Source organism: Streptomyces sp. CAI-85, from assembly GCF_013363615.1.
Lineage (GTDB): Bacteria > Actinomycetota > Actinomycetes > Streptomycetales > Streptomycetaceae > Streptomyces > Streptomyces antibioticus_B.
This window is the reverse complement of sequence record NZ_JAANNX010000027.1, coordinates 1-55,685: the sequence shown is the minus strand read 5'-3', so window position 1 is coordinate 55,685 and position 55,685 is coordinate 1. Positions and strand designations below refer to the sequence as shown.

The 55,685-nt window shown below is 72.7% G+C and carries 54 protein-coding genes and 1 pseudogene (1 of these 55 running past the window's edge); 24 read left to right on the top strand and 31 right to left on the bottom strand.

Annotated features, from left to right (window positions below; genetic code table 11):
* From G6W55_RS38935 to G6W55_RS24820, 4 genes and pseudogenes are all read left to right on the top strand, one after another.
* On the top strand, positions 1-1,138 hold the 3' portion of the coding sequence (locus G6W55_RS38935) for a hypothetical protein (RefSeq protein ID WP_175523053.1). 428 nt of this gene lie to the left of the window's left edge; 1,138 of the gene's 1,566 nt are visible here — the last part of the coding sequence; the start codon falls outside the window, past its left edge; the stop codon is at positions 1,136-1,138.
* A complete protein-coding gene (locus tag G6W55_RS24830) occupies positions 1,135-2,685 on the top strand; it encodes an oligosaccharide flippase family protein (protein ID WP_175523052.1) in 1,551 nt (516 codons plus the stop codon). The genes G6W55_RS38935 and G6W55_RS24830 overlap by 4 nt, the downstream gene beginning before the upstream one ends.
* Before the next feature lie 114 nt (positions 2,686-2,799).
* A complete protein-coding gene (locus G6W55_RS24825; RefSeq protein WP_309243814.1) occupies positions 2,800-4,422 on the top strand; it encodes a fibronectin type III domain-containing protein in 1,623 nt (540 codons plus the stop codon).
* Positions 4,419-4,835 (top strand): annotated as a pseudogene (locus G6W55_RS24820) (adenylyltransferase/cytidyltransferase family protein); the annotation flags it as partial. The gene G6W55_RS24825 and the pseudogene G6W55_RS24820, both read left to right, overlap by 4 nt.
* Positions 4,836-4,856: 21 nt before the next feature.
* On the opposite strand, the gene G6W55_RS24815 reads toward G6W55_RS24820, so the two are convergent.
* Positions 4,857-5,558 carry a CDP-alcohol phosphatidyltransferase family protein gene (locus G6W55_RS24815; RefSeq protein ID WP_175523051.1) on the bottom strand — a complete coding sequence of 234 codons (702 nt, stop codon included), beginning with the start codon at positions 5,556-5,558 and terminating at the stop codon, positions 4,857-4,859.
* Positions 5,559-5,599: 41 nt separating this feature from the next.
* On the opposite strand from G6W55_RS24815, the gene G6W55_RS24810 reads away from it, so the two are divergent.
* On the top strand, positions 5,600-7,084 hold the full coding sequence (locus G6W55_RS24810; RefSeq protein ID WP_254876432.1) for a glycoside hydrolase family 55 protein: 1,485 nt from the start codon (positions 5,600-5,602) through the stop codon (positions 7,082-7,084).
* Between the two features lie 49 nt (positions 7,085-7,133).
* Positions 7,134-7,823 (top strand): 2-phosphosulfolactate phosphatase, encoded by a 690-nt coding sequence (locus G6W55_RS24805; protein ID WP_175523050.1) that lies wholly within the window; start codon positions 7,134-7,136, stop codon positions 7,821-7,823.
* A 239-nt stretch (positions 7,824-8,062) separates the two neighbouring features.
* Here G6W55_RS24805 and egtD read toward each other — a convergent pair whose 3' ends face one another.
* From egtD to egtA, 4 genes are read right to left on the bottom strand one after another with little or no spacing between them, the layout of a single operon-like run.
* Positions 8,063-9,025: an L-histidine N(alpha)-methyltransferase gene (gene egtD, locus G6W55_RS24800; RefSeq protein WP_175523049.1), complete on the bottom strand. Its 963-nt coding sequence runs from the start codon at positions 9,023-9,025 to the stop codon at positions 8,063-8,065.
* Positions 9,022-9,822: an ergothioneine biosynthesis protein EgtC gene (gene egtC / locus G6W55_RS24795; RefSeq protein WP_175523048.1), complete on the bottom strand. Its 801-nt coding sequence runs from the start codon at positions 9,820-9,822 to the stop codon at positions 9,022-9,024. The genes egtD and egtC overlap by 4 nt, the downstream gene beginning before the upstream one ends.
* The gene (gene egtB, locus G6W55_RS24790) at positions 9,822-11,150 is read right to left on the bottom strand and encodes an ergothioneine biosynthesis protein EgtB (RefSeq protein WP_175523047.1); all 1,329 of its coding nucleotides are present in this window, start codon (positions 11,148-11,150) and stop codon (positions 9,822-9,824) included. The genes egtC and egtB overlap by 1 nt, the downstream gene beginning before the upstream one ends.
* Positions 11,147-12,457: an ergothioneine biosynthesis glutamate--cysteine ligase EgtA gene (gene egtA / locus G6W55_RS24785; protein WP_175523046.1), complete on the bottom strand. Its 1,311-nt coding sequence runs from the start codon at positions 12,455-12,457 to the stop codon at positions 11,147-11,149. The genes egtB and egtA overlap by 4 nt, the downstream gene beginning before the upstream one ends.
* A 327-nt stretch (positions 12,458-12,784) precedes the next feature.
* On the opposite strand from egtA, the gene G6W55_RS24780 reads away from it, so the two are divergent.
* Positions 12,785-13,621, top strand: a complete 837-nt coding sequence (locus tag G6W55_RS24780) for a TIGR02452 family protein (RefSeq protein ID WP_175523045.1) — start codon at positions 12,785-12,787, stop codon at positions 13,619-13,621.
* Positions 13,622-13,678: 57 nt separating this feature from the next.
* Here G6W55_RS24780 and G6W55_RS24775 read toward each other — a convergent pair whose 3' ends face one another.
* The 4 genes from G6W55_RS24775 to G6W55_RS24760 all read right to left on the bottom strand — a co-directional run bounded on the left by G6W55_RS24775 (position 13,679) and on the right by G6W55_RS24760 (position 17,469).
* Positions 13,679-14,125: a type II toxin-antitoxin system PemK/MazF family toxin gene (locus G6W55_RS24775; RefSeq protein WP_078636194.1), complete on the bottom strand. Its 447-nt coding sequence runs from the start codon at positions 14,123-14,125 to the stop codon at positions 13,679-13,681.
* A 46-nt stretch (positions 14,126-14,171) separates the two neighbouring features.
* The gene (locus G6W55_RS24770; protein ID WP_175523044.1) at positions 14,172-15,575 is read right to left on the bottom strand and encodes a flotillin family protein; all 1,404 of its coding nucleotides are present in this window, start codon (positions 15,573-15,575) and stop codon (positions 14,172-14,174) included.
* Between the two features lie 147 nt (positions 15,576-15,722).
* Positions 15,723-15,947 (bottom strand): hypothetical protein, encoded by a 225-nt coding sequence (locus tag G6W55_RS24765; RefSeq protein WP_037875992.1) that lies wholly within the window; start codon positions 15,945-15,947, stop codon positions 15,723-15,725.
* 67 nt (positions 15,948-16,014) lie between these two features.
* Entirely contained in the window at positions 16,015-17,469 is a 1,455-nt protein-coding gene (locus G6W55_RS24760) for an amidase (protein WP_175523043.1), read from the bottom strand.
* 204 nt (positions 17,470-17,673) lie between these two features.
* On the opposite strand from G6W55_RS24760, the gene G6W55_RS24755 reads away from it, so the two are divergent.
* On the top strand, positions 17,674-19,053 hold the full coding sequence (locus tag G6W55_RS24755) for a glycoside hydrolase family 43 protein (protein WP_175523042.1): 1,380 nt from the start codon (positions 17,674-17,676) through the stop codon (positions 19,051-19,053).
* A gap of 12 nt (positions 19,054-19,065) precedes the next feature.
* Entirely contained in the window at positions 19,066-19,746 is a 681-nt protein-coding gene (locus G6W55_RS24750) for an SUMF1/EgtB/PvdO family nonheme iron enzyme (RefSeq protein WP_175523041.1), read from the top strand.
* Here the strand turns inward: G6W55_RS24750 and G6W55_RS24745 are convergent.
* Positions 19,743-20,198, bottom strand: coding sequence for a MarR family winged helix-turn-helix transcriptional regulator (locus G6W55_RS24745; RefSeq protein ID WP_175523040.1), 456 nt, complete (start codon positions 20,196-20,198; stop codon positions 19,743-19,745). The genes G6W55_RS24750 and G6W55_RS24745 overlap by 4 nt on opposite strands.
* 165 nt (positions 20,199-20,363) lie before the next feature.
* Here G6W55_RS24745 and G6W55_RS24740 point away from each other — a divergent pair, with 165 nt between their 5' ends.
* Positions 20,364-21,818, top strand: a complete 1,455-nt coding sequence (locus tag G6W55_RS24740) for an MFS transporter (RefSeq protein ID WP_175523039.1) — start codon at positions 20,364-20,366, stop codon at positions 21,816-21,818.
* Positions 21,819-21,858: 40 nt separating this feature from the next.
* On the opposite strand, the gene G6W55_RS24735 is transcribed toward G6W55_RS24740, so the two are convergent.
* From G6W55_RS24735 to G6W55_RS24725, 3 genes are all read right to left on the bottom strand, one after another.
* On the bottom strand, positions 21,859-22,857 hold the full coding sequence (locus G6W55_RS24735) for a helix-turn-helix domain-containing protein (RefSeq protein ID WP_175523038.1): 999 nt from the start codon (positions 22,855-22,857) through the stop codon (positions 21,859-21,861).
* A gap of 84 nt (positions 22,858-22,941) precedes the next feature.
* Complete coding sequence (locus tag G6W55_RS24730) at positions 22,942-23,916, bottom strand: alpha/beta hydrolase (RefSeq protein ID WP_078636202.1); 975 nt, start codon at positions 23,914-23,916, stop codon at positions 22,942-22,944.
* Between the two features lie 214 nt (positions 23,917-24,130).
* Positions 24,131-25,132, bottom strand: a complete 1,002-nt coding sequence (locus G6W55_RS24725) for an FkbM family methyltransferase (RefSeq protein ID WP_175523037.1) — start codon at positions 25,130-25,132, stop codon at positions 24,131-24,133.
* Positions 25,133-25,302: 170 nt separating this feature from the next.
* Between G6W55_RS24725 and G6W55_RS24720 the strand changes: the two genes are divergently transcribed.
* Positions 25,303-26,184, top strand: a complete 882-nt coding sequence (locus tag G6W55_RS24720) for an LLM class F420-dependent oxidoreductase (protein ID WP_175523036.1) — start codon at positions 25,303-25,305, stop codon at positions 26,182-26,184.
* Between the two features lie 50 nt (positions 26,185-26,234).
* Here the strand turns inward: G6W55_RS24720 and G6W55_RS24715 are convergent, their stop codons facing one another.
* Complete coding sequence (locus G6W55_RS24715) at positions 26,235-26,795, bottom strand: NAD(P)H-dependent oxidoreductase (RefSeq protein ID WP_078636204.1); 561 nt, start codon at positions 26,793-26,795, stop codon at positions 26,235-26,237.
* 120 nt (positions 26,796-26,915) lie between these two features.
* Between G6W55_RS24715 and G6W55_RS24710 the strand changes: the two genes are divergently transcribed.
* The 3 genes from G6W55_RS24710 (at position 26,916) to G6W55_RS24700 (ending at position 30,270) form a co-directional block, all read left to right on the top strand.
* On the top strand, positions 26,916-27,584 hold the full coding sequence (locus G6W55_RS24710; protein WP_175523035.1) for a TetR/AcrR family transcriptional regulator: 669 nt from the start codon (positions 26,916-26,918) through the stop codon (positions 27,582-27,584).
* Between the two features lie 69 nt (positions 27,585-27,653).
* Complete coding sequence (locus tag G6W55_RS24705) at positions 27,654-28,703, top strand: LacI family DNA-binding transcriptional regulator (protein WP_085206829.1); 1,050 nt, start codon at positions 27,654-27,656, stop codon at positions 28,701-28,703.
* A 121-nt stretch (positions 28,704-28,824) separates the two neighbouring features.
* Positions 28,825-30,270 (top strand): benzaldehyde dehydrogenase, encoded by a 1,446-nt coding sequence (locus G6W55_RS24700; protein ID WP_175523034.1) that lies wholly within the window; start codon positions 28,825-28,827, stop codon positions 30,268-30,270.
* Between the two features lie 33 nt (positions 30,271-30,303).
* On the opposite strand, the gene trxA is transcribed toward G6W55_RS24700, so the two are convergent.
* On the bottom strand, positions 30,304-30,681 hold the full coding sequence (trxA, locus tag G6W55_RS24695; RefSeq protein WP_078636206.1) for a thioredoxin: 378 nt from the start codon (positions 30,679-30,681) through the stop codon (positions 30,304-30,306).
* A gap of 143 nt (positions 30,682-30,824) precedes the next feature.
* Here trxA and G6W55_RS24690 point away from each other — a divergent pair, with 143 nt between their 5' ends.
* A complete protein-coding gene (locus G6W55_RS24690) occupies positions 30,825-32,243 on the top strand; it encodes an NAD(P)/FAD-dependent oxidoreductase (RefSeq protein WP_175523033.1) in 1,419 nt (472 codons plus the stop codon).
* Between the two features lie 8 nt (positions 32,244-32,251).
* Here G6W55_RS24690 and G6W55_RS24685 read toward each other — a convergent pair whose 3' ends face one another.
* A complete protein-coding gene (locus tag G6W55_RS24685; RefSeq protein ID WP_175523032.1) occupies positions 32,252-32,923 on the bottom strand; it encodes a peptide deformylase in 672 nt (223 codons plus the stop codon).
* A gap of 135 nt (positions 32,924-33,058) precedes the next feature.
* Between G6W55_RS24685 and G6W55_RS24680 the strand changes: the two genes are divergently transcribed.
* The gene (locus G6W55_RS24680; RefSeq protein ID WP_175523031.1) at positions 33,059-34,459 is read left to right on the top strand and encodes a PepSY domain-containing protein; all 1,401 of its coding nucleotides are present in this window, start codon (positions 33,059-33,061) and stop codon (positions 34,457-34,459) included.
* Positions 34,460-34,563: 104 nt separating this feature from the next.
* Here G6W55_RS24680 and G6W55_RS24675 read toward each other — a convergent pair whose 3' ends face one another.
* From G6W55_RS24675 to G6W55_RS24650, 6 genes are all read right to left on the bottom strand, one after another.
* Positions 34,564-34,947: a tetratricopeptide repeat protein gene (locus G6W55_RS24675; protein WP_175523030.1), complete on the bottom strand. Its 384-nt coding sequence runs from the start codon at positions 34,945-34,947 to the stop codon at positions 34,564-34,566.
* 64 nt (positions 34,948-35,011) lie between these two features.
* The gene (locus G6W55_RS24670; protein ID WP_217687319.1) at positions 35,012-35,536 is read right to left on the bottom strand and encodes a MarR family transcriptional regulator; all 525 of its coding nucleotides are present in this window, start codon (positions 35,534-35,536) and stop codon (positions 35,012-35,014) included.
* Positions 35,533-36,015 carry a MarR family winged helix-turn-helix transcriptional regulator gene (locus tag G6W55_RS24665; protein ID WP_175523029.1) on the bottom strand — a complete coding sequence of 161 codons (483 nt, stop codon included), beginning with the start codon at positions 36,013-36,015 and terminating at the stop codon, positions 35,533-35,535. Before G6W55_RS24665 ends, G6W55_RS24670 begins: the two co-directional genes overlap by 4 nt.
* Before the next feature lie 103 nt (positions 36,016-36,118).
* Entirely contained in the window at positions 36,119-37,084 is a 966-nt protein-coding gene (locus G6W55_RS24660) for a pirin family protein (protein WP_175523028.1), read from the bottom strand.
* Positions 37,085-37,157: 73 nt separating this feature from the next.
* Entirely contained in the window at positions 37,158-37,637 is a 480-nt protein-coding gene (locus G6W55_RS24655) for a hypothetical protein (RefSeq protein WP_254876431.1), read from the bottom strand.
* Between the two features lie 10 nt (positions 37,638-37,647).
* Positions 37,648-38,097, bottom strand: a complete 450-nt coding sequence (locus G6W55_RS24650) for an ATP-binding protein (RefSeq protein WP_175523027.1) — start codon at positions 38,095-38,097, stop codon at positions 37,648-37,650.
* Positions 38,098-38,227: 130 nt separating this feature from the next.
* Here G6W55_RS24650 and G6W55_RS24645 point away from each other — a divergent pair, with 130 nt between their 5' ends.
* The 3 genes from G6W55_RS24645 to G6W55_RS24635 all read left to right on the top strand — a co-directional run bounded on the left by G6W55_RS24645 (position 38,228) and on the right by G6W55_RS24635 (position 39,986).
* Complete coding sequence (locus tag G6W55_RS24645; protein ID WP_030791718.1) at positions 38,228-38,470, top strand: DUF397 domain-containing protein; 243 nt, start codon at positions 38,228-38,230, stop codon at positions 38,468-38,470.
* A 121-nt stretch (positions 38,471-38,591) separates the two neighbouring features.
* The gene (locus G6W55_RS24640; RefSeq protein WP_175523026.1) at positions 38,592-39,506 is read left to right on the top strand and encodes a helix-turn-helix transcriptional regulator; all 915 of its coding nucleotides are present in this window, start codon (positions 38,592-38,594) and stop codon (positions 39,504-39,506) included.
* Between the two features lie 48 nt (positions 39,507-39,554).
* The gene (locus G6W55_RS24635; protein WP_175523025.1) at positions 39,555-39,986 is read left to right on the top strand and encodes a DUF3224 domain-containing protein; all 432 of its coding nucleotides are present in this window, start codon (positions 39,555-39,557) and stop codon (positions 39,984-39,986) included.
* A gap of 15 nt (positions 39,987-40,001) precedes the next feature.
* Here the strand turns inward: G6W55_RS24635 and G6W55_RS24630 are convergent, their stop codons facing one another.
* Positions 40,002-40,820 carry an SAM-dependent methyltransferase gene (locus tag G6W55_RS24630; RefSeq protein WP_175523024.1) on the bottom strand — a complete coding sequence of 273 codons (819 nt, stop codon included), beginning with the start codon at positions 40,818-40,820 and terminating at the stop codon, positions 40,002-40,004.
* Positions 40,821-41,037: 217 nt separating this feature from the next.
* On the opposite strand from G6W55_RS24630, the gene G6W55_RS24625 reads away from it, so the two are divergent.
* From G6W55_RS24625 to G6W55_RS24615, 3 genes are all read left to right on the top strand, one after another.
* Positions 41,038-41,766: a transcriptional regulator gene (locus tag G6W55_RS24625; RefSeq protein ID WP_175523023.1), complete on the top strand. Its 729-nt coding sequence runs from the start codon at positions 41,038-41,040 to the stop codon at positions 41,764-41,766.
* The gene (locus G6W55_RS24620; protein WP_175523022.1) at positions 41,763-42,737 is read left to right on the top strand and encodes a pyridoxal-phosphate dependent enzyme; all 975 of its coding nucleotides are present in this window, start codon (positions 41,763-41,765) and stop codon (positions 42,735-42,737) included. Before G6W55_RS24625 ends, G6W55_RS24620 begins: the two co-directional genes overlap by 4 nt.
* A gap of 140 nt (positions 42,738-42,877) precedes the next feature.
* Positions 42,878-43,243, top strand: coding sequence for a cupin domain-containing protein (locus G6W55_RS24615; protein ID WP_175523021.1), 366 nt, complete (start codon positions 42,878-42,880; stop codon positions 43,241-43,243).
* Positions 43,244-43,254: 11 nt separating this feature from the next.
* Here G6W55_RS24615 and G6W55_RS24610 read toward each other — a convergent pair whose 3' ends face one another.
* Together G6W55_RS24610 and G6W55_RS24605 are read right to left on the bottom strand one after the other, a co-directional pair.
* A complete protein-coding gene (locus tag G6W55_RS24610) occupies positions 43,255-44,610 on the bottom strand; it encodes a VWA domain-containing protein (protein ID WP_175523020.1) in 1,356 nt (451 codons plus the stop codon).
* Positions 44,607-45,464 (bottom strand): MoxR family ATPase, encoded by an 858-nt coding sequence (locus tag G6W55_RS24605; RefSeq protein WP_175523019.1) that lies wholly within the window; start codon positions 45,462-45,464, stop codon positions 44,607-44,609. The genes G6W55_RS24610 and G6W55_RS24605 overlap by 4 nt, the downstream gene beginning before the upstream one ends.
* A gap of 152 nt (positions 45,465-45,616) precedes the next feature.
* Here G6W55_RS24605 and G6W55_RS24600 point away from each other — a divergent pair, with 152 nt between their 5' ends.
* Entirely contained in the window at positions 45,617-46,195 is a 579-nt protein-coding gene (locus G6W55_RS24600; RefSeq protein ID WP_175523018.1) for a hypothetical protein, read from the top strand.
* Positions 46,196-46,221: 26 nt separating this feature from the next.
* Here G6W55_RS24600 and G6W55_RS24595 read toward each other — a convergent pair whose 3' ends face one another.
* The 6 genes from G6W55_RS24595 to rhaI all read right to left on the bottom strand — a co-directional run bounded on the left by G6W55_RS24595 (position 46,222) and on the right by rhaI (position 53,931).
* Entirely contained in the window at positions 46,222-46,851 is a 630-nt protein-coding gene (locus G6W55_RS24595) for an LUD domain-containing protein (RefSeq protein ID WP_175523017.1), read from the bottom strand.
* On the bottom strand, positions 46,848-48,326 hold the full coding sequence (locus G6W55_RS24590; RefSeq protein ID WP_175523016.1) for a LutB/LldF family L-lactate oxidation iron-sulfur protein: 1,479 nt from the start codon (positions 48,324-48,326) through the stop codon (positions 46,848-46,850). Before G6W55_RS24590 ends, G6W55_RS24595 begins: the two co-directional genes overlap by 4 nt.
* Positions 48,323-49,084 (bottom strand): (Fe-S)-binding protein, encoded by a 762-nt coding sequence (locus G6W55_RS24585; protein ID WP_175523015.1) that lies wholly within the window; start codon positions 49,082-49,084, stop codon positions 48,323-48,325. The genes G6W55_RS24590 and G6W55_RS24585 overlap by 4 nt, the downstream gene beginning before the upstream one ends.
* Before the next feature lie 71 nt (positions 49,085-49,155).
* Positions 49,156-50,559 (bottom strand): rhamnulokinase family protein, encoded by a 1,404-nt coding sequence (locus tag G6W55_RS24580; RefSeq protein WP_175523014.1) that lies wholly within the window; start codon positions 50,557-50,559, stop codon positions 49,156-49,158.
* A gap of 53 nt (positions 50,560-50,612) precedes the next feature.
* Positions 50,613-52,652 carry a bifunctional aldolase/short-chain dehydrogenase gene (locus G6W55_RS24575; RefSeq protein ID WP_175523013.1) on the bottom strand — a complete coding sequence of 680 codons (2,040 nt, stop codon included), beginning with the start codon at positions 52,650-52,652 and terminating at the stop codon, positions 50,613-50,615.
* A 118-nt stretch (positions 52,653-52,770) separates the two neighbouring features.
* Positions 52,771-53,931, bottom strand: coding sequence for an L-rhamnose isomerase (gene rhaI, locus G6W55_RS24570; RefSeq protein WP_175523012.1), 1,161 nt, complete (start codon positions 53,929-53,931; stop codon positions 52,771-52,773).
* A gap of 256 nt (positions 53,932-54,187) precedes the next feature.
* Between rhaI and G6W55_RS24565 the strand changes: the two genes are divergently transcribed.
* Positions 54,188-55,685: sugar ABC transporter ATP-binding protein (locus tag G6W55_RS24565; RefSeq protein WP_175523011.1), on the top strand; the 1,498-nt coding region annotated here is incomplete at its 3' end.

Sequence of the window (55,685 nt, the reverse complement as noted above, 5' to 3'; positions counted from 1 at the left end):
CGCGTTCGCCGAGGCGTACCTCGCCGACCGCAAGAGCCGCAGCGAGGCCACCGTGCTGCGCGCCACCAAGGCCCTCGACCAGCAGATCGACGTCCTCAACGAGCAGCTCGCCAACGACACGGCGCCCGCCAAGACCGCCGCGCAGAGCCAGCTCTACACCCTCCAGAAGCGGGTCCTGGACATCAAGTCCCGCGACATCGACGCCGGTGACGTCGTCCGCCGCGCCACCGCCCCCGCCCTGCCCATCGGCCCCGGCCTGCGCACCCTGCTCGCCCTCGGCCTGGTCTGCGGTCTGCTGCTCGGCATCGTGCTCGCCTGGGTGCGCTCCTCGGTCGACAACCGGATCCGCTCGGTCGGCGAGGTGCAGGGCGCCCTGCGCGCGCCGGTCCTCGGCATCCTGCCCGCCGACAGCCGCCAGGGCGACACCCTGCTGACCGTCGGCCGCACCGAGGGCACCCGCGCCGAGGCGTACCGGGCGCTCGCCTTCCGGCTGCGCCAGATCGCCGGCACCGCGGGCCCCGGCCGGGTCCTCGTCGTGGCCCCGCGCCACTCCGAGGCCGCCGAGGAGGTCGCCGCCAACCTGGCCGCGGCCCTGGCCGACGACGGCGGTGACGTCCTGCTGGTGGACGCCGCCCCCGACACCTCCGACCTCGCGGCCCGGCTGCCGCTGATGCCGTACGAGGCCCCCACCCTGGAGGAGGCGTTCCTGCCGGCCGGCAGCGTCCTCGTCGAGGCCGACGTCACCGGACGGTTCGCGTTCGCCTCGGGCGGCGCGAACGCCCCGCACGTCCGCGTCGGCGACCGGGACCGCGCGCACGGTGACGGCGACCTGTCGACCGTCGTCGTCACCGGACCGTTCCTCGCGGACGCCGACGCGCTCGCCGTCGCCCAGCGGGTCGACGGCGTCCTCGTCGTCGCCGGTCTCGACGGCACCCGCCGCGACGACCTCCGCCAGGTCGAGGAGCTGATCGGCTGCGCCGGCGGACGCCTCCTCGGCGCCGTCCTCGACGCGGGCCGCCCGCGCCGCAAGCTGCGCGGGCTGCGCCGCCGCCCGAAGTACCGTCCCGTGGCGCACGCCCCGGCGTCGGCCATGGAACTCCCCGTGCAGGACAGCACCCTCACGGTCTCCCGCCGGTGACCGCCCCCGAAGCGGCCGCTCCCACCCGCCCCGGGGCCCCGGCCCCGAGCGGGGTGGCCGCGGCCGCCCGGGGCGGCTGGTGGGGCGTGGCGGGATCCGGCGTCAACGCCGTGTTCTCCTTCCTCCTCGTCGGCCTCATCACCCGCGCCGTCGGCGCCGAGGGGGCCGGCGCGATCTTCACGGGCGTCGCCCTCTTCACCATCCTCAGCAACACCTGCAAGCTCGGCGCCGACACCGGCCTGGTCCGGTTCGTGCCGCGCGACCTCGCCGTCGACGACGGCCGCTCGGTGGACGCCCTGCTGCGCACGGCCGTCCTGCCGGCGGCCGTCGCCGGCACCCTGGCCGCCGTACCGCTGCTGATGTCGCCCGCCGTGGCGACCGCGCTGCTGCCCGACCTGCCCGCGGCGGACGCGATCGCGCTGGTCCGGCTCTTCGGGCTCTTCCTGCCCGCCGCCACCGTCGGCATGGTCCTGCTCGGCGCCACCCGCGGCTACGGCACCGTCGTCCCGTTCGTCGGCGTGGAGCAGATCGGCAAGCCCGTGCTGCGGGTGCTGATCGCCGTCCCCGTGGCGTTCTGGCTGCCCGGGACGCTCGCCCTCGCCTCCGCCTGGCTGCTGCCCGCGTTCGCCGGTTCCGTCGCCGCCTGGGTCTGTCTGCGCCGCTGCCGCGCCGCCCGCCCGCACCCCGCCGGCGGGCCCGGCACCGGCGGATCCTCCGTCACCTGGCGGGAGTTCTGGGGCTTCGCCGGACCCCGTGCGGTCTCCTCCGTCTTCGACATCAGCGCCGTATGGGTCGGCGTCCTGCTGCTCTCCGCGCTCGCCACGGCCGGTGAGGCGGGCGTCTACACCGCGATCGGCCGGGTCGTCACCGCGTGCACCCTCGTCCAGCTCGCCGTACGGCTCGCCGTCGCCCCCGAGATCAGCCGGCTGCTCGCCGTCGACGCCGTCGTCCCCGCGCAGGCGCTGCACCGGATCTCCACCTGCTGGACCGTGCTGTTCTCCTGGCCGCTGTTCGCCGTCGTCGCCTCCTTCCCCGAGACCGTCCTGTCCGTGTTCGGACCGGAGTTCGGCATCGGCGCGCCGGGACTCGTCGTCCTGTGCGCCGCCTCGCTGGTCAACGTCGCGGTCGGCAACGCGCAGACCGTGCTCCTCATGGCGGGCCGCAGCTCCTGGCATCTGGCCGTCACCGCCGCCGCGTTCGGGGTGCAACTGGTCGTCGGGCTGCTCGCCGTACCGGTCTGGGGCGTGCTCGGCGCCGCCGTGTCCTGGGGCGCGGCGATCGTGGTGGAGAACCTCACCGCGGCCCATCTGGTGCGCCGCAGGCTCGGCTTCACCACCGTCGACGGCGGCTACGCCGTGGCCCTCACCGCCGGTCTCCTCGTCACCGTCGTCATGACGGCGACCCGGCTGATGAAAGGTGACACTCCGTCAGGACTCGCCGTGGGGATGGCTTTGGGATTGTGTGTATTTGGTACTAGCTTGTGGCGATATCGGACGTCGCTGGGAGTGAGCGAGCTGGTCGGGGTGCTGCGCCGCCGCGCCGCATGAGCACCCAGTCGGCGTCTCGGTCCGCCTCCCACCCACACCACTGCCCTGGGGTGTCCATTGCGCCTGAGAAAGCTCCGTACGAAGCCGGTCACGAGGGCTGCCGTCACCGTCCTCGTGTGCTCCACCGCCCTCCTCGACGCCTCCCTCGCCGCGGCCGCCGAAGGTGACCCCGCAACGCTCTCCGCCGACCCGCTCGCCACCTGGCAGCCGGAGGGCATCGTCTGGTCGCTGGCCGCCGCGAACGGCGTCGTCTACGTCGGAGGAACCTTCGAGACGGTCCGTCCCCCCGGCGCCGCCCCCGGCCAACAGCAGGTCAAGCGCCGCAACTTCGCCGCGTTCGACGCCAAGACCGGCAAACTGCTGCCCTGCGCACCGGCGTTCACCGGACACAACCACACCGTGCGGGCCATGAAGGCGTCGCCCGACGGCCGGGTGCTGTACGTGGGCGGCTCCTTCGCCCAGGCCGGCTCCGAGAAGGTGGCGAACGTGACGGCCATCGACACCAAGACCTGCGCCGTGCTCAAGCAGTTCAAGCCGGCGGTCTCCGCGACCGTACGGGCCATCGACGCCACCGACGGCACGGTCTACCTCGGCGGCGACTTCGGCAAGGTCGGCGGCCAGGCCCGGCCGCGCATCGCCGCCGTCGACCGCAAGGGCGCCCTGCTGCCCTTCAAGGCCGAGATCGACCAGCCGGTGCGCGCCCTGTCCATCGCGACGAAGCACAAGACGCTCTTCGTCGGCGGGGACTTCGAGGCCGTCAACGGACAGTCCGTCCGCTCGCTGGTCGCCCTCAACCCCGCCACCGGAGCGACCCTGTTCACCTACCCCGGCTGGTTCCCTGCCCAGTCGTCGGTGAAGACCATCGCCCGCGACGACACCCGCTTCTTCGTCGGCGCTGAGGGCCACGGCCCCGGCATCTACGACGGCCGGATCGCGGGCCGGCTCACCAACGGGACCATGGTGTGGAAGGACACCTGCTTCGGCGCCACCCAGTCCGTGGTCCCCTTCAAGGGCGTCCTCTACAGCGCGTCCCACGCCCACAACTGCAACGAGACACCGGGCGGGTTCCCCGAGCGCGGCGACCGCCAGCACCTGCTGGCCCAGTCGGTCGACGACCGCCGGATCCTGCACTGGTTCCCCGACACCAACGGCGGCCTCGGTGAGGAGGTCGGCCCCCGCGCCCTCGTGGTGTCCAAGGGATACCTGTGGGTGGGCGGCGAGTTCACCAAGGTCAACGACAAGCCGCAGCAGGGCCTGACCCGCTTCGGCGACACCGACACCGGGGCGCCGAAGGTGCCCGCGCTCAAGCTGGACAGCGCCCAGCCGGGCAAGGTCACCCTCGCCTGGCGCGCCACCTGGGACCGCGACGACGCCGTCCTGACGTACCGCATCTACCGAGACGGGAAGCTCGTGGCTCGCAAGACGGAACGTTCCACCTACTGGGACATGCCGAGGATGACGTACACCGACACCGTGGCGGCCGGCTCGCGCCACAGCTACCGGATCGAGGTGACGGACGGCACGAACACCTCGGCCAAGTCCGCCGCCCTCGACGTGACCGTGCCGAAGCCGGCCAAGCGCGCGGCGGCCCCCGCGGCCACGCCGGGCGGGACGCCGCAGCAGCGGTCGGCGGTGGAGCCGCAGACGCAGCAGGCGCCGGAGTCCGAGCACGAACAGTCCTGGTCCCCGCGGGAGTTCGCCGAGGCGGCCGCGAACGAGGCCGGTGAGGTGCGATGACCCGTATCGGATTCGCCCCCGGCGTCTACGACCTCTTCCACGTCGGCCACCTCAACATCCTGCGCGAGGCGCGGCGGCACTGCGACCGGCTGGTGGCGGGCGTGACCTCCGACGAACTGACCGAGCGCCTCAAGGGCCGGGCCCCGGTCGTCCCGCTGGCCGAGCGGCTGGAGATCGTCCGCAGCCTCCGCTACGTGGACGACGCGGTGGTGGAGTCGGAGGTCGACAAGCTCAAGACCTGGCGGCGCGTCGGCTTCCACCGGATCTTCAAGGGCGACGACTGGCGCGGCACCCCCAAGTGGCTGGAGCTGGAACGGCGGTTCGCGGAGGTCGGCGTCGACGTCGTCTACTTCCCGTACACCATGCACACCTCGTCCACGATGCTGCGCGGCGCCCTGGAACTGCTCGCCGCGCCGCAGCCGGTGGAGATCCCGTCAGCGCAGCTCCCGGTACCACTTCACCAGGAAGGCGGCCATGAACAGGACATGGGCCGCGAGCAGGGCGCAGTACACCGCAAGGAAGACGTCCTGGCGTCCCAGGAATAGGAAGCTGACGCAGGTCAGACCGTAGTCGACCGGCAGCAGCAGGACGGAGCGGAGCGCCGGGGGCGAGGCGGGCGCGGCCTCGCCCGGGATCCGGCGCTTGAGCTTCTCGGTCAGGATCCCGGCGAAGAAGATCACCACGGCCGCGAGCTGGAAGACCATCGGGGCCAGCAGGAAGACCGGGCTCGGCAGGGTGAAGAAGCGGTAGAACGACACCAGGACGACCAGATGCAGGGCGACGATCTTGACGCAGTCCAGCACATGGTCGAGCCACTCGCCGGACGCGCTGCCCGAGCGCTGGCCCCGGGCGAGCTGACCGTCGGCCGCGTCCAGGGCGAACCCCACCGCCAGGGACGCGGCGACACAGACGGCCAGGGTCGGTCCGGGCGGCACCAGCGCCACCGCCGCCAGGGCCGGGAAGGTGAACAGCGCGCCGAGGACGGTCAGTTGATTCGGTGTGGCGCCCGCCCTGTAGGCCACCGCGGCAAGCAGGCGGCCGGCCGGACGGTTGACGAACCGGGTGTAGAGCGAGGCCCCCTTGGCGGGCTTCTGGGCCGCCGACAGTTGCCTGAGTACCTCGGCGAATTCGGTCATTTCTCTCCTTGAGCGACAAAACCGCTTGAAAGAAGGCAATTATGGCAGAACGGGGAGGTGGGACGGCTCGTGTCAGTCGTCGGCAACTTCTGCGTGGCGGAGCGACGATCCTGGCCGCCACGGCCCTGACCGGCCACAGCGCGTCCGCCGCCGTGGGGCCCGGACGACCCGGCCCGCTGGGACCGGCCGGCGCCGGGCGGCCGCGCTCCGAACTGCTGGCCCGGGTGATCAACGTGGCCGACCTTGGGGCGGTCGGCGACGGACGCACCGACGACAGCGCGGCGTTCGAACTCGCCTACACGCTCGCCGCGAGCCGGGTCACGGGCGGGGTCGGGCGTACGGTCATCGAGATCCCCGCCGGTGAGTTCCTCATCACCCGACCGAACGCGCTCCTCGACGGGGCCGCGCCGCTGCGGCCCGCCAACGGGCTGCGGTACATCGGGGCGGGCAAACGGATGACCACGATCGTGTTCCGCCCGGCGACCGGACCGGGTTCCTTTCTCTGCCGCAACGAGAACATCTGGTCCAACATCGCCTTCGAACGCATCCAGTTCCGCTCGGCCACGCCGGGCGCCTCCTTCTTCAGCTCCTACTCCACCGGCCAGGCGCAGGACTACCGGTTCACCGAGTGCGAGTGGATGGGGGAGTGGGAGTACGGGCTCGCCCTCGACGGCACGGACACCAACTCCGAGATGCGGTGGGAGGCGTGCCGGGTCGGCGGCGCGTACCGCAGGGCCTTCCTCTACTCGGGCCTGTCCCGGCGCGGCCAGACCGATCCGAACCAGCAGGACCAGTTCCTCAACTACTGGTTCACCGACATGAAGGTCGAGTACGAGTGGGGCAACTTCCTGGAGTTCCCCTACGGCGGCTCGATCACCTGCCGGGGCGGCTCCTACATCATGACCGGCACGCGTCCCGAGAACACGCCTGAGTACGGCACGAGCAGCACGTTCTTCCGCTTTCCCGTGCCCCAGCACCACGACTCCGTCCAGCGCTTCCACGCCCAGGACATCCGCTTCGAGGTCCGCAACCCGGACACGCGGGTCATCGACTGCCAGTGGAAGAGCGGCACGGTCCACTTCAGCGACTGCGACGACACCGGGCAGGCGTTCAAGGACTTCGCCCCCGACCTGCGCGCCCACCGCTACACGGTCGGGCCGCGCGGCCCGCTGATCCGCTACGACTCCTGCCAGCTCGTGGGCCGCCACGAGTACCGTGCCCTGGAGCGCGAGGCCCCCGCCCAGACGGTCGCCCGCTACGACATGTGCCTCCTGCGCAGCCACCCCGAGGCCGACTTCGTGGCGACGGAGGGCGCGGCCGCGCGGGAGACGGGCTTCGTCACGTTCATCAACTGCCTGGACGGAACACCGGCCCGCGAATCACCGGCGACGGAGCCGGAACCGGCGGCCCCGGAGGCGGCGGCTGAGCCGGCAGCCCCGGAGGCACCGTCGGCTCCGGCTGGGCAGGGCAAGGCGGAGGCACCCCCCGAGGCCCCGCCCGCCACCGTCCCACCACCCGGACGCTGAGGACGGACCGACCGACCGCACCGCACCGCCCATACGCGATCATGACCCCATGGACACTCGTTTCCTCGGCATACCCGAGCTGACCGACGTCCCGTCCGTGGCGGTCGTGGTCGACGTGATGCGCGCCTACACGGTGGCGGCCTGGGCCTTCGCGCAAGGTGCGGAGAAGATCGTCCTCGCGGAGTCCCTGGACGACGCCCGCTCCCTGAAGGCCCGCCACCCGGACTGGGTGACACTCAAGGACGGCCCACCGTCCCCGGGCTTCGACGCCGTCAACTCACCGGCCCTCCTGAGATCGACCGACCTCACGGGCCGGACCGTCGTCCAGAAGACCACGGCGGGAACGGTCGGCGCACTGGCCGTCAAGGACGCCTCGCTGGTCCTGTGCGCGAGCTTCGTGGTGGCGGAAGCGACGGCACGCGTCGTGCGCACGCGCGCGAACGACGACGTCACCTTCGTGATCACCGGCGAGGACGGCCGCGCGGAGGAGGACCTGGCCTGCGCCCACTACATAGCCCGGAGGATCACCGAACCGAGCACAGACCCGACCGACTACCTTGAACGTGCCGCCAATTCCGGAGCGGCGGCCGAGTTGAGCCAGGGCGTACGCGAGGGATCCCACCCCGACGACGTCCCCCTCTGCCTCGAACTCGACCGCTTCCCCTTCGCGATGCTGGCGACGCAGGAAGACACACTCATGATCCTGCGCCCGCACGCCGTGACGTCGACCGGGACCTGAGGCAATGGCGGACGAAGACGCATCGGCGAGGTACTGGCCCGGCACCGGTCCTTCGAGGCTCGGTTCGAACGGTGCGGCCGGTTTCCCGGAGTGCTGTATCAGTGGACCAGGCCGAGGCCGACCTGCGCACCGGCCTCCCTGTTGTCGCGCAGATCTCGTCAGTCGACTTGCTGGTCCACGACGGGACGCGGTGGCGAGGGCGGGCCTCTTTCCCGCTCTCGCCACCGGACGTCTGATGCTCAGCGGGCCACGCTGAGTGACAGTGCGAAGCGGCCCGCCTCGTCCGTCCACCAGTGGGTCAAGTGCAGTTCCGCCGCAGCGAGTTCATTGCGGACTCCTGACTCTCTGAACTTTGCTGAGATCTCCGTGTGGAGTTCCTCGTCGGTGGTGAAGTCCACTGCCAGGTCCAGGGCTGGGATTTTTACCGTTTGGGCCGTGCGGGAGCGGAGGCGCATTTCGATCCACTCGTTCTGGGTGTCCCAGAGGGCTACGTGGTCGAAGGCGGTGGGGTCGAAGTCGGCGCCCAGTTCGCGGTTGACGACGGACAGGACGTTCTTGTTGAACGCGGCTGTGACGCCGGCCGCGTCGTCGTAGGCCCTGACGAGGATCTCCTCGTCCTTGACCAGGTCGGTGCCCAGGAGGAGGGCGTCGCCGGGGGAGAGGAGGGTGCGGACCGAGGTGAGGAACTCGGCTCGTTCCGTGGGGAGGAGGTTGCCGATCGTGCCGCCCAGGAAGGCGACCAGGCGGGGGCCCGGGGTGTCGGGGAGTTCCAGGCGGGCCGTGAAGTCGGCGATCAGGGCGTGTACATGGAGGCCGGGGCGTTCGGCGATCAGGGCCTGGCCGGCCTGGGTCAGAGCCGTTTCGCTCACGTCGACCGGTACGTAGGTGTGGAGTTGGGTGAGGGCGTCGATGACGAGGCGGGTTTTTTCGGAGGAGCCCGAGCCCAGTTCGATCAGGGTGCGGGCGGCCGTCGCCGTTGCGATGTCCGGCGCGCGGGTCGTGAGGATCTCGCGCTCCGCCCTCGTGGGGTAGTACTCCGGGAGTTCGGTGATCTGCTCGAACAGTTCGCTGCCGTGCGCGTCGTAGAACCACTTCGGCGGCAGGGTCTTGGGCGTCGTGGTGAGGCCGTGCCGGACGTCGGCGCGCAGCGCGGCGTCGGTGGCGTCCTCGGGGAGGGTGCGGGTGATCTGGAACGGACTCACGTGCCGGTCTCCTTGGGTGGTGCGGGTGGTGCGGGTACCGCGGCGGTGCTCGGGTCCTTGAGCGGGGTCAGCAGGACGTCCGTGCCGTCCGCCACCAGCAGGGTGCGGTCGGGGACCTCCCGCCAGCGGGGATCGTCGTCGTAGGGCTCGGAGGCCACGGCCGTGCCCCCGTCGGGCTCCGTCAGATACCAGAGGGTGTCGCCCCAGGCGGTCGCGATGATCGCGGTGCCGTCGGTGAGCAGCAGGTTGAGGCGGGAGGCGGGGGCCGCCGCGGCGACCTCCAGCACCGTGTCCGCGAGCGCCTGGCCCGCCGCGTCGCCAGCCCGCAGCCGCGCCAGGACCAGCGCCCACACGAACGCGGAGTCGGTGCGGGCCTCCATCGACAGCAGATCGGCCGCGGGCAGCGTCCGGGTCAGCGCGGCCAGGGACCCGGGCCACCCCGGCACCGCCCCGTTGTGGCTGAACAGCCAGGTCCCGGCCGCGAACGGCGCCGCCGCGGCCTCCGCGTCCGCCCCGGACAGCGTCGCATCCCGTACGGCGCCCAGCAGCGCGCCCGAGCGGACCACCCGGGCCAGGTCGGCGAAGGACAGGTCCGCCCACACCGGCCCGGCGCGACGGTAGCGGGCCGGCACCGGATCCCCGGCCGCGTACCAACCCACGCCGAAACCGTCAGCGTTGACCGTGCCATACCGCTGCCGCCGGGGCGCCCACGACTGGCGGTACAGGCCGTGCCCGGGCTCCACGAGGACGCTGCCCAGCGTCACCTCGGGGCCCAGGTAGGCGATATGACGGCACATCAGACGGCCCCCGAGCGGGCGGTGCGGAAGCCGGAGAAGATCTGCCGCCGGATCGGATAGTCCCAGTTGCGGAAGGTGCCCCGGCAGGCCACCGGGTCCACCGCGAACGAACCGCCGCGCAGCACCTTGTACTCGGGGCCGAAGAACACCTCCGAGTACTCCTTGTACGGGAACGCCCGGAACCCGGGGTAGGGCAGGAAGTCGCTCGCCGTCCACTCCCAGACATCGCCGATCAACTGCCGTACCCCGAGCGGGGATTCACCGGCCGGATAGCTGCCCGCCGGTGCGGGGCGCAGATGGCGCTGGCCGAGGTTGGCGTGCTCGGGTCCGGGATCGGCGTCGCCCCACGGGTAACGCATCGAGCCGCCGGTCGCCGGGTCGAAGCGGGCCGCCTTCTCCCACTCGGTCTCGGTGGGCAGCCGGCGTCCGGCCCAGCGGGCGTAGGCGTCGGCCTCGTACCAGCACACGTGCAGCACCGGCTCGTCGGGCGGCACGACCTCGGTGATCCCGAACCGGCGGCGCAGCCACTGCCCGCCGTCGAGATGCCAGAACAGCGGGGCGCGCAGCCCGTGCCGCCTGACGTGCGCCCAGCCCTCCTTCGTCCACCAGCGCTCGTCGTCGTAGCCGCCGTCGTCGATGAACGCCCGGTAGGCGCCGTTCGTCACCGGGGTGGTGTCGATGAAGAAGGGGGCCACTTCCCGCCGGTGCGCGGGGCGTTCGTTGTCCAGCGCCCAGGGCTCGCCCGAGGTGCCCATGGTGAACTCGCCGCCGGGGACCAGGACTTCGGCCGAGCCGGTGAACAGCGGGGCAGGTTCCGGGTCGGGGGCGGTCAGGGCCTGGGGGCCGGTGCGGAGCTGATGGGTGATCAGCATGGTCTCGTCGTGCTGCTGTTCGTGCTGGGCGATCATCCCGAAGGCGAACCCGGCCTCGGTCAGCCGGCTGCCGTCGAAGCGTGCCGACTCCAGCAGGTCCAGCACCCGGCCGCGGACCTCCGCCGCGTACCTGCGTGCCTCGGCGGGCGGCAGCAGCGGCAGCGACGGCCGTTCGGAACGCGCATGCTCGAAGGCGTCGTACAGGCCGTCGATCTCGGGCCGCATCGCCTCCCGGCCGGCCACCGTGCGCAGCAGCCACAGCTCCTCCTGGTTGCCGATGTGGGCCAGGTCCCAGACCAGCGGTGACATCAGCGGGGAGTGCTGGGCGGTGAGGTCGGGGTCCTCGACGCAGCTCGTCAGCAGCGTGGTGCGCTCGCGCGCGGTGGTCAGGCCGGACAGCGCGCGGGCGCGGAGGGTGTCGGAGTCGGTCGCGGCGTCCAGGGCGGTCTCGGTCATGACAGGAGGTCCTTCCCGTGCGCGCGGGTGTGCGTGCCGCGCAGGCGGTCGAGCTGGTCGTCGGCGGGGGTGCGGCCGGTCAGCACATAGCGGTCCCGGTACGCCGTGACGGCGTCCACGAGGGTGGGGCCCGCCCCGATCCGGGGCAGTGCGTCCAGCGCGGCCGCGAAGCAGATCTCGGCGGCCTCCCGCAGCTCGGGGTCGGTGAGCCCGTCCCGGGCCGCGTCGATCCACAGCGGATTGTGCGGGGCGGGCAACGGCCCCGCCCGCTCGGCCAGCGGTTTCACGGCGCGGTAGGCGGTCTCGGCGGCCTGCTGGTCGTCGAAGAGCGCCGTCGTCACCGCCACCGGCACCGTCCAGCCGTCCTCGCCGGACTGGGCGTCGATCATCCGCAGTTCCAGATGGCCGCGCGGTCTGACCGGCGGGAACAGGGTGGTGAGGTGGTAGTCGAGATCGGCCCGGGTGGGGGACCCGGTGCGGGTCCACTCGCGGAACGACAGCCGCTCGGGCACCTCCCACGGACCGCTGTCACGCCGTACGCACATCACCGGCGCGTCCAGGACGTGCCGGGCCCACGTCTCGCGCGGGTCGCCGTCCAGGACGGGCGCGCCCGCGCGGCCGGCGCCGATCTCCATCCACAGGAGCTGCCGGCTGGACCGCCAGCCGGTGGGGGCGCCGCGCAGGAACGGCGAGTTGGCGAACGCGGCCGTCAGGACCGCGCCCAGGGTGTGCGCCAGCCACCAGCGCCGCCCGTGCCCCAGCGGGCCGGGCTCCTCGTGACCGGCGTCCAGACAGACCTGGACGGAGGCCGAGGTGCACATCATGGCGCGGCCGGCCGGTCCGGTCCGGTCCAGGCACGCCTCCATGGCGTCGTACCGGGGCTCGCGCAGAAAACGGCGGGGGGTCCGCCAGGGGTCGGTGCCCAGGCCCACCAGGGTGAGGTTCTGCTCCCGCAGGGCCGCGCGGACGGCCTTCAGATCGGCGGAGACGGTGTCGACGACGTCCGTCAGGGAGGCGGCGGGCGGCGAGCTGAGTTCTAGCTGGCCGCCGGGTTCGACGGTGAGCGCCGAGCCCAGGGGCACGCTCTCCAGTGCGGCGTAGGCCGCGTCGAGTCGTTCGGGTGTCACGGGGAGCCGCGGCGAGCGCAGCTCGTGTATCAGCCATTCCAGCTCGATCCCCACGGTGGTGGGCGGGCCGGTCTTGAAGCAGATGCCCCGGACGAGGGCCTCCACCTCGGCTTCGGACAGGGGGTCGCGGTGCTCCGTACAGTCGGTCGGGTCGGTGCTGTCGCTGGCCGAATCGGACATGTCGGGATCCTCCTGAGATTCCACCATGCCACCGGTCGTGCCTCGGGGCGGCCCGACCGGGATCGCTCGTCCCACCCAAGACCCTCGTTCCGAATCCCACAAGGGTGCACATCGGCGGATCCGGGACCGGGAAGCTCCGGTTCCGTGCCGCTTTCGGGCCGTTTCCTGGGCGTTCACGACGCTGCGCCGCCGTCTTCCCGCGCCGGAAAACGCGTTGCACGGCGGATCCAGGATCGCTCACGATGCGTGCATGAGCACGACGGGGGATACGTACGGTGTCCGTGCGACCGCATGGCGTGCGCGCACGGCGTCCACGGGGGTGGCGCCGTGAGCGCACGGCTGCGCGGCATCGCGCGCGAGACGGAACAGATCGTCGCGGCGGGCGCCTACCGCGCCCCCGACGGGCGCGAGGTGAGCATCGCGGCGGCCGTCGAGGCCGCCCGGGCGGGGACCCGTATGGCGGGGCCGGGGCCGGTCGAGGTGCCGGCGCCGCGGGACGGGGCGGCGCCGGTGCGCACGGCCGTCGAGGTCACCGGCGAGAGCAGCACCGAGGCCGCCCGCCGCCTCGCGGACCGGCCCGTCGCCGTGCTCAACTTCGCCTCCGCCCGCAACCCCGGCGGCGGCTATCTCAACGGCGCGCAGGCGCAGGAGGAGGCGCTCTGCCGGGCCTCCGCGCTGTACACGTGTCTGCGGGAGGCGCCCGGGTTCTACGCCCACCACCGCGCACACCGGGACCCGTTCTACTCCGATCGGGTCATCCACTCCCCGGCCGTCCCGGTCTTCCGCGACGACCGCGGCCGGCTGCTGGACGACCCCTTCACGGCCGGATTCCTCACGGCCGCCGCGCCGAACGCGGGCGTGGTGCTGCGCACCGCCCCCGAGCGCGCGGCCGCCCTCCCGGCCGCCCTGGCCGTCCGCGCCGAACGGGTGCTGGAGACGGCCGCCGCCCACGGCTACCGGCGCCTGGTGCTGGGCGCCTGGGGCTGCGGGGTGTTCCGCAACGACCCGGCGCAGGTGGCGGAGGCGTTCCGCGCCCTGCTCACCCCCGACGGCCGCTTCGGGCGCACGTTCGAGCAGGTGGTGTTCGGGGTGCTCGACCGGACGCCGGGCGGCGTGGTGCGCCGCGCCTTCGAGGAGGCGTTCGCCGGCTTTCCGGCCGGGTAGCCGGGCAAGGGCTTTCCGCGGCCCGGTGAGGGCTCCCCGGCCCGGCGGGCGCCGGGCTCAGGTCCAGCCGTACCGCTCGTACAGCCGTTGCCTGACCAGGTTGAACCGCATCCGGTCCAGGGCGCACGCCTCGCGGCGCATACCGTCCTCGTGCAGTCGCAGCACCCGGTCCACGTCCACCCAGGAGTCGCGCCCGGACTTGTCCCAGGGGCCGCTGCCGATCGCCACCCACTCCCGGTCGCCGTCATGGCGCTTGCTGGAGAGCTGTACGGCGAGCAGGGTGCCGCCCGCCTCACGGGCCACCACAAGCACCGGACGGTCCTTGCCCCGGCCGTCGTTCTCCTCGAACGGCACCCAGGTCCAGACGATCTCACCGGGGTCGGGATCGCCGTCGTACGCGGGCGAGTACTCCGTACGCACCCGGCCCACCTCGCGCGGGTCGGCCTCGGTGGTGGCGGTGGGGCCGGTACGGCCCGGAACGTATCCATCGGTAAACGCGGTCACGGGGGCACCCTAAGGGCTGCCCCCGTGACCTTCTCACCCGGTCTCGCTATCCCTCGACCGGCACCTTCTGCGCCGGAGGCGGCGCGGCGCCCCCGTTCACCGGCGAAGTCCCTTGCGGGGAGGCGCCGTTCTGGATCGGGGACGGGCCGTTCTGGTTCATGGACGCCAGAAGCTGACGGGCCAGCCCCAGCCCCGTGCCGCCCATCGTGAGCGCCTTCGCGAACAGATCGGCCATGCCGTCCGCGCCGTTGAGCAGCACCATGTTGTCGACGTTGCCGAACGCCGACGCCCCGGCCTGCACGATCTCCGGCCACTTCTCCGCGAGTTGCTGGGCGACCACGGCCTCCTGGTTCTCGGCGAGGGCGGCCGCCCGCGCCTTGATCGCCTCCGCCTCGGCGAGCCCCTGGGCCCGGTTCGCCTCGGCCTGCGCCAGACCCTTGGCCTGGGTCGCGGCCGCCTCCGCCTCACCGGTGGCCCGCGTCTCCGCCGCCCGCGCCTCCGCGACCGAGATCAACGCGTCCCGCTCGGCCTCGGCCAGCGTCCGCTTCTCGTACGCCCGCGCGTCGGCCGGCTTGCGGACATCGGCCTGGAGCTGCTGCTCACGCCGCTGCGCCTCCAGTTCGGCGACCCGTGTCTCCTGGACGACGACCTCCTGGCGGGCCGCGGCGTCCGCGAGCGGTCCGGCCTGCCGCGCCTTGGCGTTGGCCTTGTCCTGCTCGGCCTGGTAGCCGGCCTTGAGGATCTCGCTGTCCCGGGTGGCCTCGGCCATCCGCCCGAACGCCAACTGCTCGGCCTCGGTGGCCAGTCGGTCGGCCTCGGCCTGCGCGATGCGCGCGTCCCGGCGCACCGCCGCCAGATGCGGCGCGGACAGGTTCTTGATGTAGCCGGTCGGGTCCTCGATCTCGTGGATCTGGAGCGAGTCCACGATCAGACCCAGCTTCTCCATCTCCGTACCGCACGCGGCACGCGCCTGACCGGTCAGCTTCTCCCGGTCCCGGATCATGTCCTCGACCGTCAACCCGCCCACGATCGCCCGCAGATGACCGGCGAACACGGTGTGCACGCGCTCCGCCATCAGCTTCTGCTGGTCGAGGAAGCGGCGGGCCGCGTTGGCGATCGACACGAAGTCGTCGCCCACCTTGAAGATGACCACGCCCCGCACCTTCAGCGGAATGCCCTGGTGGGTCACGCAGTCGACGTGCAGTTCCGTCTGGTTCAGATCGAGCGAGAGCTTGCGGACCGCCTGCATCCCGGGCGTCACCAGCGTGCCCCGCCCGGTGACGATCCGGAAGCCCATGCCCTCCTCCAGGCCCTCCAGTTTGTGCTTCGAACCGGAGATGATGAGCGCCTCGTTGGGCTCGGCGACACGCCACATCAACTTGAACGCACCGATCAGGACGAGGACGACGCCTAACGCCGCCCCGACGACGAATCCGACTTCCATGGGCATGCACTCCCCCGGTGCGGGGTGCCCTCACGGCACCGATGTAACGGGAGTGTGGGCCCGCGCGCCGAGGCGTGTACAGGGACGGCCGAACCGCTGTTGCCCGCTTGGTACATACGGCACACGCCGGACACGCTCCGAGCCGACGGACCGTCAACTCCCGTACATCGCCGCGACATAGACGGTCCGGGGCGCCAGGTACTCCACCACGGTGACCATGGTCCCGCGCTCGATGCGTTCGGTGCCGGAGGCGGGATAGGCGAGGAAGTGCTCGGCCCCGCCCCGCACCCGGACGATCACCTCGCCGACGAGCCCGGGCCCGACCGTTCCGGTGACCCGCCCCATGAGCCCGACCATCGACGCTTCGTCCATGGTCACAGGGTAGGCGCCGGTGACCGTCGACGGCCTCGGTCCGGGACGGGAACGGGGCGGAAACGAGGGCCGCTCACACCGCCGGCAGCGCGTCCGGCGGCGCGGAGTCCACGGCCGCCCCGCCCGCGTGGTCGGTGGGGGGCCGGCGCTCGTACCACCGCAGGTCCGCCTCCAGTTGGGCGGCGAGCGAGATCAGCAGCGGCTCGCTGTGGGCCGGGCCGAGGAGCTGGGCGCCGACCGGCAGACCGGCGGACGTGAACCCGGCGGGGACGTTGACACCGGGCCAGCCGAGCACGTTCCACGGCCAGGCGTAGGGGCAGGCGGCGATCATCGCCCGGTCGGTGGCGAACCCGCTCAGCTCCCGCATCGCCCCGATGCGCGGCGGGGGAGCGGCCGTCGTGGGCGCGAGGACGACGTCGTACGACGTGAAGAAGCCGCCGATACGGCGGTGCAGGACCGCCTCCGCGCGCCGTGCCGCCCGCAGCGGGGCACCGGCGAGCAGCCGGCCCAGCCGGGCGGCGCCGAGGGTGCGCCGGTCGAGGAGGGCGGGGAAGGGCGCGTCGGCGACCCACTCGGCGATGCCGGCGGTCGCGCGCGGCACGAAGGTGAGCCCGATCTGCCCGTACGGCGGGTCGGCCTCCTCGACGTGGTGTCCCAAGGCGGCCAGTTTCTCGGCGAGTTCGACCACCCGTGCGCGCACCTCGGGGAGCAGCCGGGCCGGTACCGCGGTGAACGGCGGCTTCAGCGCGAGCGCGATCCGCAGCCGCCCGGGGTCGCGGCCGACGGCCGCCGAGGCGTCGACGGCGGGCGGCCGGTGCGGGTCGAGGTCGTGGTTGCCGCTCGACGCGTCGAGCAGCAGGGCGGCGTCGGCGACCGTGCGGGCCAGGGTGCCGTTGACGGTGATGCCCTGGAAGGACTCGCCGCGCGGCCAGGTCGAGACGCGCCCGCGCTGCGGCTTGATGCCGACGAGATGCGTCCAGGAGGCGGGGATACGGACCGACCCGGCGCCGTCGGAGCCCAGCGCGGCCGGCACCAGCCCCGCCGCGACGGCCGCCGCCGAGCCGCCGGACGAGCCGCCCGGCGTGTGATCGGTGTGCCACGGATTGCGGGTCGCGCCGAAGGCGGGGCCCTCGGTGAACGGCCACTGGCCCAGCTCGCAGGTGTTCGTCTTGCCGACGATCACGGCCCCGGCGGCACGCAGCCGCCGGACCGCCTCGCCGTCCCGGTCGACCGCCGGGTAGGCGCCCGGGCAGCCGAAGGCGGTGGGCTCGCCGGCCACGTCCATGTCGTCCTTCACGGCGACCGGCACTCCGAGCAGCGGGGCACGCCGCCCGGCCGCCAACTCCCGGTCCGCCGCGTCGGCTTCGGCGAGCGCGGCCTCGGCCCGCACGATCCGGAAGGCGTTGAGCGAGTCCTGCGTGGCGCCGATCCGGGCCAGACTCCGTTCGACGAGCTGCCGGGAGGTCACCTCCCCGTCGGCCAGAGCGCGGGCGGACTCGGCCAGGCCATGGGCACGGTCGAGCGTCATTGCGGGACCACCTCCGGGTGCACGATGTCTACCGGAGAGTAACTCCCGAACGCGGGGAGCCGTACAGGTTTCGCACAGGTGGCGTACGGGGCGTGTTGAAAGTGTTGACGTGCACCTGTCGTGGGCCTACTTTCTGCACGACTTGTCGAACCATGTTCGATATGCCGGACGAATCCGTGTGAGTGAGCCCCAGGAGAGCCGCCCGTGACCCCACGCCCCTCCCGCCGCACCCTGCTCCGTGCCGCGGCCGCCCTGCCCGTCTCGGCCCTCGCGCTGGGCGAACTGCCCGGGCTGCTCGGCGCGGCGACGGCCGCCGCACCCGCGAGCGGTCTCGCCACCCGGTACACGATCGTGCCGTTCCTCAACGGCGACGACGGCACGGTGAACGTCTACCAGTCCGACGACGCCACCGACTTCCGGCTGCTGAAGGCGTCCGCCTACACCCCGCCCGCCGGCCGGATCCGGGACGCCAGTGTCCTCAGGCACACCGACGGCTACTACTACGTCACCTACACCACCCACACCTGGCAGGACGTCAGCACCACCATCGGGTTCGCCCGCAGCGCCGACCGTGTCAACTGGACGTTCCTGTACGACCATCCGGTCCCGATCGCGGGCCTGTCGCGCGCCTGGGCGCCGGAGTGGTTCGTGGACGCCGACGGCAGTGTGTACGTCATCGTGTCCTGCTCGACGACCGCCGACGAGTGGATCTTCACGCCGTATCTGCTCCGTGCCGCCAACTCGGCGCTCACCGCGTGGAGTTCACCGGTCGTCCTGTCCGGACTGGGCGCCAACCGCATCGACACCTTCCTGGTGCGGACCGGCTCGACCTATCACGCGTTCACCAAGAACGAGACGACCAAGTACATCGAGTACGCCACCGCCTCCACGCTCACCGGCCCGTACACCGTCTCGCGGACCGGTGACTGGGCCGGCTGGGGCAGTTACCGCGAGGGCCCGGCGCTGACACAGCTCGACAACGGCGCCTGGCGGCTCTTCTTCGACGGCTACGGGGACGGCAGTTACTACTACAGCGACAGCTACGACACCTTCGCCACCTGGAGTGCGCCCCGGGCCCTCCCCGGCATCTCGGGCACGGCCCGCCACTTCTCGGTGGTCAAGGAGACGGTGTCCGGCGGTCCGAGCGTCACGAAGGACACGACGCGTTCGTTCCGTTCCGTCAACTACCCCACGCGGTACTGGCAGCAGCAGTCCGCGCTGCTCAACCTGCCCGTGGTGAGCGCCAGTAGCACGGCCGCCGAGAAGCAGGCGGCCACCTTCACCGTGGTGGCGGGGCTGGCGGACGCGGGCGGCTTCTCCTTCCGTGACGCCTCCGGTGCCTATCTGCGCCACTACGATTTCAGGGCCCGTTTCGACACCCACGACGGCACGTCGGTGTTCGCCCGCGACGCGACCTTCGTCGCCCGTACCGGCACGGCGGGCGGCTCGGTGCGCTTCGAGTCGTACAACTACCCCGGCCACTATCTGCGGCACTACAACTACCAGCTCCGGGTGGAGCGTTCGGACGGCACGGACCTCTTCCGCCAGGACAGTTCCTTCGTGCCGGTGACGGCCTGGGGGTGAGATCATCGCCGTATGGACACGGCGGCGGCGCAGTCGATGACCGAGGTTCCGGCGGGGCGGGTCACCCTGTCGGACCGGCGGACCCGGCGGACCTGGGACGTCGACCTGCCGGGCTGCCGGCTCGGCACCTTCCCGGTCACCCGGGAGCTGTACGCGCTGGTCACCGGCGAGGACGCGGACGCCGCCCGGGGTGACCGGCGTCCGGTCGAGGGCGTGTCCTGGTGGGACGCCGTCCACTTCTGCAACGCCCTCTCCCGGCGCGAGGGCCTCACGCCCGCCTACCGTGTCCCGCCCGGCGGCGAGTCGGTCACCTGGGACGACACCGCCGACGGCTACCGGCTGCCCACCGAGGCCGAATGGGAACACGCCTGCCGGGCGGCCACCGAGGGCCCGCGCTACGGACCGCTCGACGACATCGCCTGGCACCGCGGCAACTCCGGCGAGCGGATCCACACCGTCGGCGGCCGGCTGCCCAACGCCTGGGGCCTGTACGACATGCTGGGCAACGTGTGGGAGTGGTGCTGGGACCTCTACGACCCCGAGGTGTACGGCGGTTACCGGGTGCTGCGGGGCGGCGGCTGGTTCGACGAGCACTGGAGCTGCCGTGCGTCCGTACGGCGGCGCAGCCACCCCACGTTCCGCGTGGACGACGTCGGCTTTCGTGTCGCCCGCCCGGCCCGTACCGAACTCTAGGGGCGTGGCCAGGGGCGGCCGCCGATGGATTCGATGCCGTGATTGAAGCGCCGTAGGTAGGCGGCGAAGGCGGCGATGTCGTCGTCCGGCCAGTCGTGCATCACGCGGTCCAGGACCTCGACGATCCCCTCGCGCTCCTCGTCGAGCAGCCGGTCGCCCTCCGCGGTGAGCCGGAACTTGCGGGCCATGCCGCCCTCGGGGTCCGGGATCCGCTCGATCAGGCCGGCGCGCATCGCCGCCGCGGTCTGGCGGTTGAGGGTGGACGCGTCGAGGCCGAAGGATTCGCTCAGCTCGCCGATCGACATCGGGCCCTGCACCCGGATGCGGCTGAGCAGGATGTAGGCGCTGCGCTCCATGAGGCTGTTCTTGCGACGGCCGCCGCGCTGGTTCAGGAACGTGTGGCGGCTGAGCAGCATCTGCTCGTACTCGACCTCGTGCGTGGGCGTCTCCATGGCCCGACCTCCTGATTCCGTGCGGCCGGACCATCCTGGCACATGGGTGTGCAGGGGCCATGAAATGTGCGTGATGCATGCGACATGTATCATGCACATCCGTTGCCTTCGTTTTGTCGTCGCTCGTCATCTCGTCCTCTCTCCGGAACATGCGAGGAGTCCGCCATGGACGCCCCCCAGCCCACGGCCCGCGCCGGCGCGGTGATCGCCACGCTCGCCTTCGCCGGCACCACGGCCGCGATCATGCAGACGCTGGTCACACCGCTGATCGCCGAACTGCCGCAGATCCTCGACACGTCGTCGTCGAACGCGGCCTGGGTGATCACGGTCACCCTGCTGGTCGCCGCCGTCTGCGTGCCTGTCGTCGGCCGGCTCGGCGATCTGGTGGGCAAGCGGCGGATGCTGCTGGCCTGTTCGGTGCCGCTGGTCGTCGGTTCGGTGGTGTGTGCCGTGGCCTCCGACGTCGTCACGATGATCGTGGGACGCGGGCTTCAGGGCATGGGCATGGGGATGGTGCCGCTGGGCATCGCGCTGCTGCGGGACGTCGTACCGGCCGAGCGGCTCAGCGGGTCGATCGCGCTGGTCAGCGCGTCCATGGGGATCGGCGGTGCCATCGGGCTGCCGCTCGCCGCGGCGGTGGCCCAGTACGCGGACTGGCGTGTGCTGTTCTGGGGGTCGGCGGTCCTCGCCGCGATCGTCGCCGTCCTGATCTTCGTGCTCGTCCCGGACGTGCCCGCCGGGGCGAAGGGGCAGCGCTTCGATCTGCCCGGTGCGATCGGGCTCGGGGTCGGTCTGGTCTGCCTGCTGCTGGCGGTCTCCAAGGGCGCCGACTGGGGCTGGGCCTCGGGCACCACGCTCGGGCTGTTCGGCGCGGCGGTGGTGGTGCTGGCCGGGTGGGGCGCGTGGGAGATGCGCACCGCCGATCCGCTGGTCGACCTGCGCACCACGGCCCGCCCCCGGGTGCTGCTCACCAACCTCGCCTCGGTCTTCATCGGCTTCGGCATGTACGCGAGCATGCTGGTGATGCCGCAGCTCCTCCAGTTCCCGGAAGCGACCGGCTACGGTCTCGGCCAGTCGATGCTGGCGGCCGGTCTGTGGATGGCGCCCGGCGGACTGATGATGATGCTGGTCTCCCCGCTCGGCGGAAAGCTCACCAACGCCCACGGCCCCAAGTTCACCCTGATCTGCGGCGCCCTGGTCCTGGCGGCCGGCTACTTCGCCTCGCTGGCCCTGATCGGCTCCGCCTGGGGCGTCATGCTGGTCACGATCATCACCAGCAGCGGTGTGGGCCTCGCCTACGGCGCGATGCCCGCGCTGATCATGAGTTCGGTGCCGCTGAGCGAGACGGCCGCCGCGAACGCCTTCAACACCCTCATGCGCTCGCTGGGCACCTCGATCGGCGCGGCGGTCATCGGGGTGATCCTGGCCCAGATGACCACCACGATGGGCGGCTACACCTTCGCCTCCGAGGACGGCTTCCGCACCGCACTGCTGGTCGGCGGCGCGCTCGCCCTCGTCTCGGCAGCCGTCGCCGCCGTCATCCCGGCGGCCCGCGCCGCGCAGTCGGGGGCGGGCGAGCCCGGCCGGGCGGCCGAGCCGTCGGAGCAGGCCAAGGTCTGACCCGGCGACTGGTCCGGCGCCCCGCGCAGTCGCCTCGCCGCTACGGCCGGGTCAGCCGACGCATCGTCAGGGCGAGATGCAGCCGCAGCCGGCCCTGCGGGGTGCGCACCGGCCAGCCGAGAAGCTGCTCGGCGTGGACCAGCCGGTCCTGGAGCGTCGAGTGGTGCACGGTCGCCTCGGCCGCGGCCGCCCGCAGGCTCGCCGTCGTAGTCACCGCGTGCAGCGTGGCGAGCAGCCAGGGGGCGTCCGCAGCCGCCCGCTCCAAGGCGCGCACATCCGGCGGCGGCTGCGCGCCCGGTACGACGAGGTCGGCCAGCAGGGCGATCCCGCCCAGCTCGTCGGCGTGCACGACACGTGGGCCGGGGTCGTGCACGGTGCCCTCGGCGGTGAACCGGAGGGCGGTGCGGGCGGCGGCCCAGGAGCCGGGCAGCTCCGCCACGGCGACGGCGGGGCCGATCCCGGCCCGGCCCGCGGACAACTCGGGCACCGGTGTCCCGGCCGGGGCGGCGACCACCCGGGGCGGCAGGCCCGGCCGGGCCAGCGCGCGGGCGGGCACCCGGGGATCGAGCCCGAGCCGGCGCGCCGCGTGCAGCCGGGCCGCTTCCGGTGCGGTGGCGTCGAGCAGCGTCTCGACCAGGGCCGGATCCTCCAGCGGGGCCCGGCCACGAGTGCGGTCCAGGACCAGCCGTACGGCGCCGGCCGCCCGCTCCAGGATCACGGCGTCGACCACGCTGGGCCGCGCGCCGGGGCGTTCCAGCCAGAGGGCGTCCGCGCCGCCCGGCGTCAGCGCGGCGGACGGCCACCGCGGGTCCGGCGGCAGCTCGGTGTCCCGGCGGACACCGTCGGCCTCGACCCGGATCCGCACCCCGCGCTCCGCGTCCACCAGCCGCGCGGGCACCCCGGCGAGCACGGCGGCCCCGCGCACCAGCGCCTCCGCACCGGCCCGGCCCTCCGCCAGCCGGTCGAAGTAGGCGATGACGCGCACCGCTTCCCCCGCGGCGGGGTCCAGCGCGGTCAACCGCCCGGCCAGCTCTTTCATACGGCCATCATGCGGCACGTCCGCGCGGGTGAGGAGAGGAGCGGCCGGGCACCCGGCCGAGACCGGCCATGGCCGGGCGGGGCGCTACTCGGCGAGCAGCCTGCGCAGCCAGTCCAGGTGCGCGGCGCGGGCCGAACGCGACAGCGCGGCCTGCGGGGCGAAGCCGTCGAAGCCGTGGAACCCGCCCGGCCAGACGTGCAGTTCGGCGATCCCGCCGGCCTGCCAGAGCCGGGAGGCGAAGGCGACGACCTCGTCCCGGAAGGTCTCCGCGGAGCCCACGTCGAGGAAGGCCGGGGGCAGTCCGGACAGGTCCTCGGCGCGGGCCGGCGCCGCGTAGGGCGAGACGTCCGGGCCTCCGCGCCGCTCGCCGAGCAGGGCCGTCCAGCCCGTGTCGTTGGCGGTGCGGTCCCAGACGCCGAGCCCCGCCATCTGGTGCGTGGACGGGGTGTCGTTGCGGTCGTCGAGCATCGGGCACAGCAGCAACTGCCCGATCGGGCGCGGGCCTTCGCGGTCGCGCAGCATCAGGGCGAGCGCGGCGGTGAGGCCGCCGCCCGCGCTGGCCCCGGCGATCACGATGCGCTCCGGGTCGGCGCCCAGTTCCCCGGCGTGCTCCGCTGTCCACAGCAGACCGGCGTAGACGTCCTCGACCGGCGCCGGGTGCGGGTGCTCGGGGGCCAGCCGGTACTCCACGGACACCACGACCAGGTCCAGTTCCCGCGCCCACTCCAGGGCCACGTCCACACCGACCCGGTTGGTGCCGACCACCATGCCGCCGCCGTGCACGTGGTAGACGACCGGCCGGGGCCGGGCGGGCGCCGGGCCGGTGGGGGTGCAGATCAGCAGGGATATCTCCGGGGCGCCCTGCGGCCCGGGCACGGCGCGCTCCTCCACCGCGAAGGCGCCGCCCGCCGTCAGGTCCAGGTCGGCCAGCATCCGCATGCCCGGCCCCTGGCGGACGGTCTCGATGTCCTCCATGGTCAGCGAGGGCGGGACCAGGTCCTTGATCAGTTCGAGGGCGGCGGCGAGTTCGGGATCGAACGGCGGGGGGACGGGCGGCATGACGGCTCCTCGGGTGGACGCGGCGGCTCGTGCGTCCATGATCCGCGCCCGCCACCCGCCGGGACCGCCGCCGTCCGGCGGAATCCGCCCGCCGTACGGCGGTTGCCACGGCAGTCGGGCACGCGCCCGCACCTGCCGGGCACGCACCTCGCACCGGTCGCGCGCACACCCCGCACCTGCCGGGCACGCGCCCCGCCCGTTCCCCGCGCGGCGGTTACGCCTGCGGTGCCGCCTCCGCGCGCATCATCACGCAGTCGAACTCGATCACGCGGCCCGTCGTCGCCTCGCGGGTGACCGGGTACATGCCGCTGATGCCGAAGCCCTCCGCCTCGTAGACGGCGACGGACTCGCTCATCGTGGGGCTGCCTTCGTAGAGGCGGAGGCAGGCGACCTCGGACTGCATGCCGACGAACTCCGTGACGCGTTTTCCGGCGCCGGCGAAGACTTCCAGGTCGTAGCCCTGGGTGTCCATCTTCAGGTAGGGGACGGGGGCGGTGAGGCCGTCGAGGGCCTCGTCCATCACCTCGTCCAGGCGGCGGATGCGGATCTCCTCGGTGTCGGACTTCTTGAAGCGGCTGTAGCGGTCCTTGCCGTAATCGCTGGGCGGCAGCAGGGAGTTCATGGTCAGCCAACTGGAGTGGATCTCGGCGGTGGTCTCCTCGCGGCCCAGGCCGCACTGGAACACCCGCCACTCGGGGTCGTCCGCCGCGGCCTTCTCGAGCTTGGCGAAGGTCGCCGACGTGGGCTCGAAGGAGACGATCCGCCCGGTGTACCCGGCCCGGCGCAGCCGCTTGGCGTACTGACCGGTGTTGGCGCCCACGTCGAACACGCAGGTCACGCCGTACAGTTCGAGCATCGCGGTGACGTGCTGCACGCACAGGTACTCCGCGGCGGCCAACTGCATCTTGCGCTCGTCCACCCGCTCGGGCGCGTCCGTGAGCACCAGCGCGCCGGACTCGCCGAGCGGGACGACGCCCTGCTTCGGGATCTCACCCCGCTCGCCGCCGCGGGTGCGCCGCAGCAGCCAGGTGTCCTTGTCCACGGGGGTGACCCGGTAGGGGCCGCCGCGCCGGGAGAGGACCGTGGTGCCGGGGCCGACCTCGGTCGCCTGGTAGCCGCCCCGGCGGGAGACCACCGCAGCTCCCGGGCCGAGATCGGTCACCTGGACGCCGAAGCGGGGTACGAGTCGAAGCAGTCGTCGGAAAAGAGTCTGCATCTCCCAAGCCATATCAGGGATGTCCGGGAGGCGTCTGCGGCTTGAACGAGTTTCGACGACCGGTTACGCGACGGAAACCCGTCGGACCCCTGGGGTGGGCCTTGACTTGAAGAGCACTCCAACACCTAGCGTCACAGGTGACGTTGAAGATCGGGAAGGCGGAGACGGACATGCGTGTGGGCGTGCACATCAACCAGTTCGGCAACGACGGGGGCGCCCCGGCCCTCGGTGCCGAGCTGGCGGCGGCGGGCGCCGCGGCGGAGGCGGCCGGGGTGAGCCGGCTGTCGGTGATGGACCACTACTTCCAGATGGAGTTCAACGGCGGGGCCGAGGCGCCCATGCTGGAGGCGTACACGACCCTGGCGTACCTCGCCGCCCACACCTCGACCGTCAGACTCGGCGCGCTGGTCACGGGGGTGACGTACCGTCATCCCGGGCTGCTCGCCAAGATCGCGAGCACTCTGGACGTGCTCTCCGGGGGCCGTGCCTCGCTGGGTATCGGCGCGGCGTGGTACGACCGTGAACACGACGGTCTGGGCGTGCCGTTCCCGCCGCTCGCGGAGCGCTTCGAGCGGCTGGAGGAGACGCTCCAGATCTGTCTGCGGATGTGGGACCCGCACGACGACGGGCCGTTCGTCGGCCGTCACTACCAACTGCGGGAGACGCTCTGCGTCCCGGCGCCGGTGAGCGATCCGCGTCCGGAGATCCTGATCGGCGGCGGGGGTGAGCGCAAGACGCTGCGCCTGGTGGCCCGTTACGCGGACGCCTGCAACCTCTTCGCCGCCGGTCCCGGCCTGGTCCGCCACAAGCTCGACGTGCTGCGCGAGCACTGCGAGGCGGAGGAGCGTGACTACGACTCGGTCCTGAAGACCGTCACCTACACCGCCGATCCGGCCACGGAGGGTGATCTCGACGCCTTCATGGCCGACATCTCCGGGTACGCGGGGCTCGGCATCGACACCGTGATCCTCGCGCCGAAGCTGGGCGAGACCTCCGGCTGGATCGACCGCTTCGTGGCCCCGGCCGTCAAGCGGCTGGCCGAGCTGGACTGACGTACGGCGACGCGGGGCGCCGTACGCCAGACCGCTCGCGCGGGATCGGATCAGGCGGCGACGGGCTCCGCGTGGCCGTGCAGCCGGGCCACGACCTCGGTGAGCTGGGCGGCGACCTCGGCGTCGTCGGCCGGGTGGGTCTCGGCGAAACGGGTCAGGGAACCGGGGATGGAGAGCTTGAGGTCCTCGATCACCTTGCCGCCCGCGATGCCCACGGCCTTGCGGGCCTCGTCCTGCGCCCACACGCCGCCGAACTGGCCGAAAGCGGTGCCCACGACGGCGACGGGCTTGCCGCCGAAGGCTCCGGCGCCGTACGGGCGGGACAGCCAGTCGATGGCGTTCTTCAGCACGGCCGGGATGGTGCCGTTGTACTCGGGGGAGAAGAGCAGGAACGCGTCGGCGGCCTGGGCGGCCTCACGCAGCTTGGCGGCGGCGGCCGGGAGGCTGCCCTCGACGTCGATGTCCTCGTTGTAGAAGGGGATCTCCGCCAGGCCCTCGAAGAGGTCGACCTCGGCGCCTTCGGGAGCGAGCTTGACCGCGGCCTCGGCGAGCTGGCGGTTGGTCGAACCGGCGCGAAGGCTGCCGACGAGCGCGAGAATGCGAACGGACATGTGGGTACTCCCAAGGGGCTGAAACATTGCCGTAACGATCCGGACCGGGGTCCGTTTATTGTTCTAGCACTCTAACCGGACCGTGGTCCAGTTTCATTCCCGGTGCTTTACGCTGTGTTCATGCCCGCCGATCCGCCGCTCTTCGCGAACGTCCAGGAGATCGCCGGCGAGCCCGAACTCGTGCAGCTCGGGCCGGCCGGGGACGAGCCGTGCCTGCGTGCCGACGCGGCCCGCAACCGGGCCCGGCTGCTGGACGCGGCCGCCAAGCTGATCGCCGAGCACGGCGCGGCCGGCGTCACCATGGAGGCCGTCGCGGCCGCCGCGAACGTCGGCAAGGGCACCGTCTTCCGGCGCTTCGGCGACCGCACCGGACTGCTGACCGCGCTCCTCGACCACTCCGAGCGCAAGTTCCAGGCCGCCTTCCTGACCGGACCGCCGCCGATGGGCCCCGGCGCCCCGCCGGTCGAGCGGCTGCGGGCCTTCGGTCACGCCCTGCTGCGGCGCACGGTCGACGAGCTCGACCTCCAGCTCGCCGCCGAGCCGGACCCGGCCCGCCGCTACTCCGTGCCGGCCCGCCGGGTGCTCCACGGCCATCTGCTCCTGCTGCTGCGGCAGGCGGTGCCCGAGGCGGACTGCGAACTCCTGGCGCACACCCTGATGGGCTACCTCAACCCCGCGCTCGTCCACCATCTGACGCGTCAATGCGGGCTGCCCACGGCCCGGTTGGAGTCGGGCTGGACCGAACTGGTGGACCGTCTCACGGCCGGAGACGCCCAACCAGCCGACTGACCTGCATTTTTGACGGTCGTCACGGATGAACGTCCCCCGCGTGCAAGCGAGTTCGGGGCTTCTGCCAAGATGCCGTACGTCATGGTGCAGATACCCAACCCACCCGCGCCGACGATCTCGCCGGCGCCGCGCTCCGTCCCCACGAGTGCCGACGTGGCCCGTCTGGCCGGCGTCTCCCGCGCGACCGTCTCCTACGTCCTGAACAACACCAGCGCCGTCCGGATCAGCGAACCCACCCGCCGCCGGGTCCGCGACGCCGCGAAGGAACTCGGGTACGTGCCGCACGCGGCCGCCCGCAGCCTGCGCGCCGGACACAGCCGGATGGTGCTGATGCCCGCCCCGCCCGTCCCCGCGGGCCCGCTCTACAGCCAGTTCGTCCACGACTTCCAGGGCGCCCTGAGCCGGCTCGACTACATCGTCGTCCAGTACGGCGCCTGCGGGCTGCGCGGGGACGACGCCGCGCGGGCCTGGGCCGAGCTGCGGCCGGTCGCGGTGCTGGTGCCCGGGCCCGGCCTCGGCCCGGAGGGGGTGTCCGTCCTCAAACGCTCCGGCGCACGCGCCGTCGTCACCCTCAGCTCCGAGCGGGTCGAGGGCACCCACGCGCTCCTGATGGACCACGAGGGCGTCGGCCGCAGCGCCGCCGGACACCTGTACGCGCGCGGCAGGCGCCGGATCGGCGTCGTCGTCCCCGAGGAACGCGGCATGGACATGTTCGCCGGGCCGCGGCTCGCCGGTGCCCGCCAGGCCGTGCGCGACACCGACGCCACCGTCACCGCGCTGCCGCTGGCCCACACGGAGGACTCCGCGGCCGCGCTCGCCGCCCGCTGGCCGGAACTCGGACTGGACGCCGTGTTCGCCTACAACGACGAGTACGCCATGCTGCTGATGCGCGCCCTCCAGGACGCGGGTGTGCGGATCCCCGAGGACACGGCCGTGATCGGCGCCGACGACCTGCTCCTCGGCCGGCTGCTGCGGCCCCGGCTCAGCACGGTCCGGGTCGCGCTGCCCTCCGGACGCGACCTCGCCGGACTGGTCGACCGGGCGGTGCGCAACCCGGGCGCGGCGCCCGAGGCGCACGAACCGCTGGCGGCTACGGTGGTGCACCGCGACTCGACCTGACCGCGTGCGAGCTCGCGCGGCGACCGGCCCGGCGCAGTAGGGTGCGAAGTTGAGCGCTCAACCACATGGGACTTCGTTCCCCGAGTCCGGAGTCCCGCGGGTCACCGATCGGAGAGCCCTGATGCCCCTGCTCGACCCCCACACCTGGCAGACCTCGTCCTCCCGCCCCCTGACCGGATCCGAGTACGCCGTCACCGAGCCCGCCACGTCGGAGCGGCTCGGGACGGTCGTCCTCGCCGCCCCCGAGGACGTCGCCCCGGCCGCCGAGGCCGCCCGCGCCGCCCAGACCGAGTGGGCCCGCCTCCCGCACTTCGTCCGCGCCGGCGTGCTGCGCAAGGCGGGCGACCTGTTCGCCGCGCACGCCGACGAACTGCGCGAGTGGATCGTCCGCGAGTCCGGCTCCGTGCCCGGCAAGGCCGACTTCGAACTGCACGTCGCCGCCCAGGAGTGCTACGAGGCGGCCGCCCTCGCCTCCCGCCCGCCCGGCCAGGTGCTGCCCAGCGAGGCGCCCAGGCTGTCGTACACCCGGCGGGTCCCGGCCGGGGTCGTCGGCGTGATCGCGCCGTTCAACGCCCCGCTGATCCTCTCGATCCGCTCGGTCGCGCCCGCGCTGGCGCTCGGCAACGCGGTGGTCCTGAAGCCGGACCCGCGCACGGCCGTGTGCGGCGGCCTCGCCCTGGCCGCCGTGTTCGCCGAGGCCGGACTGCCCGAGGGGCTGCTGCACGTGCTGCCGGGCGGCGCCGAGGCCGGCGCGGCCCTGGTCGCCGACCCGCGCGTGCCGGTGATCTCCTTCACCGGCTCCACCGCCGCCGGACGGGCCGTCGGCGAGGCCGCGGGCCGCCATCTCAAGCGCGCCCACCTCGAACTCGGCGGCAACTCCGCCCTGATCGTCCTGGCGGACGCCGACCTCGACGCGGTGATCTCCACCGCCGCCTGGGGCTCCTTCTTCCACCAGGGCCAGATCTGCATGACCACAGGCCGCCACCTGGTGCACGACTCCCTCTACGAGGAGTACGTCGAACGGCTCGCCGCCAAGGCCGACTCCCTGGCCGTCGGCGACCCGCACCGCGCGCAGGTGCACCTCGGCCCGCTCATCGACGACGGCCAGCTCGGCAAGGTGCACGCCCTGGTCGAGGCCAGCACCTCGGCGGGCGCGAAGCTCGCCGCGGGCGGCACCCACGAGAGCCGCTTCTACCGGCCGACCGTCCTCGCGGGCGTCGACGACCGCACCCCCGCCTACGCGGAGGAGGTCTTCGGCCCGGTGGCGCCGGTGCGCGCCTTCTCCACCGCCGAGGAGGCCGCCGCCCTGGCCGCGGCGAGCCCCTACGGGCTGTCCCTCGGCATCGTCACCCGCGACGCCGCCCGCGGCCTGGACCTCGCCGAACGCATCCCGACCGGCATCGTCCACATCAACGACCAGACGGTGAACGACGAGGCGGTGGCCCCCTTCGGCGGCGTCGCGGCCTCCGGCACCGGCTCCCGCTTCGGCGGCGACGCCAACCTCGACGCGTTCACCGACATCCGCTGGACGACCGTGCGCGGCGACGTGGCGCCGTACCCCTTCTAGCGACTTCTAGCGACTTCCAGCGACCGACGGCGGCTACTCGCCCTGGGCGGCCTGCTGCTCCTCGACCGACTTGCGGACCTCGTCCATGTCCAGCTTGCGCGCCTGCCCGATGACGTCCGTCAGGGCGGCCTCGGGCAGCGCGCCCGGCTGCGCGAACACCGCCACCCGGTCCCGGACGATCATCAGCGTCGGGATCGACTGGATGCCGAACGCGGCGGCCAGCTCCGGCTGCGCCTCGGTGTCCACCTTGCCGAACACCAGGTCCGGGTTCTCCTCGGCCGCCTTCTCGTAGACCGGGGCGAACTGCCGGCACGGCCCGCACCAGGCCGCCCAGAAGTCGATCAGGACGAAGTCGTTCTCCGTGACCGTCTGGTCGAAGTTCTCCTTGGTCAGCTCCACGGTGCTGCTCATGACGTGTTCCCTCTTCCCGGTGCTTCCTGCCAGGGGCGTCCTGACACGGACTGAAGCCGTCCGCACAAACACGGCCGGCCGGGTCGCTATTCCGCGCCCCTACCCGTGTGGCCACCGGGCACACCACCCACCAGACTGACTCCATGACGGAAACGGAAACCAACACGTACGACGTCGTGGTGCTCGGAGCCGGACCCGTGGGGGAGAACGTGGCCGACCGCACCCGCGCGGCCGGACTGACCACCGCGGTCGTGGAGAGCGAACTGGTCGGCGGCGAGTGCTCGTACTGGGCCTGTATGCCCAGCAAGGCCCTGCTGCGTCCGGTCCTCGCCCAGGCCGACGCCCGCCGGCTGCCCGGCCTCGCCGAGGCGGTGCGCGGCCCCCTGGACACCCCGGCGGTCCTCGCCCGCCGCAACTGGTTCACCGGCGACTGGACCGACGACGGCCAGGTCGAATGGATCAAGAGCATCGGAGCCGACCTCTACCGCGGCCACGGCAGGCTGACCGGACCGCGCGAGGTCACGGTGGGGGACACCGTGCTCACCGCCCGCCACGCCGTCGCCGTCGCCACCGGGACCCGCGCCGCGCTGCCCGACCTGCCCGGTCTCGCCGAGGTACGGCCGTGGACGAGCCGGGACGCCACCAGCGCCCAGTCCGCGCCGGGCCGGCTCGTCGTGGTCGGCGGGGGAGTCGTCGCCACCGAGATGGCCACCGCCTGGCAGGCCCTCGGCTCGCAGGTCACCCTCCTGGTCCGGGGCAAGGGCCTGCTCGACCGGATGGAACCCTTCGCGGGCGAACTGGTCGCCGAGGCGCTCACCGAGGCCGGCGCGGACGTGCGCACCGGCACCTCGGTGGCCTCCGTGAGCCGGGTGGACGGCACCGTCGTGGTCGTCACCGACACCGGCGAGCGCATCGAGGCCGACGAGATCCTCTTCGCCACCGGCCGCGCCCCGCGCACCGACGACATCGGCCTGGAGACGGTCGGCCTGACCCCCGGCTCCTGGCTGAGCGTCGACGACAGCCTCCGTGTCGACGGCACCGACTGGCTCTACGCGGTCGGCGACATCAACCACCGCGCCCTCCTCACCCACCAGGGCAAGTACCAGGCCCGGATCGCGGGCGCCGCGATCGCCGCCCGCGCGGCCGGCACCGACCTGCCGGAGAACGCCCCGTGGAGCGCGTACGCCGCCACCGCCGACCACGAGTCGGTCCCGCAGGTCGTCTTCACCGACCCCGAGGCGGCCGCCGTCGGCCTCTCGCTCACCGAGGCGGAGGCGGCCGGACACCGGGTGCGGGCCGTCGACGTCGACCTGTCGTCCGTCTCCGGCGCGGGCCTCTACGGCGAGGACTACAAGGGCCGCGCCCGGATGATCGTCGACCTGGACGAGGAGATCCTGCGCGGGGTCACCTTCGTCGGTCCCGGCCTGGGGGAGCTGATCCACTCGGCGACGATCGCCGTCGTCGGACAGGTCCCGATCGCCCGTCTGTGGCACGCCGTTCCGTCCTACCCGACGCTGAGCGAGGTGTGGCTGCGGCTGTTGGAGGCGTACCGGGACAACTGAGCCTTCCGCTAGGGGAGTTCGAAGCCCAGGGCTCGTGCCGCCGCCTCCGGGGTGGGCTGTGACCAGCGTTCCAGCGCGATGTGCTGGGCGCTGAGCGAGCGCGGTTCGGCCCGGTCGAGGTAGAGGGCGCCGTCCAGATGGTCGGTCTCGTGCTGCACGATCCGGGCCGGCCAGCCGGTGAACTCCTCGTCCAGGGCCCGCCCTTGCTCGTCCTCGCCGGTCAGCCGGACCGCGGCGTGCCGGGCCACCACCGCCTGGTACCCGGGCACGCTCAGACAGCCCTCGTAGAACGCGGCACGGCCCGGACCGACGCCGGTGTACGACGGGTTGACCAGCACCCGGAACGGCTGCGGCACCCGGCCGCGGGCCAGGCGCACCTCCTCCGGCACCGGCGCCGGGTCCTCGATGACGGCGATCCGCAGCCCCACGCCGACCTGCGGGGCGGCGAGCCCCACGCCCGGCGCCGCGTGCATGGTGATCCGCAGCGCCTCGACGAACCGGGCCAGCAGGCCGGGGCCGAGCTGCCCTTCGTAGCGCTCGGTGCCGGCGCGCAGGACCGGGTCGCCGGCCGCGACGACGGTCAACGGGCCGCCGGGGGCGAGGAGTTCCTCGACCCGTTCGGCGAGCGGGGCGAGCGGGGCGCCGGAGGAGCCGGGCGTGCGGGGACTGGTCGGTGCCATCGGCCCAGGATGCCATGACCGCCAGGTGTGTGACGCAGGTCACTTGAAGTGGCGGGAACTCGACCGGGGTCCGTCCCGACTACTGGTCCGTCACGGCTGAAAATCGTCCCCCTGCTGCCCCCGGAGGGCCCGCTCATGTCCACCGCTCCCTCGACCCTCACGGACGAGGCCCCGAAACAGTCCGGGCCCGCGGCCCCCAGCCGCGGCCCCTGGGCACCGCTGCGCCCGCTGATCCTGCGTCTGCACTTCTACGCCGGTCTGCTCGTCGCCCCGTTCCTGCTGGTCGCCGCCGTCACCGGCTTCCTGTACGCCGGCTCGTTCCAGGCCGAGAAGCTCGTGTACGCGCACGAGACGACCGTGCCCGTGGGCGACACCAAGCTGCCGGTCTCGGAGCAGGTGGCCGCGGCCCGCAAGGTCCACCCCGAGGGCACGGTCTCGGCGGTCCGCCCGTCCCCGGCGGCCGACGCGAGCACCCGGGTGCTGCTCTCCGGCGTGCCGGGCGTGAACCCCGACCACACCCTCGCCGTGTTCGTCGACCCCTACACCGCAGAGGTCCGCGGCTCCCTGGAGCAGTACGGGTCGAGCGGAGCGCTGCCGCTGCGCACCTGGATCTCCGAACTCCACCGCAATCTGCACCTCGGGGAGACCGGCCGGCTCTACAGCGAACTGGCCGCGAGCTGGCTGTGGGTGATCGCCGGCGGCGGCGTCGTGCTCTGGTACTCCCGCCGCCGCGCCCTGCGCAAGGTCCGCGGCACCAGCGGCCGGCGCCGCACCCTGGGGCTGCACGGCACCGTCGGCGTCTGGGCCGCCCTCGGCTTCTTCTTCCTCTCCGCCACCGGTCTGACCTGGTCGACGTACGCCGGCGCCACCATCGACGAGCTGCGCACCTCGCTCCGCCAGGCCACCCCGTCGATCTCGGCCACCGCGGGCGGCGGCGAGCACGGCGGCCACGGCGCGGCCTCGGCGGCCGGCGGGGACGGCGAGCACGGCGTGGGGCTCGACAAGGTCCTGTCGGCCGCCCGCGCCGAGGGCCTCGACGACCCGGTCGAGATCGTCACGCCCCCGGACGCCGAGTCGGCGTACGTGGTCCGTCAGGTGCAGCGCGGTTGGCCGACCGAACTGGACACGGTCGCCGTCGACCCGGCCACCGGGCGGGTCACCGACACCCTGCGGTTCGAGGAGTACCCGGTGCTCGCCAAGCTGACCCGCTGGGGCATCGACCTGCACACCGGTCTGCTGTTCGGCCTGGCCAACCAGATCCTGCTGATGCTGCTCGCGCTCTCCCTGATCCTGCTGATCGTCTGGGGCTACCGGATGTGGTGGCAGCGCGGCCGGGGCGGTTCGTTCGGGCGGCCCATCCCGCGCGGCGCCTGGGCGCAGGTCCCGCCGTACGTCCTGGTCCCGCTGATGGCGGTGATCGCGGTGCTCGGCTACTTCGTGCCGCTGCTCGGCATCCCGCTGGCCGCGTTCCTCGTCATGGACGTGGTCCTCGGGGAGATCGCGCACCGGCGGGCGACGCGGGCGAAGCGGGTGTGAACGGCGGCGGCCCGGCGGGGAGTTCACCCGCCGGGCCGCCGCGTGCTGTGCCGTGCCTTGCTGTGTCTGCGCCAGCGCCTGCGCCTGTGCCTGCGCTCTGCGCGTCAGATCTCCGGGAACTCCCCGGCCAGGGCGGAGGCGATCCGCAGATGCGGGGCCGCCTCGTCGTGCCGGCCCTGCCGCTCCAGGGTGCGGCCGAGCATCAGCCGGGCGTACCCCTCCACCGGGTCACGCTCCACGATCCGCCGCAACTCCGTCTCGGCGCGCCGCAGTTGGGCCGAGTGGTAGTAGGCGCGGGCCAGCAGCAGCCGGGGTCCGGTCTGCTCCGGCACCTCCTCGACCAGTCCGGCCAGCACCCGCGCGGCGGCGGTGTAGTCCCGCGCGTCGAAGAACAGCCCCGCCCGCTCCCAGCGCTCCGCCGGGGTGCCGTGGGCGTAGTAGCCGTCCGCGTACGTGTCCTGGTGCGTCGCCTCGTATGTCGTGTCCACTCGTGACCTCCTTCGAGGCCGTCAACCGGCACGACTGGTTGAATATTCCACTACATGGATCCTGCTATGCCGACGGGTCGAGCGCGGCCAGTTCCGCCTCGGCCCGCTGCCTGATCCGGCTGAGCACCCGGCCCGTGGTCGCCAGATCCTCCGCCGGGGTCCCCGCGTAGATCCGGGCGGTGATCGGGGCGGTCTCGGCGCCGACCGCGGCGAAGAGTTCACGCCCCGAGTCCGATGCCGCGACACGTGAACCGTCGGCCGACAGGAGCCCCTTGTCGAGCAGTTCGCCGATCGTGACGTAGGCGTCCGCCGGGTCGGTCTTGAGGGCCGAGCTGATCCGGGCGGCGAGCGCCTCTCGCTCCAGCGGCCCGTCCACGGCGGCCGCTCGCAGGGTGATCTGCTCCGCGAAGGTGAGCCCGTGCCGTGCGATGACGCGCTCCAGCACGGCACGGCTCGCGTAGTGCGCGAGGGCGATCACGCGAGGGTCGACGGGAGGGGCGGTGGTGTCGTTCGTGGTGTCGGTGTCGGTGTCGGTGTCGGTGTCGGTGTCGGTGTCGGTGTCGGTGTCGGTGTGTGCCGTGCTCGTCATGGCTTCCCCTGGGTCCGGTCGTCGGTGAGGTCGAGCGGTACGTCGAGCAGGGTCGCGAGTTCGTCCGTGAAGGTGCGGGTGCGGGCGCTGTCCAGGCCGCCGAGGGGTTCCAGCAGCCGCTCCAGGAGTCCGTGGACCACCGTGATCGCGTGCCGGGTGACCTCCTCGCCCTGTGCGGTGAGGGTCAGTTGCACGGCGCGGGGGTCGCGGGGGTCGCGGGTGCGCTCGATCAGCCCGCCGGACTCCAGAGCCCGCGCGAGCTTGGAGACGTAGAGCGGTTCGAGCCCGGTGTGGTCGGCCAGTCGGCGCTGGCTGGGGCGCTCCCCGGCGCGCCGCATGCCGTGCAGCGACGCCACCAGCGAGTACTGCGCGTGGGTGAGGCCCAGTGGTGCGACCGCCCGGTCGACGGCCACCCGCCACTTCGTCGACAGCCGCCATACGAGATAGCCCGGCGTGGCCCGTTCGGAACCCTTGCTCATGGGCGATACATTACATGGCTACTATGTCCATGGCTAGCATTTGGGTGATCCACGGCGCCGGGGCGGCCCGTCGGACGGGGCTGTCGGGCCGCCGGGAGCCGGGTCAGCGCACGCGTCCCCGGGGCTTCAGCGGGGTCGCGGGCAGTTCGGGGGCGGTGAGCGGGGCGCCGTCGTAGCCGTGCACCTCGCCGAAGCGGTCGCCCTTGGCCCAGTCCTCGCGGGCCTGGACGATCTCCTCCTGGGAGCGGCCGACGAAGTTCCACCACATGACCAGCTCCTCCTCGAACGGCTCGCCGCCGAGCAGCATCAGGCCCGCGTCGGACTCGGCCCGCAGGGGGAGTTCGGTGCGGCCGCAGCCGAGGTAGAGCATCGACCCGGGAAGCACCGGCACCCCGTCGACCCGCACCTCGCCGGACATCGCGAGGACGCCGTACTCGAAGTCGGGCTCCAGCGGCAGCCGTACGTCCGTGCCCCGCGCGAGCGCGAGATCGGCGCCGACGATGGGGGTGTACGCCGTTCCCGGCGAGGTCGCGCCGTCGAGGCCGCCGAGGAGGACGGTGGCCGTGAGGCCGGGCGCGGTGACCGTGGGCAGGTCGGCGTGGTGTTCGAAGTGGGGGTCGGTGTGCCGGTGGGCGTCGGGCAGGGCGACCCAGAGCTGGGCGCCGTGCAGGAAGCGGGCGTGCGAGCGGGGGCTCTCCTCGGAGTGGCTGATCGCGCGGCCCGAGGTCATCAGCCCGAGTTCCCGGGGCCGGATGGTCTGGAGGCTGCCCGTCGAGTCGCGGTGCAGCACCTCGCCCTCGTGCAGCCAGCTCACGGTCTGGAGCCCCATGTGGGGGTGCGGCGGCACCTGCATGCCCGGTTCGTCGGCGATGTCGTCGGGGCCGTAGTGGTCGACGAAGGCCCAGGCGCCGATCATGCGCCGGCCGAGGTTCGGCAGCAGCCGGCGCACCTCGGTGGACCCGCCCAGCTTCACATGCCGGGGACTCAGCAGCTCGCGGACGGGTTCGGCGACGACGAATCCACGCCCGCCGCACACGCTGGGCACCGGCGCCCGGTCAAGGTTGCTCATACGGCCAACCTAGCGGTCGCGGGTCCGGCCGTGCGCGAGGAAACGGGCCGTATCGAGGTGCCGTGCGCCGGTCTCAGTCGCTGAGGGCGTCGGCCAGTTCCGTGGAGGCGCGCACTATGTCGGTGTCGCGTTCGGCGAGCAGGTCGCGCAGCACCCCGCGCTGGGCGCGGACGGCCAGCCGGGCCTGGCGCTCCCAGGCGACATGGTTGTCGGGGTGGCGCAGCAGCTTGGGGTAGGCGGCGGCGGTGTCCTCCCACTGCCGGGCGTCGGCGATGCTCTTGAGCAGTCGCAGGATCCCGGCGCGGCAGGTGACCTGCGGAAGCCGGACGAGTTCCCAGAGGAAGGGCACGGTGGCCGCCGTCGCCTGGTCCACCACGAAGCCGTACTGGCAGATCCGGCCGCGCAGTTGACCGAGCGCGGACTCCGCCGTGTCGGCGTCGCCGCGGGCGACGGTGGTGAGCAGTCCGGGGATGGCCGCGGCGGACCCGGTGGAGTCCTTGATCTCGGGCCACGGCACGTGTTGCAGGGCGTCGAGGGGGGCGGTGGGCTTCATGGCAGTCATGTCAGAGGGGGGTACGGGTCGGCAGCATCGCCCAGACCGTCTTGCCGGCGGGACGGCGGCGGGTCCAGCCCCAGTGTTCCGAGAGGGCTTCGACGATGTGCAGCCCGCGGCCGTGCTCCAGCAGCGGGTCGTCGGTGGACGGGTAGACGGGCAGGCGGTCGCTGGAATCGGTGACGGCGCACATCAGGTGGGAGCGGCGCAGGGTGAGCCTGAGCCGGACCACGGCACCCGTGCTGTGCGGAAGGCCGTGCAGGACGGCGTTGGCGGCCAGTTCGGTGACGACCATGACCGCGTCGTCGGCACAGTGCTCCAACGACCATGCGTCCAGCGTGCGATGGGTGAAGTGCCGTGCCTCGGTGAAACCCTCCCGGCTGCCCGTGAGGTGCAGGGCGGCGGTTCTGGGTGAGTCGAGGACGGACTCGAGGCTCCGGAACTGCGCAGGTGACGACACGGTGCATCTCCCTGAGGCGACGTCAGGACGGGGCGCCAGAAGTGCGGTTGACGACACCGCTATTATCCACGCTGACGATGTCCTCGTGCAATTTCACGGGAAATTGCGCGTACGAGCGAGGAGAGTTGCCATGTCGTCAGTACCGGAGTCGGTGCCGAACGGAGTGCGGGCGAGTTCGCTGGACGCCCGCTGGATCAAGAGCAGTCACAGCAACGCGGAGGGCAACTGCGTCGAGGTCGCGGCCCTCGACGGAGGAGGTGTGGCACTGCGCAACTCCCGTGATCCCCACGGGCCCGCGCTGGTGTACACACCGGCCGAGGTCGCCGCGTTCGTGGCCGGGGCGAAGGGCGGCGAATTCGACCACCTGATCTGAGCACACGCCCGGGCGGGCCGGTCGTGGCACGCCCGGTGAACTCAATTGCCTTGCTCCGTGCGGTCGGTGGGCGTCGGATGCGATACTGGGTCTGTCGTCTGCCGGTCCACGGGGAGTCAGGATGTCTGCCGAGTTGCCTCGCGTCTCCCGTCTTGAACCGTATCTGAACCGGGCGGAGCCCGCCCCGACCTTGCTCAAAATGCTGGTCGGCGTTCAGTTGGCGGGTATGCGGGAGGACGCCGGCCTGGCCCAGGAACAGGCGGCCAGGATGCTCGGGTTCAGCCCGGCCAAGCTGTCCCGGATCGAGGCGGGCAAGGGCCGCCGCCCACCCACCGAGGCCGATGTCCGCGCCCTGCTGACGCTGTACGAGGCGGACAGCCACGAGGCGTCGGTCCTGCTGCGTCTGCTGCGGCAGGCGGGCGAGCCGGGTTGGTGGCAGCGCTACGACAAACGGCTGATGCCCGAGTGGTTCGACCGGCTGGTCGGACTTCAGGAGGCGGCCACCGCGATCCGTACCTTCGAGATGCAGTACGTGCCCGGACTGCTCCAGACGCCCGCCTACGCCCGGGCCGTCGTGGAGCGCGGGCTGCCGTCGGCGCCGGGCCGTGAGGTCGAGCGCCGGGTGGAGCTGCGCACCCGCCGCACCGAACTGCTGCACCGCCCGGACGCCCCGCAGGTGTGGGCGATCCTCGACGAGTCGGTGCTGCTGCGCGTCCTGGGCAGCCGTGACGTGATGCGCGAACAGCTCGGGCGGCTCATCGAACTGGCCCGGCTGCCTCATGTCACCGTGCAGATCGTGCCGTTGGACGTCACGCACGCCTCGGCGCCCGCCATACCGGTCACCTATCTGCGGTTCGGCGGCGCCGATCTGCCCGACGTCGTCTATCTGGAGCAGATCAGGAGCGCGACGTTCCTGGAGGACCGGGACGAGACGGAGGAGTACCGGGTCGCGCTGGACCGCCTGGCCGACGCGGCCCTCCAGCCGCGCGAGTCCCTCGCCCTCCTGGAGGGGACGGCGGCGCACCGCTACGGCTGACGGCCCTGGTCGGGCACCGCTGTCAGTGGTGCCGCATACGATCCGGGCATGCGAGCTTCCGGAACCTTCACAGTGGCCGACTTCACCCCTGCCCCGACGCCCGGCACCGCTCCCGCCTCGGCGCCGGGCCCGGAGATCCAGACCGCGGTGCCCGTCGGTCTCGCCACGATGCGCAAGGAGTTCGAGGGCGAGGTCGTCGGACGCTCCGCCACCCTCTTCACGGCAGCCTTCGACCAGGCGAAGGGCGTGGGCACCTATGTCGCGATGGAGTCCTTCGAGGGGACGCTCCACGGCCGCTCCGGCGCCTTCAACTTCGCCCACTCCGCGACGACCACCGGCGAGGACCGACAGAGCGAGTTCTTCGTCGTCGTCCCGGGCAGCGGAACGGACGAACTGGCCGGGATCACCGGGTCCGGAGGCATCGCCGTCGACCCGGACGGCACCCACCGCGTCTGGTTCGACTACGAACTGGCCCGGTAGCGGCCCTGAACCGGTCTAGCCGAGGCGTCCCGCTCCGCCGAACTCGATCCACTCCTGGGTGAGCTGACGGGGCGCCACCTCGGTGTCGGGGCGCCAGGTGGAGACCTCCACCAGGCCAGGTTCGAGGATCTCCAGCCCGTCGAACAGCCGGGCCACGTCCTTCTCCTGGCGCACCCGGCCCCAGTGCCCCTGCGTGGCCTGGTCCATGAAGTCGGTGACGAACTCGCGCACCTTCGGGTCCTCGCTGACCAGTTGGCACATCACCAGGAAACTCCCGGGCGCCAGACGCTCGGTCACCCGGCGCACCACCGCCTGCGGACCGTCGGTCTCGCTGTCCGGGATGCAGTGGAACACCGAGTTGAACAGCACGGCCGCCGGCTGCGAGAAGTCGATCAGTCGCTCGGTGTCCGGGTGCGTGAAGATCGCCTCCGTCTCGCGCATGTCGGCGTGGATGACCGTGGTGCGCTCGTCCTGCTCCAGCAGGGCCCGGCCGTGGACGAGGACCATCGGGTCGTTGTCCACGTAGACGACGTGCGCGGTCGGGTCGATGCTCTGGGCGACCTGGTGGACGTTGTTCTGCGTGGGCAGACCGGATCCGTGGTCCAGGAACTGCCGGATGCCGAACTCCTGCGTCAGCGTCCGCACGACCCGCTGGAGGAAGCGCCGGTTGTTCAGCGCGAGGGCGCGGGTGCTGGGGACGACCTTGTCCAGCTCCTCGCAGGCGGCGCGGTCCGCCGCGTAGTTGTCCTTGCCGCCGAGATAGTGGTCGTACATGCGCGCGGCCGTCGGAACCGTGGCGTCGATCTTCGTGGACAGAGGCTTTCCTGACTGCATCTCTTCCCCCAGCTCCCAGCCGTGCCGGTGCCGGCGCGGTCGACAACCCATCCTAGGGAAACGGCAATTGGCCCCACCACCCCTCTTGATCGGTGGTTCCCGTGAAGGTGTCGACCTTCGGGGCGCCACACTGGACTGCTGGTCCAAAGCTTGGACCCATGGTCTAATCGAGGGGGTCGGGCAGTGCGGTGGTGGGCAGTGAGGCGGAGGAGGACGGATGGCCGGTGCGGACCCCCGGGACACCGAGCGGGACGCGATCCTGCGGGCGCTCGCGCCCGTCGTGGACGGCATCGCGGCGACGTTCGGACCGGTGTGCGAGGTGGTGCTGCACGACTACCGGCGCCCCGAGCGGTCCGTCGTCGCCGTCGCGGGCACGGTGACCGGGCGCACGGTCGGCGGTGCGATGAGCGAGATCGGCATGCGGATGCTCGCCCGCGGCGACACCGCCGAGCACGAACTGAACTACGTCACCCGTACCGGTGACGGCCGGCTGGTGAAGTCGTCCACGATGGTGCTGCGCGACTCCACGGGCGCGGTGTTCGGCGCGCTGTGCGTCAACGTGGACGTCACCGAGGTCGACCGGGTGCGCGGGCTCCTCGACGCGCTCGCCGGCCCCATCGGTCCTCCCGCCCTGCCCGACGCCCCGGTGACGACCTTCGGCGACGACATCGACTCCGTCGTGGAGGCCCTGCTCGACGCGCTCCTCGACGCCCCGCTGCGGGGCCGGGACCAGACCTGGGCCGGGCTCGACCGCGGGCGGCGGCTCGCGCTGTTCCGCGGGCTGGACGAACGGGGCGTGTTCGCCGTGCGCCGGGCGATCGAGCAGGTCGCCGCCCGCCTCGGCATCTCCCGCGCCTCCGCCTACAGCTATCTCGCGCAGTCCAGGGCGGCCGCCTCCGACGCCCCCGCCGGTACCGACGACACCTCTCAGGGAGCACACCCGTGACCACCCCCCTGCCGATCACCCTCGACGACGTGCGTGACGCGGCCGCCCGGCTCAAGGGCGTCGCCCACCGCACCCCCGTCCTGCGCTCCCGCACCCTGGACGCCCTCGTCGGCGCCGAGGTGCATCTGAAGTGCGAGAACTTCCAGCGGGTCGGCGCCTTCAAGTTCCGCGGCGCCTACAACGCGGCCTCCCGGCTCACCCCCGCGCAACTGGCCCGGGGCATCGCCACCTACTCGTCCGGCAACCACGCCCAGGCCGTCGCCCTCGCCGCCCGGGAACTGGGCACCACCGCCGTGATCGTCATGCCCGAGGACGCCCCGCGCTCCAAGCGGGCGGCCACCGAGGGGTACGGCGCCGAGATCGTCACGTACGACCGCTACACCGGCGACCGGGTGGCCATCGCCGAGGCGCTCGCCGCCGACCGGGGCCTCACCCTCGTCCCGCCCTACGAGCATCCGCACGTCATGGCGGGACAGGGCACCGCCGCCCTCGAACTGATCGAGGAAGTGGGCGAGTTGGACCTGTTGCTCGCGCCGGTCGGCGGCGGCGGGCTGATCGCCGGGAGCGCCACCGCGGCCAAGGGGCTCCGGCCTGGCGTCCGGGTCGTCGGCGTCGAGCCGGACACCGGGGACGACACCCTGCGGTCGCTGGAGGCGGGCCGGCGCGTCGAGATCCCGGTGCCGCACACCATCGCCGACGGGCAGGCCCTGTCCACACCGGGCGAGCTGACCTTCGAGGTCAACCGGCGGCTCGTCGACGGGATCGCCCTGGTGAGCGACGACGAGATCCGCGCCGCGATGCGCTTCGCCTTCGAGCGGCTGAAGATCGTCATGGAGCCGAGCGGCGCCACCCCGCTGGCCGCCCTGCTGTCCGGCCGTGTCGGCCCGCCGCCCCGCCGGATCGGGGTGATCGTCTCCGGCGGCAACATCGACGCCGGACGGTTCGCGGAGCTGTGCGGCGGGGCGGGCTGAGCGGCCGGTCACGGGTTGGCGGGGCCTCCGCCGCGGGCGGACCATGGAAGGTGGGGTGCGGCCCCCGACCGGCGACGCCCAGGGCCGCCGGGGAGACCGGCCCCGGCCGTGATCAGGCACGGCCGGAAGGGAGGAGCGTCATGATGGAAGTGAAGACGCTCGACAAGCCGGACGAGCGGCGGGATTTCCCCCGCGGGCACATCGAGGCCGTCCATCTGACGGGGCTCGACTTCGCCATGGCCACCTTCGAACCGGGATGGCGCTGGTCCGAGTCCATCGCCCCGATCGCGGGCACCGAGAGCTGTACCGTCCACCACAACGGCTATGTGGTCTCCGGCCGGATGCAGGTCCGCATGGACGACGGCGGCGAGAGCGAAGTGGGCCCCGGGGACGTCTTCGTGATCCCGCCCGGGCATGACGCCTGGGTCGTGGGCGACGAGCAGTGCGTGGTCTACGATTTCGCCGGCACCATGGCCAAGGAGTACGCGAAGGCCAAGGACGACTGAGCGCGTTCCGCTCACACCGGAAGCAACCGGCCGATCAGCGCGCCGAGTTGGCGGGCGTTGCGGCACTCGTGCATCGCGACCAGCTCGGCGTACTCCGGGGCGGCCGAATCACCCGTGCCCCACAGCGAGCGCGGCTCCGGGTTCAACCAGTGGACGCGGCGGGCCTGTTCGCCGATCCGCCGCAGGGCCGCCAGGTTCGGGTCGCTCATGTTCGTCCGGGCGTCCCCCAGCACGAACACCGTCGTGCGCGGGCCCACCGCCATGCCGTACCGCTCCGTGAACTCGCCCAGCGCCATGCCGTAGTCGCTGCTGCCGTGATACGCCGTCAGCCGCGCCTCCGCCTGGATCACGGCACCCAGACCCGACGGGTCGGCGGCGCCGTGCCGCAGGAAGCCGGTCACCTCGTCGACCCGGTTGACGAACGCGAAGACCCGCACCTTGGCGAACTGGTCGTGCAGCGCCTGCACCAGCAGCATCGTGAAGTCCGAGAAACCCGCCACCGAGCCCGACACATCGCACAGCAGCACCAGTTCGGGACGCGACGGGCGCCGTCGGCGCAGCACCGGCCGCATCGGCACCCCGCCCGTCGACAGCGAACCGCGCAGCGTCCGGCGCAGATCGATCGTGCCGCGCGCCGCCCGGCGCCGGCGCGCGGCCATCCGCGTGGCCAGCTTGCGCGCCAACGGCTGCACAGTGCGCCGCAGTTCGGCCAGCCGGTCCCTCCCGGCGTACAGGAAGTCGACGCGGTCCGCGGTCGGCGCCACCGCGCGCCGCGCGATCTCGTCCCGCCCCCGCCGCTCGGCCACCCGGCGCCGCGCCTCCGTCGCCACCAGCGTGCGGAACGCCTCGATACGGCGCCGGATCTCGTCCTCCAGGAGCCGGTCGGCGAAGCCGCCGCCCTCGCCGCGCGCCCGGATGTCGTCCCGCACCCGCGCCAACAGCGTCTGCGGCCGCAGCCGTTCGAGGGTCTGGTACGACGAGAAGCCGTCCGCCCCCGGTGAACTCCCGTACCCGCCCAGCCCGTCGACCGCCTCGATCGCCAGCCGGGCCAGCGCCGCCCGGTCGTCGTCGGCCAGCGCCCGGGCCAGCCGGTCGCGCAGATCGTCCCGGTCGCCGGACCGCTCCTCGGGCGCGCCCACGCCGTGCGGGAAGTAGAGATCGAAGACCGTGTCGAACAGCCGCCGCTGGTCGGGGGAGTGCAGCAGCGTCGCGGCCAGTCCCTCGCGCAGCAGCCCCCGGTCCTCGAACCCCAGCGCCGTCGCCGCCCCGGCCGCGTCGACCGTCTCACCAGTGCCGATGCGCACCCCGTGCGCGCGCAGCGCGGCGACGAGGCCGACCAGCCGGTCCGCGGTGTCCGGCGCGCTCACACCGCGTCCAGGTCGAGCTTGGCCCCGGCCTTCTGGACGTCCTCCTGATGCTTGAGGATCACGCCCAGGGTCTGCCGTACGACGGTCTCGTCCAGCGTGCCCGCGCCCAGGGCGAGGAGGGTGCGTGCCCAGTCGATCGTCTCGGCCACCGAGGGCACCTTGCGCAGGTCCATCGCGCGCAGCGCGCCCACCACCCGGACCACGGACTCGGCGAGCGCCGCGTCGATGCCGGGCACCTTCAGCCGGACGATCCGGCGCTCCAACTCCTCCTCGGGGAAGCCGATGTGGAGGAACAGACAGCGGCGGCGCAGCGCCTCCGACAGCTCCCGTCCGGCGTTGGAGGTGAGGACGACGAAGGGGCGGCGGGTCGCGGTGATCGTGCCCAGCTCCGGCACGGTGACCTGGAAGTCGCTGAGCACCTCCAGGAGCAGGCCCTCCATCTCGACGTCCGCCTTGTCGGTCTCGTCGATCAGCAGGACCGTCGGCTCGTCGCCGCGGATCGCGGTGAGCAGCGGGCGGGGGAGCAGGAACTCCTCGCTGAAGACGTCGGTACGGGTCTCGTCCCAGGACTCGTCGCGGCCCGCGCTGATCCGCAGCAACTGCTTGGCGTGGTTCCACTCGTACAGCGCCCGGGACTCGTCGACGCCCTCGTAGCACTGGAGACGCACCAGCCGGGCCCCGGCCACCTGGGCGACGGCCTTGGCGAGTTCCGTCTTTCCGACCCCGGCCGGACCCTCCACCAGGAGCGGCTTCCCGAGCCGGTCGGCGAGGAAGACGGTCGTGGCGACGGCGGGGGAGGCCAGATAGCCGGTCTCGGCGAGCCGGGCGGAGACATCGTCGACGGACGTGAACAACGGGGCCTCCGTGCGGTGGGTCGTGGCCGGTGACATGGGCGTGCGCGGCGGCACGCACGGGCACTATCTAAGCGCTTGTTCACCGCGCTTGTCGATGCGCTTGTCGATGCGCTCGCCGACCCGTTGTCGGTGCCGCCCGTTAGCGTGCGGGCATGGGTGTGTATCTCGTGAGCGTCGACGCGCAGGACTGGACCGACACCGGGGAGGGCGGCCACGGAGACCTCGCCGCGGCCCTGAACACGGAGCTGGAGCGGCGCGGCCTGCCGCCGTACGCACCGCGGGCGACCGGAGAGGAACCTCCGGGCTGGTTCGAGGAGAAGATGAGCCCGCCGATGGACGGTTTCGACGCGCTGTGCCGGGCCACGCTCACCGCCGAGGAGCGCGAGAACCTCCTCGGCTGGACGGTCCTGGTGCCGTGCGCGCTCCCGGAGGGCATCACGCTGCCCTTCGGCTCCCCGTACACCGACGAGACGCTGGTGGTCGGCGCCCCGTACGGCCTCGCCCTCGCCGAGCGGCTCGCCGCCGCCCTCGCGCTGCCCCTTGACCTCGTCCCGGCGACCTTCGGCAACCTCGAACTGACCCTGTGGTTCCTGGACGGCGACGCGGAGCGCGCCGCACCGGCCCGGCCGGGCCCCTGGGCCGACGACCTGGCGACCGCGTTCTACACGGCGGTGTACCTCCGTGCCGCCCAGTACTCCCTGCGGTACGGCCGCGCCATCACCTGGTCGTAGGCCGGGAGCGGCCCGTGTGCCGTGGGTCAGCCGACGAGGATCACCTCCAGGGTGCGTGGACCGTGCACCCCCTCCACCCGGTCCAGTTCGATGTCACTGGTGGCCGACGGACCCGAGATCCAGGTCAAGGGGCGGGCGGGGTCGAGCCGTTCGAGGGCCTGGGGGACCGAGGAGACGACCTGGCCGGGTACCCGCACCACGCACACGTGGTGGTCGGGGACCAGGGTGATCCGGCGCCGGCCCTGGTCCGGGCCGCCGTCCAGCACGATCGTCCCGGTCTCGGCGATCGCCACCGCGCACGCCGTGACCACGCTGTCCACCCGGTCCAGCTCGTACGGGGTGTCCCGCGCGAGATCCTCGACCCGCCGCGCGTCCGTCTCCGCGAGCCACTCCGGATCCAGTCCCGGCGGCACCACCACCGACCCCGCCCCGCGTGCCGCAAGCAACCGGCCGATCACGGAAGGGAGTTCGTCGGGCGGGCACCTGTGCACCAGGGCCCGGTAGTCCGCGAGGTTCGCCGCCAGCAGGTCCACCGTCCGCCCGGCGTCGAGATCGCCGTGCGCCCGCAGATACGTCCGCTCGACCGGCGCGGGCACGTCCGGCGCGTCGGCCAGCGCGCGCCGCACCCGGCCCAGGATCCGTTCCCTGCCGCTCACTTGCCGCCCTCCTTGCCGCCGCCGGTCCGTCGCCACCAGTCGCGGAACGGTTCCGGCGGGACGGCGGGCAGTTCGCGCGTGGCCGTCCACGCCTTGCCGGGGCCGGGCAGCGTGCGCGGATGCAGCCGGCGGGTGCGGGAGGCCAGCCGCTGGCCGGCCCGCAGCGCGCCGGGGCGGGCGAAGGCCCAGCGGGCCGCCCGCATCGCCGCCCGCTCGGCGGCGTGCCCCTTGGCCGGCCTCAGCACGACCTTGTTCCCCTCCCGGACCACCGGACCGCCCTCCACGACCCGCTCCCGCAGATGCACCAGCACCTCGGGGATGTCGATGGCGACCGGGCACACCTCGTAACAGGCGCCGCACAGCGAGGAGGCGTACGGCAGCGAGGCGTCGATCTCGCTCGCCGTGCCCCGCAGTTGGGGGCTGAGGATCGCGCCGATCGGACCCGGGTACACCGAGCCGTAGGCATGGCCGCCGGCCCGTTCGTACACCGGGCAGACGTTCAGGCAGGCCGAGCAGCGGATGCAGCGCAGCGCCTGGCGGCCGACCTCGTCGGCGAGGGTGTCGGTGCGGCCGTTGTCCAGCAGCACCAGATGGAAGGCGGTGGGTCCGTCGCCGTCCGTGGTGCCCGTCCAGGTCGACGTGTACGGGTTCATGCGCTCGGCGGTGGAGGAGCGGGGCAGGGTCTGGAGGAAGACCTCCAGGTCCCGCCAGGTCGGCACGGTCTTCTCGATGCCGACGACGGAGATCAGCGTCTCGGGCAGGGTCAGACACATCCGCCCGTTGCCCTCGGACTCCACGACGACCAGCGTGCCGGTCTCCGCGACCATGAAATTGGCCCCGGACACACCGACCTTGGCGCGCAGGAACTTCTCGCGCAGATGGAGCCGGGCCGCCTCGGCGAGTTCGGCCGGACTGTCGGTGAGGCCTTCCGGGGCCGGGCGCCCCCACTCGCTCATCTCCCGCCGGAAGATGTCCCGGATCTCAGCGCGGTTGCGGTGGATGGCCGGGACGAGGATGTGCGAGGGCCGGTCCTCGCCCAACTGGACGATCAGCTCGGCGAGATCGGTCTCGTAGGCCCGGATGCCCGAGGCTTCGAGCGCCTCGTTGAGCCCGATCTCCTGGGTGGCCATCGACTTGACCTTGACGACCTCCGACTCGCCGGTCTCCCGCACCAGTTCGACGACGATCCGGTTGGCGTCCTCCGCGTCGGCCGCCCAGTGGACGGTGCCGCCCGCCGCCGTGACTCTCTCCTCCAACTGCACGAGATACCGGTCGAGATGACGCAGCGTGTGGTCCTTGATCCGCTTGCCGGCCTCCCGCAGCTCCGCCCAGTCGGAGACCTCGGCGACCGCCCTGGCCCGCTTGGCGCGGATGGTGTGCGTGGCGTGCCGCAGATTCCCGCGCAGCCTCGCATCGGCCACGGCGGCCCGCGCGGCCTCCGGGAACGCCGGCATCCCGACGAACGTGCCGCTCATCGCCCGGCCTCCGCGTCCTCTTCCGTGCCCGCCAGGATCTCCGCGATGTGCACCGGTCTGAGGCCCGACCTCAGCCGGGCCATGGTCCCGCCGAGGTGCATCAGACACGAGTTGTCGGCCGCGCACAGCACCTCGGCGCCCGTCGACTCGGCGCTGCGCACCTTGTCCGTGCCCATCGCCGCCGACACGTCCGCGTTCTTCAGCGCGAACGTGCCGCCGAAGCCGCAGCACTCCTCGGCCCCCGGCAGCTCCACCAACTCCAGCCCCTTGACGGCCCGGAGCAGCCGAAGGGGCCGGTCCCCGAGTCCCAGGCCGCGCAGTCCGTGACAGGTCGGGTGGTAGGTCACCGTGTGCGGGTAGTACGCGCCGACGTCCGTCACCCCGACCACGTCCACCAGGAACTCCGTCAATTCGTACGTCTTCGGCACCACCGGCGCCAGGGCCGTGGCCAGGCCGCCCCCGCGCCCCTCCGCCCGGGCCCGTTCGCCCAGGCGCGGGTACAGCTCCCGCACCATCGCCCCGCAGGAGCCCGAGGGGGTGACGATCGCGTCGTACTCCCCGAAGACCTCGGCGAAATGCCGGGCCAGGGGTTCGGCCTGGTGGCGGTAGCCGGTGTTGTAGTGGGCCTGCCCGCAGCAGGTCTGGGCCGCCGGGAAGTCGACCTCGACGCCCAGCCGGGTCAGCAACGTCACCACGGCACGGCCGGTTTCCGGGTACAGCGTGTCGTTGACGCAGGTCAGGAACAGGGCGACACGCATCGCGGCTCCTCGTGATCGGTCGTCGGACGGATGCAGGGTAGTGCGGCGGGACGCCGCGCGGAGGCCGTGGCTCACCGTACGGCGAGCCGGTCCGCCGCCTCGCGCCAGCGTCCGGCGTCGCCGCCCGGCTCGTAGCGGGTGAGCGGCTGGGTGCGGGCGACCAGCCGGCGCAGGCCGGCGCGGTCGCCGACGAGCCCGTGCGCCCGCGCCTGGACGAGCACATTGCCGAGCGCGGCCGCCTCCGTGGGGCCCGCCACCACCGGCAGCCCGCAGGCGTCCGCGGTGAGCCGGCACAGCAGGGCGTTACGGGTGCCGCCGCCGACGATGTGGACGACGTCCACGGGCCGGTCCGCGAGCCGTTGCGCGTCCTCGACCGCCCGCCGGTGCGCCAGGGCCAGGGAGTCCAGGACGCAGCGGGTGATCTCGGCGGGCGTGCCCGGCACCGGCTGTCCCGACGCCCGGCACGCCTCGGCGATCCGCTCGGGCATCCGGCCGGGCGCGAGGAACGCCGCGTCCTGCGCGTCCACCACCGACCGCAGCGCCGGGGCCTCGGCGGCCGCCCGCAGCAGGGTGCCGAGGTCGGGGTCGCCCCATTCCCGTACGCACTCCTGGAGCAGCCACAGGCCCATGATGTTGCGCAGATGGCGGACCGTGCCGTCCAGGCCGAGTTCGTTGGTGAAGTTGGCGGCGCGGCTCTCCTCGGTGAGCACGGGCGCGTCCAGCTCCAGGCCGGCCAGGGACCAGGTGCCGGTGCAGATGTACGCGAACCGCTCACCGGTCGCGGGGACGGCGGCGACGGCCGACGCGGTGTCGTGCGAGCCGACGGCCGTCACGGGCACGGGCCCGGTCAGCCCGGTCTCCGCCAGCACCTCGGGCCGCAGCACCCCGGCCGGGTCGCCGGGCTGCCGCAGCGGCGCGAACAGCCCCAGGTCGATGCCCAGCCGGGCGGCGAGACCGTGCGCCCAGGTGCGGGTGCGCGGGTCGACGAGCTGGGTGGTGGAGGCGTTGGTCAGCTCGGTGCCCTGCTCGCCGGTGAGCCAGTACGACAGCAGGTCGGGGACGAGCAACAGCCGTTCGGCGTGGGCCAGTCGGCCCGCCTCACGGTCGGCCGTCATCTGGTACAGGGTGTTGAACGGCGCGTACTGGAGCCCGGTCGTGGCGTACAGCTCGGCCGCCGGGACGGTCGCCCACACCTTCTCCGCGACGCCCTCCGTGCGGGAGTCGCGGTAGTGCACCGGGTTGCCGATGAGGGCCCCTCGGGTGTCCAGCAGACCGTAGTCCACGGCCCAACTGTCGATGCCGACCGAGTCGAGCCGCCCGCCCGCGAGGGCCCCGGCCGCCTTCAGCCCGTCCAGGACACCGGCGTACAGCGCCAGCACGTCCCAGCGCAGCCCCTCCGGCACCCGCACCGGCCGGTTGGGGAAACGGTGAGCCTCCGTCAACTCCAGTGTGTCCGGCCCGACTCGGCCGGCCATGACGCGCCCGCTGGACGCACCGAGGTCGACCGCGGCGTACGACCGCACGGCCGTCACCGGAGGAACGCGGCCGCCACACCCGCGTCGACGGGGACGTGCAGTCCGGTGGTGTGGGAGAGTTCGCCGCCCGTCAGCGCGAACACGGCGTTGGCGACGTGCTCGGGCAGCACCTCCCGCTTGAGGAGGGTCCGTTGCGCGTAGAACTCGCCGAGCTTCTCCTCCTCGATGCCGTAGGTCGCCGCCCGCTGGGCACCCCAGCCGCCCGCGAAGATCCCGGAGCCGCGCACCACACCGTCGGGGTTGACGCCGTTGACACGGATGCCGTGCTCGCCCAACTCTGCGGCGAGAAGCCTTACTTGATGGGCCTGGTCGGCCTTGGTGGCGGAGTAGGCGATGTTGTTCGGACCGGCGAAGACGGCGTTCTTCGAGGCGATGTAGACGATGTCCCCGCCAAGACCCTGCGCGATCATCGTCCGGGCCGCCTCCCGCGACACCAGGAAGGAGCCGCGGGCCATGATGTCGTGCTGGAGATCCCAGTCCCGGGCCGAAGTCTCAAGGAGCGGCTTGGAGATGGAGATTCCGGCGTTGTTGACCACCAGGTCGACGCCGCCGAAGGCCAGCGAGGCGGCGGCGAAGGCGTCCGCGATCCGCTCCTCGGACGTGACGTCCACGGTCACGGCGACGGCCCGGTCTGGCCCGCCCAGGTCCGCGGCGACGGCGTCGGCGCTCCCGGCGTTCACATCGGCGACGACGACACAGGCGCCCTCGGCGACGAGCCGGCCCGCGATCGCCTTCCCGATCCCGCTGCCCGCGCCCGTCACCAGCGCCACCCGGCCGGCCAGCGCCTTGGGCTTCGGCATCCGCCGCAGCTTGGCCTCCTCCAGCGCCCAGTACTCGATGCGGAACTTCTCCCGCTCCTCGATCGGCGCGTACGTGGACACCGCCTCGGCGCCGCGCATCACGTTGACCGCGTTGACGTAGAACTCGCCCGCGACCCGGGCGGTCTGCTTGTCCTTGCCGAAGGAGAACATGCCCACGCCCGGCACCAGCACGATCGCCGGATCGGCGCCGCGCATCGCGGGGGAGCCGGGCTCGGCGTGCCGCCGGTAGTAGGCGGTGTACTCCTCGCGGTACGCGGCGTGCAGCTCCTTCAGCCGGGCGACCGCGTCCTCCAGCGGAACCGTCGGCGGCAGATCGAGGACCAGCGGCCGCACCTTGGTGCGCAGGAAGTGGTCAGGGCAGGAGGTACCGAGGGCGGCGAGCCGGGGGTGCTCGGCCCGCGCCAGGAAGTCGAGGACGGCCTCGGGGTCGGCGAAGTGCCCGACCTGCGGCCGGTCCTGGGAGGCGATCGCGCGGACGTACGGCGCGAGCGCGGCGGCCCGCGCCCGGCGCTCGCCCTCGGGCAGCGCCTCGTAGCCCTCGACGACGGCGCCGAAGGGCTCCGCCTTCCCGCGCTCGGCGAGGAACGCCTCCGCCGTGCGGATGATGTGCAGGGAGTTGCGCTCGCACTCCTCGGCGGTGTCGCCCCAGGCGGTGATGCCGTGCCCGCCGAGGATCACTCCGACGGCCCGCGGATGGGCGGCCTTGACGGCGGCGATGTCCAGGCCGAGCTGGAATCCGGGACGCCGCCAGGGCACCCAGGCGACGGTGTCGCCGAAGCACTCGGCGGTCAGCTTCTCGCCGTCGGCGGCGCAGGCCAGCGCGATCCCGGAGTCCGGGTGCAGATGGTCGACATGGGCGGCCTCGACGAGCCCGTGCATGGCGGTGTCGATGGACGGCGCCGCCCCGCCCTTGCCGTGCAGGCAGTAGTCGAAGGCGGCGACCATCTCGTCCTCGCGGTCGACGCCGGGGTAGACGTCCCGCAACGCCCGCAGCCGGTCGAGCCGCAGCACGGCGAGCCCGTCCTCGGTGAGCGTGCCGAGATCTCCGCCGGACCCCTTCACCCACATCAGCTCGACGTCCGACCCGGTGACGGGATCGGTTCCGCTGCCCTTGGCGGAGGCGTTCCCGCCGGCGTAGTTGGTGTTGCGGGGATCGGCACCGAGCCGACGGGACCGCGCAAGGAGAGCGGCGGCTTCGGGATGGGTGGACATGAAGATCCTCAACTTTTCAGGAGACGGTGAGCGGAGTTACTTCAGGGGCGCGGGGAACTGCGCGACCAGCCACAACGGCCCCGCACCCGCAACGCGACAGAACGACAACGCGGGACGCTCACGCACCCCAGCCGGCCTGCTCTCCCCCCACCCGCTCGGCGACAACCCGCTCCGCCCACCCCGACCGCCGATACGCGGCGAGCGGCTCAGGATCCAGCCCCATCTCCGACCGCACCTCCCGCAGCAGCGGCCGCACATCCGTGTCGTAGGCATCCATCAGCACCGCGTTGGCCTCCAGCACGTCCCCCGCCGCCTGCGCGGCCGCCAACGCGTCCCGGTCGACCAGCAGCGCCTTCGCCGTGGCCTCCTGCACGTTCATCACGGACCGGATGATCGCCGGGATCTTCGCCTCGATGTTGTGGCACTGGTCGAGCATGAACGCCACGTCGGGCGTGAACCCGCCGCCGCGTACGACCTCGTACATGATCCGGAAGAGCTGGAAGGGGTCGGCGGCGCCCACCATCAGGTCGTCGTCGGCGTAGAAGCGCGAGTTGAAGTCGAAGCCGCCGAGCCGGCCCTCGCGCAGCAGCGTGGCGACGATGAACTCGATGTTGGTGCCCGGCGCGTGGTGCCCGGTGTCCACGACCACCTGCGCCTTCGGCCCGAGCTTCAGACAGTGCGCGTAGGCCGTGCCCCAGTCCGGTACGTCGGTCGTGTAGAAGGCCGGTTCGAAGAGCTTGTACTCCAGCAGCATCCGCTGACCGTCCCCGAGCCGCTCGTAGACCTCGGCGAGGCTCTCGGCGAGCCGGTCCTGCCGGGCCCGGATGTCGTCCTGCCCGGGGTAGTTGGTGCCGTCGGCGAACCACAGCTTGAGGTCGGTGGAGCCCGTCGCGTCCATGATGTCGACGCACTCCAGCAGATGGCCGACGGCCTTGCGGCGCACCGCCGGGTCGGGATGGCAGACGCTGCCCAGCTTGTAGGCGTCGTCCTGGAAGGTGTTCGAGTTGATCGCGCCCAGCCGGACCCCGCGGTCCTCGGCGTGCTTGGCGAGGGCGGCGTAGTCCTCCACCCTGTCCCAGGGGATGTGCAGGGCGACGGTCGGGGCCACGCCGGTGAACGCGTGCACCTGCGCCGCGTCGTCGAGCTTCTCCCGCGGGGTGCGCGGCACGCCGGGTTGTGTGAACACCTTGAAGCGGGTCCCCGAGTTCCCGTACGCCCACGACGGCGTCTCGACGGCCTGGGTCTTCAGCGCGGCTTTCACCGCGGCGAGGTCGGTCACTGAGGGCTCCTGAAACGTGTTCGGTGAAACGATTCAGAACGGGAAGCTATGAGCCTGCCGCACGAGTGTCAACCCCCTCCGCCGCGTCCGTTCTTCTCAGTCGCCGCTTGGCCTTCGGCTGTCGAAAACTTTTCGAGACGCACCCATTGACGTGACATGCCCCGCATGCCTAACGTCCCGGCAATCCAGTTGAAACCTTTCACGACGTCGTGGCCGCTCGAAGGGGCCGGCCCCGGACGCCGTCGAGGAGCCACCCATGACCCACCCGTCCGACCCGGGACCGGCCCCGGTCCTGGCGCTGCGGGACGTCGCCAAGTCCTTCGGAGCCGTACGCGCCCTGCGGGGCGTCTCCCTGGAGCTGTTCCCCGGCGAGGTGCACGCCCTCGCCGGGGAGAACGGCGCGGGCAAGTCGACCCTGATCAAGACCCTCGCCGGGGTGCACCGGCCGGACGCCGGCCGGGTGCTGCTCGACGGCGAGCCCGTCGTCTTCCACGGCCCCGGCGACGCCCGCGCCGCCGGGATCGCCGTGATCTACCAGGAGCCGACGCTCTTCCCCGACCTCTCGATCGCCGAGAACATCTTCATGGGCCGACGGCCCCGGCGTTCGCTCGGCCGGATCGACCACAGGGCCACGCACGTGGCGACCGCCGCCCTGATGGCCCGGCTCGGCGTCGCCCTCGACCCCGACCGGCCGGCGCGCGGCCTGTCCATCGCCGACCAGCAGATCGTGGAGATCGCCAAGGCGCTCTCCTTCGACGCCCGCGTCCTGATCATGGACGAGCCGACCGCCGCGCTCACCGGCAGCGAGGTCGCCCGCCTCTTCGGCGTGGTGCGCACCCTGCGCGAGCAGGGCGCCGCCGTGCTGTTCATCTCCCACCGGCTGGAGGAGATCTTCGAGATCTGCGAGCGGGTGACGACCCTGCGCGACGGCGCCTGGATCGCCAGTGAGCCGCTGGCCGGCATGACCGAGGACGACCTGGTCCGCCGGATGGTGGGCCGCGACCTCGACGAGCTGTACCCCAAACAGGACGTCGCCCCCGGCGAGGTCGCCCTCAGCGTCCGCCGGCTGACCCGGGAGGGCGTCTTCACCGACGTCTCCTTCGAGGTCCGGCGCGGCGAGATCGTGGGCCTGGCCGGACTCGTCGGCGCCGGCCGCACCGAGGTGGCCCGCGCGGTGTTCGGCATCGACCGCCGCGACGCCGGGGAGGTCGTCGTGGACGGCCGTCCGCTCACCAACGGCGCCCCCTCCACCGCCATGGCCGCAGGGCTGGCGCTCGTTCCCGAGGACCGCCGCGCCCAGGGCCTGGTGATGGACCTGTCGATCGAGCGCAACATCGGCCTCACCGGACTGCGCACCACCGCGCGGGCCGGTCTGATGGACCGCGGCGCCGAACGCCGGCGCTCGCTGGACTGGGCGGTCAAGCTCCAGGTGAAGTACGCCCGGATCGCCGACACCGTCAACACCCTGTCCGGCGGCAACCAGCAGAAGGTCGTCCTCGCCAAATGGCTCGCCACCGGCCCCAAGGTGCTGATCGTCGACGAGCCCACCCGGGGCATCGACGTCGGCACCAAGGCCGAGGTCCACCGGCTGCTCGGCGAACTCGCCGCCGACGGGGTCGCCGTCCTGATGATCTCCTCCGACCTGCCCGAGATCCTCGGCATGGCCGACCGCGTGCTGGTGATGCACGAGGGCCGGCTCACCGCCGAGATCCCCCGCTCCGACGCCACCGAGGAGACCGTGATGGCCGCAGCCA

Bases quoted from the DNA above. Each gene is read 5' to 3' on its own strand.
- G6W55_RS24815 (WP_175523051.1), bottom strand. From the start codon at position 5,558: ATGACCGAATTCGCCGAGGTACTCAGGCAACTGTCGGCGGCCCAGAAG.
- G6W55_RS24810 (WP_254876432.1), top strand. From the start codon at position 5,600: ATGGCAGAACGGGGAGGTGGGACGGCTCGTGTCAGTCGTCGGCAACTT.
- G6W55_RS24805 (WP_175523050.1), top strand. From the start codon at position 7,134: ATGGACACTCGTTTCCTCGGCATACCCGAGCTGACCGACGTCCCGTCC.
- egtC (WP_175523048.1), bottom strand. From the start codon at position 9,822: ATGTGCCGTCATATCGCCTACCTGGGCCCCGAGGTGACGCTGGGCAGC.
- egtB (WP_175523047.1), bottom strand. From the start codon at position 11,150: ATGACCGAGACCGCCCTGGACGCCGCGACCGACTCCGACACCCTCCGC.
- egtA (WP_175523046.1), bottom strand. From the start codon at position 12,457: ATGTCCGATTCGGCCAGCGACAGCACCGACCCGACCGACTGTACGGAG.
- G6W55_RS24770 (WP_175523044.1), bottom strand. From the start codon at position 15,575: ATGCCCATGGAAGTCGGATTCGTCGTCGGGGCGGCGTTAGGCGTCGTC.
- G6W55_RS24760 (WP_175523043.1), bottom strand. From the start codon at position 17,469: ATGACGCTCGACCGTGCCCATGGCCTGGCCGAGTCCGCCCGCGCTCTG.
- G6W55_RS24750 (WP_175523041.1), top strand. From the start codon at position 19,066: ATGGACACGGCGGCGGCGCAGTCGATGACCGAGGTTCCGGCGGGGCGG.
- G6W55_RS24745 (WP_175523040.1), bottom strand. From the start codon at position 20,198: ATGGAGACGCCCACGCACGAGGTCGAGTACGAGCAGATGCTGCTCAGC.
- G6W55_RS24740 (WP_175523039.1), top strand. From the start codon at position 20,364: ATGGACGCCCCCCAGCCCACGGCCCGCGCCGGCGCGGTGATCGCCACG.
- G6W55_RS24735 (WP_175523038.1), bottom strand. From the start codon at position 22,857: ATGAAAGAGCTGGCCGGGCGGTTGACCGCGCTGGACCCCGCCGCGGGG.
- G6W55_RS24730 (WP_078636202.1), bottom strand. From the start codon at position 23,916: ATGCCGCCCGTCCCCCCGCCGTTCGATCCCGAACTCGCCGCCGCCCTC.
- G6W55_RS24725 (WP_175523037.1), bottom strand. From the start codon at position 25,132: ATGCAGACTCTTTTCCGACGACTGCTTCGACTCGTACCCCGCTTCGGC.
- G6W55_RS24720 (WP_175523036.1), top strand. From the start codon at position 25,303: ATGCGTGTGGGCGTGCACATCAACCAGTTCGGCAACGACGGGGGCGCC.
- G6W55_RS24715 (WP_078636204.1), bottom strand. From the start codon at position 26,795: ATGTCCGTTCGCATTCTCGCGCTCGTCGGCAGCCTTCGCGCCGGTTCG.
- G6W55_RS24710 (WP_175523035.1), top strand. From the start codon at position 26,916: ATGCCCGCCGATCCGCCGCTCTTCGCGAACGTCCAGGAGATCGCCGGC.
- G6W55_RS24705 (WP_085206829.1), top strand. From the start codon at position 27,654: ATGCCGTACGTCATGGTGCAGATACCCAACCCACCCGCGCCGACGATC.
- G6W55_RS24700 (WP_175523034.1), top strand. From the start codon at position 28,825: ATGCCCCTGCTCGACCCCCACACCTGGCAGACCTCGTCCTCCCGCCCC.
- trxA (WP_078636206.1), bottom strand. From the start codon at position 30,681: ATGAGCAGCACCGTGGAGCTGACCAAGGAGAACTTCGACCAGACGGTC.
- G6W55_RS24690 (WP_175523033.1), top strand. From the start codon at position 30,825: ATGACGGAAACGGAAACCAACACGTACGACGTCGTGGTGCTCGGAGCC.
- G6W55_RS24685 (WP_175523032.1), bottom strand. From the start codon at position 32,923: ATGGCACCGACCAGTCCCCGCACGCCCGGCTCCTCCGGCGCCCCGCTC.
- G6W55_RS24680 (WP_175523031.1), top strand. From the start codon at position 33,059: ATGTCCACCGCTCCCTCGACCCTCACGGACGAGGCCCCGAAACAGTCC.
- G6W55_RS24670 (WP_217687319.1), bottom strand. From the start codon at position 35,536: ATGACGAGCACGGCACACACCGACACCGACACCGACACCGACACCGAC.
- G6W55_RS24665 (WP_175523029.1), bottom strand. From the start codon at position 36,015: ATGAGCAAGGGTTCCGAACGGGCCACGCCGGGCTATCTCGTATGGCGG.
- G6W55_RS24660 (WP_175523028.1), bottom strand. From the start codon at position 37,084: ATGAGCAACCTTGACCGGGCGCCGGTGCCCAGCGTGTGCGGCGGGCGT.
- G6W55_RS24655 (WP_254876431.1), bottom strand. From the start codon at position 37,637: ATGAAGCCCACCGCCCCCCTCGACGCCCTGCAACACGTGCCGTGGCCC.
- G6W55_RS24645 (WP_030791718.1), top strand. From the start codon at position 38,228: ATGTCGTCAGTACCGGAGTCGGTGCCGAACGGAGTGCGGGCGAGTTCG.
- G6W55_RS24640 (WP_175523026.1), top strand. From the start codon at position 38,592: ATGTCTGCCGAGTTGCCTCGCGTCTCCCGTCTTGAACCGTATCTGAAC.
- G6W55_RS24635 (WP_175523025.1), top strand. From the start codon at position 39,555: ATGCGAGCTTCCGGAACCTTCACAGTGGCCGACTTCACCCCTGCCCCG.
- G6W55_RS24630 (WP_175523024.1), bottom strand. From the start codon at position 40,820: ATGCAGTCAGGAAAGCCTCTGTCCACGAAGATCGACGCCACGGTTCCG.
- G6W55_RS24625 (WP_175523023.1), top strand. From the start codon at position 41,038: ATGGCCGGTGCGGACCCCCGGGACACCGAGCGGGACGCGATCCTGCGG.
- G6W55_RS24615 (WP_175523021.1), top strand. From the start codon at position 42,878: ATGATGGAAGTGAAGACGCTCGACAAGCCGGACGAGCGGCGGGATTTC.
- G6W55_RS24600 (WP_175523018.1), top strand. From the start codon at position 45,617: ATGGGTGTGTATCTCGTGAGCGTCGACGCGCAGGACTGGACCGACACC.
- G6W55_RS24590 (WP_175523016.1), bottom strand. From the start codon at position 48,326: ATGAGCGGCACGTTCGTCGGGATGCCGGCGTTCCCGGAGGCCGCGCGG.
- G6W55_RS24585 (WP_175523015.1), bottom strand. From the start codon at position 49,084: ATGCGTGTCGCCCTGTTCCTGACCTGCGTCAACGACACGCTGTACCCG.
- G6W55_RS24580 (WP_175523014.1), bottom strand. From the start codon at position 50,559: ATGGCCGGCCGAGTCGGGCCGGACACACTGGAGTTGACGGAGGCTCAC.
- G6W55_RS24575 (WP_175523013.1), bottom strand. From the start codon at position 52,652: ATGTCCACCCATCCCGAAGCCGCCGCTCTCCTTGCGCGGTCCCGTCGG.